Below are 57,671 nucleotides of genomic sequence, written 5' to 3'. Positions count from 1 at the left end.
AGGATCTAGCGCTTCACGGCGTGGGGGTTCGACTCCCTTTACCCGCACCATTTTTAAATAATGTTTTACAAATAGTATAGTCAGCGGAAGTAGTTCAGTGGTAGAACACCACCTTGCCAAGGTGGGGGTCGCGGGTTCGAATCCCGTCTTCCGCTCCAGTTTAAGCCGGGGTGGCGGAACTGGCAGACGCACAGGACTTAAAATCCTGCGATAAGTGATTATCGTACCGGTTCGATTCCGGTCCTCGGCACCATATTGAATTTAATACAGCAATGCGCCCATAGCTCAATTGGATAGAGCGTCTGACTACGGATCAGAAGGTTAGGGGTTCGACTCCTCTTGGGCGCGCTTATAGAAACGGGAAGTAGCTCAGCTTGGTAGAGCACTTGGTTTGGGACCAAGGGGTCGCAGGTTCGAATCCTGTCTTCCCGACTCTTTTTAAAAAAATGATATACCTATTTAATGGGGGCTTAGCTCAGCTGGGAGAGCGCCTGCCTTGCACGCAGGAGGTCAGCGGTTCGATCCCGCTAGTCTCCACCATTAATTTTAAAAAAAGTCTTAGTTATAGTGATACTTAATTTAACTCGGCGGCGTAGCTCAGCTGGCTAGAGCGTACGGTTCATACCCGTGAGGTCGGGGGTTCGATCCCCTCTGCCGCCACCATTTTTGGACCTTTAGCTCAGTTGGTCAGAGCAAACGGCTCATAACCGTTGGGTCGCAGGTTCGAGTCCTGCAAGGTCCACCATAGCTTAAACTTTATATCGCGGAGGAATACCCAAGCTCGGCTGAAGGGATCGGTCTTGAAAACCGACAGGGGCTTAACGGCTCGCGGGGGTTCGAATCCCTCTTCCTCCGCCATTTTTAATTTAATAATATTATCGCGGGATGGAGCAGTGGTAGCTCGTCGGGCTCATAACCCGGAGGTCGTAGGTTCGAATCCTTCTCCCGCAATTATTTTTATGTAAGATTATATTTCAGGTCCCGTGGTGTAGCGGTTAACATGCCTGCCTGTCACGCAGGAGATCGCGGGTTCGATTCCCGTCGGGACCGCCATTTTTAATTTAAAAACAAATTCATATATAGTGGTTTAGTAGCTCAGTTGGTAGAGCATGTGATTGAAGCTCACAGTGTCGGCGGTTCGATTCCGTCCTGAACCACCATTTTAGCCGGCCTAGCTCAATTGGTAGAGCAACTGACTTGTAATCAGTAGGTTGGGGGTTCAAGTCCTCTGGCCGGCATTCTTTTACGGAAGGGTAGCGAAGTGGCTAAACGCGGCGGACTGTAAATCCGCTCCTTCGGGTTCGGCAGTTCGAATCTGCCCCCTTCCATTAGTATAGGGGTATCGTATAATGGTAATATAGAGGTCTCCAAAACCTTTGATGTGGGTTCGATTCCTACTACCCCTGCATATTTTCTAAAATGGCGGTTGTGGTGAAGTGGTTAACACACCGGATTGTGGTTCCGGCATGCGTGGGTTCGATCCCCATCAGCCGCCCCATTTTTGGGCTGTAGCCAAGCGGTAAGGCAACGGGTTTTGGTCTCGTGACGCGAAGGTTCGAATCCTTCCAGCCCAGTTTTTTATTTCCTTTGGCGCCATAGCCAAGTGGTAAGGCAGAGGACTGCAAATCCTCTATCACCGGTTCAAATCCGGTTGGCGCCTTTAACTATACTTTTATGCGGAAGTAGTTTAGTGTTCAGAACATGCTTCTTCCTGAAGCAAGACATAGGTTCAAATCCTATCTTCCGCTTTATACTTTTAAACTAATTAGATTACTAATTAGTCTTTTTTTTTACTTAGCCACCGTGGCGGAACAGGCAGACGCGTTGGACTCAAAATCCAATTCTCGTTAGAGAGTGTCGGTTCGATCCCGACCGGTGGTATACAGAAACACTGCACTTAATTGTGCAGTGTTTTTTTGTGTTTATTTTTAACAATGCGCTGGATACTGCCTGAATAGCATCAGTGAAGTCTGACTGTTCTTATATGAATCTTAAATAATTATTTTATAAGATATATATTTTAAATATTACTGTTGTACAGATTAGTGCAAACATTCTCATATATATTAATGATTTTGTTATTTTTTCACAAAAAGACTGCTGTTTTATGTTAAAGTGAGTTTTTACTGCTTAAATAATCTGATTTTTAAAACAGTGAAAAGTGAGTTGGGAGGATAACAATGCATCCTAAAGAAAATGACGTTTTAAATTACATAAAAGACAACCCGTTTATTTCACAAAAAGAGCTGGCGGAAAAGGCAGGGCTGACAAGTTCAGCTGTAGCTTCGATAGTATCCAATCTTGTTAGGAAAGAATTTATTCAGGGTCAGGCATACGTACTGAACAGAGAGTATCCGATAGTATGTGTCGGCGCAGCGAACGTAGACCGTAAGTTTTTTGTTCACGATGAACTTATCCAGGGAACATCGAATCCGATTCAGTCTTCACATTCTGTCGGTGGTGTTGCGCGTAACATCGGGGAGAACCTCGGGAGACTTGGAGAAAGTGTTGCATTAATTACAGCACGCGGTGATGATGGCGAGTGGAAAACAATTGAGGAACAGACCTCTCAGTTTATCAATCTGGATTTTGCTGAGCATATAGAAGGACAGAGTACAGGGTGCTATACAGCTCTGATCAGTAATGAAGGGGAAATGGAGTACGGCTTTGCCGATATGAATATATACGATCATCTGACACCTGAAGTGCTGATTAAGCAGACTTACATATTAAAGCGTGCGAAGTGTATCATTGCAGATTTAAATACACCTAAAGTTTCCCTCGACTTCTTGTGTGCTTATGCGGAGAAGTACAATCTTAACCTTGTGCTGATTCCGGTATCGGGACCGAAGATGAACAGACTGCCTGACAACCTTAATCCGGTTGACTGGCTGATTGTTAACAGAGACGAGACAGAAGCTCATTTTAATATTAAGATAAACAGCGACGATGAGCTGCTTAAAGCAGCAACATTGTGGAATGATGCCGGAGTCAATCACGTAATCGTTACAAATGGCGTCAAATCACTGGCTTACATCAGCAAGAACGGCGGCGGTAAGATTTACAGCATAATCCCATCAGAAAAAGTTGTCGACGTTACAGGGGCCGGAGATTCGTTTTCCAGCGCAATTGTATTTGGCTGGCTGAAAGGCTATCCGATTGATGACATCGTTAAGATGGCGCTGGTGAACAGCAGTAAAACAATAGAAACAGAATATACTGTACGTCAGGACTTAACAGAAAAACAACTTATTAAAGACATGGAGGAAGTTAAATGAATCATTTAATCGAATTGCATCCGGATGTTAAAGAAGCTTTGGAAAACAATAAACCGGTAATTGCTTTGGAATCAACTATTATTTCACACGGGATGCCTTATCCGCAAAACGTTAAAATGGCTAAAACCGTTGAGAATATCGTTCGTGAAGGAGGAGCAGTTCCTGCAACAATTGCAATTATGGACGGCAGAATTAAAATCGGACTTGATGAAGCTTCACTTGAAAAATTAGGAAACTCTGAAGGTGTAGCAAAAGTTTCACGACGTGACCTTGCAGAAATTATTGCAACTAAGCGCATTGGAGCAACAACTGTGGCATCGACAATGATTTGTGCTGAAATGGCAGGTATTAAATTCTTTGTTACAGGAGGAATCGGTGGTGTACACCGCGGAGTTGAAGAAACTATGGATATTTCAGCAGACCTTGACGAGTTGGGGAAAACTGATGTAGCTGTTATCTGTGCAGGAGCCAAATCTATTTTAGATCTTGAAAAGACGATGGAGTATCTTGAAACTAAAGGTGTACCTGTGATCGGTTATCAGACTGAAGTACTTCCGGCATTCTTCACACGCACAAGCAATATTAAATTAAACACAACAGCACAGACTACCAAAGATATTGCAGCAATTATTAAAGCAAAACATGACCTTGAACTTGAAGGCGGAGCAGTTATCGCCAATCCTATTTTAGAAAGTGATGAACTGCCGAAAGAATACATCGACAGGATTATTATGGAAGCAGTTAAAGAAGCTGAAGAAAGAGGTATCGGGGGTAAAGATTCAACGCCGTTCCTGCTTGGTAAAATTGTAGAAAAAACAGAAGGAAAGTCTCTGGAAGCCAACATTAAATTAGTTTATAACAATGCTAAAGTCGGCACACAGATCGCTGTGGACTACTTTAATATGCAATAGTTATGAAAATGAGCCCTAATCCTTACAATTCATTGAGGATTAGGGTATTTTTATATATAAGGATTACATAATTAAAAGAGGGTGCCGAAGTGACGGAGTTTACTAAATATCTATCATTGAAACTGGATAAGAGCGAAGAGAATTTATATGTTATCTCTGATGAGACAGGGAAGCGCGAACTGTACAGCTACAATTTAAAAGGTAAAAGTTATGTAAAAGTATCGGATGAACAGGAAAATGTTAAAAACTACTGGTTTGCAGACAATGGTCTGCTGATTGGCACGGATTTAAACGGTAATGAACGCGAACAGCTGACTTTTTTCAAAGGGGAAGAAAAAGTGCAGCTGACAGCGGACGATGATTACTACCATCATTACGGTGTACATATGAACGGCGGGTTTATTTATTTAAGACATCATAAGAATGGTAAAACGTTTGAATTAATCGAACACTCGGAAGGTCATGACACTGTGCTTAATTCATTTGAGACATCCAGCTCAATCATCGGTAAATTTGATGACAGTCATCTGCTGATGAGCCAGGCTGTAAATAATATAGATAAGAAAGTTTATCTTTATAATCTGGAAACTGCTGAGCTGAAAAATACAGAACTGCCGGCGGGACGTTTCGGAAATTACCAATCATTGAATCACTCGGAGGCATTGTTTACGAGTGATTATCTGGAAGGAAACTTAAATTTATATAAACTGAACAAAGAGACATTTGAATTTAAAAAACTGACTTATTTTAAATGGGATATTCAGAAAGTCATTGTGCTTGAAGATAAAAATACAGTAATCTTTGAAGTAAATAAAAAAGGTTTCTCCAAATTATTTAAGTACGATGTGGAGAATGACCTGCTTGAGACTCTGCAATTCATGAGTGAAGGAGTAGTGCACTCTCTTGTTAATTCTAATAATAAGCTGTATGCACTGTATTCGGATATGGCAACACCGCATGCTGTCTATCAGTTTGATCTGACAGACGGCAGCACAGAGAAGCTGTTTGGCAACGATGAAGCGGCTATAGAAATTCAGACGATGCATTCAACTTACCCGTCATTTGACGGTCTGGATGTGCCCTATTACCTGTATTGCCAGGATACTGATAATACACCGACAGCAATACACGTTCATGGCGGACCGGAATCACAGGCGCGTCCGGAATTTAATGAACTCTATTACAAGCTGTACAAAGAAGGCTATCAGATTGCGGTGCCTAATATTCGGGGATCAACGGGATATTCCAAGTTTTATATCGGACTCGACAATCAGGAAAAACGTATCGACGCGGCGAAGGATGTTGTTGAATTAAGAGAACATCTGATTAAGAATCATCAGTCTGACAAAGATAATATGTTTATTATGGGGAGAAGCTACGGCGGTTTTATGACGCTGCTCTTAATTACCCAGTTCCCTAAACTGTGGAAAGGGGCAGTCGATATTGTCGGCATCTCGCATTTTACGACGCTGCTGACTAATACACCGGCTTGGCGCCGCGAGCAGCGTTCGCACGAATACGGCTTTATCGGCCGGCACGATGAATTCATGCAGTGTATTGCGCCGTTAAATAACACTCAAAGAATACGCTGTCCGCTTAGAATTTTCCACTCTCATAACGATGTGAGGGTACCTTACTCGGAATCCGTGCAGATGTATGAAAGAATGAAAGAGCAGAATAAAGATGTCGAATTGACTGCATATGAGAACGAAGGACATCAGTATTTATATACTGAAAATCAGGATGATATGAACTCCAGATTAATCGCATTTTTTAACGAACAGATCAGCAGGTAAAAAATAAGCCGTTTCACTATAATTGGTGAAACGGCTGTTTTAATTCATCAGGCTGTTAAATTTTTTCAGCAGATGGGCAAACTCGTCAATCTCAGTCTGATCCCATTCATCTATCATTTTTGAAAAACGCTGCTGTCTGCTGTGTCTGATATATTTCATCATATCAAGCCCCTTATCGTTAATCGCATAAAGATATGAACGGCGGTCTGTTTCAGAAGGCTTTTTATACAGCATATGATCCGCAAGGAGATCGGCTGCCTGTCTGCTGACAGTCGAAATATCGAGGTGGAGTTTTTCTGAAATCTGTTTAACACTCATCGGCCCGTTTTTAGTAATGAGCAGAAGAATTAAATAACTTGCCCGTTTTAATTCCTGTTTTTTATTAAGTTCTACACTTCTGGTTCTTAAAGCGCGGACCATCATCGCGAGCTCAAGTTCCAGAGTTTCTAAAGATTCATCGTTAATCATTTATAAACACGAGCCTTTCAGATTCGTTTCTTGACTTTTTATATAGTTGTATTATACAATCAATGATTGTGAAAGTCTATGAAAGAAGGAAAATTGATGTCTTTGGGAAATGAAAACAGCAGTAAACTGACTGCTGGAAACAGAACAATATTAATGGCCGTGCTCTTATCAGGAGCATTTGCAGCGATATTAAATCAAACACTCCTGGCAACTGCCATCCCTCATATAATGACGGATTTGAAACTCGATGCCGATGTAGCCCAGTGGCTGCAGTCGATATTTATGCTCGTCAACGGAATAATGATACCCATTACAGCATTTTTAATCAACAAGTTCTCCACGAGAGCTTTATTCTTTACAGCAATGTCTCTGTTTGGGCTCGGAACGCTGATCTGCGGTATCTCGCCGTCGTTCTCAGTACTTCTTGCAGGACGTATATTACAAGCTGCAGGTGCGGGTATAATCATGCCTCTGATGCAGACGATTCTATTCCTTGTCTATCCGCGTACTGAACGCGGTAAAGCGATGGGAATGTTTGGACTTGTAATCAGTTTTGCACCGGCAATCGGTCCGACGCTGTCAGGCTGGTTTATCGATATTTATCCATGGCGCGGATTATTCTACATGCTGCTGCCAATCGTTGTAATCGACCTCGTTGTAGCGTATTTTATCTTAAGAAACGTAACGGAGAAAACGAATCCGAAACTGGATATGACCTCAATCATGCTGTCAACACTTGGATTCGGCGGACTGCTATACGGCTTCAGTGCAGCAGGAAGCAGCGGCTGGCTGAGTCTTATGGTGATTATTCCGATTATCGTTGGTGCAATCTCACTTGTACTGTTCATTAAACGCCAGAACAGACTGAAAGAACCCATGCTCGAGTTTGGAGTATTTAAAGATAAAATATTCACACTGTCCACGTCACTCGGTATGATTGTCTTTATGTCGATGATCGGCGGCGCAGTGATTTTGCCAATCTTTATGCAGACAATGCTTGGATTTTCAGCGATGGAGTCCGGCATGATGCTGCTGCCGGGTGCATTGATTATGGGGCTTATGAGTCCCATAACCGGCAGATTGTTCGATAAATACGGGGCCAGATGGCTTGCGATAATCGGACTCGGAATGTTAAGCGTAACAACACTGATGTTTGCCAATCTGAATACAGAAACGACATTCACTTATCTTGCGGTCGTTAATACATTCCGTATGCTTGGTGTAGCGATGGTTATGATGCCTGTGACAACGGAAGGTTTAAACCAGCTGTCGAACAAACTGGTACCTCATGGTACAGCTATGAACAATACAATGAGACAGGTTGCCGGAGCAGTAGGAACGGCACTGCTCGTATCGATTATGACTAACACGATGAAACCGGACGAAGGTGTACCCGGTATGATTCACGGTGTTAATATGTCATTTATGTTTGCAGGGATACTGGCCTTTATAGGATTTGTAATGGCATTTAAATTAAGAAGAACGAATGAAATGGATTAAAATATTAATAAAAAATCGCACTTGCTTCCCTCCGGGAGTCAAGTGCGATTTTTAAATTCATTTTTTTAATATCAGTTACTGTCTGTGTTTTTTGTTCTTAAGTACTGGGCGATAATAATAATAATTAACCCGATGAACATAAAGTACTGAACGATGAATGCCGATAATCCGTTAAGGAAATCAAACGGATGAATCAGGCGGCCAGCACTGTATATAAGAAGCACCATAAAAATCAGTTTACTTGCCCATGAATCAGAGCTGAAAATAAAGTAAATTGAAGCGGCTGCTGTAATCACGAAAACAATGTAAAGCAGCGTCTCAGCGGCTGAGGCGTCGTAAGCCGTAATTTTTAACGGACTGAGTGTGTCGGAATTCATGAACAGTATTAAGAGGTTTGCACTGACAAACAGAATTATAAATAAAATACCGGAAACTGTCTGCATGTTGCCGCGGCCTGATGACTGGTGCTTAATACCGTGATTCATTAAAGGCACCATAGCCAGTATTAAAACGATAACGGCAGGAAGTACCAGGGAAATTACAATCTCTCCAAAGAAAAAGATTGTTGCTGAAAACAGAATCGCAAAGTAAACACCGAGAATCCCCGCATCAGACCAGTACTTACTGCGGTACTTAGGCAGTTTTTTTGAAGCAACGCGTGCAACATCTTTTGTTTTGGCATTATAGTACTCCACGTAATTCTGTCCGGCATCTATCATGGAAACTGCCATTATATAAAGCTGTTCATACTTCGCATCCTCAGTGATGAAATTTTTATCAAACTCGCTGTCGAGCGAGCTAAATGCGAGCTGATCCTCATCGGACAATTCGCTGAATATCTTTTCATAATCTTTTTTATAATTCGTCATAAAAACATCCTTGTGTAGTTTATATTACTCATTATTATATCAGACAAAGCGTAATATAAACTGTTAAATATCAGTGTTTTCATTGAGAGAAGCAGCATCCTCAAGTTCTTTTGATATTTGTGCAACATCGGCTCTGGATTCCTCGATAACACGTGAGTTGAGGAAGATAAGCGTAATAGCAATAAGTGCAATAAAACTTATACTGTGAATAATCCAGAAAGGAATGTAATCATATGCGAAACCGTACAATAAAGTACCAGCCGGTGCGATGGACATAGCGAACAGGCTGATTGCAGAAAACACTCTTCCTTTAACATGCTGAGGCACTGTCAGCTGGACGTAAGTGAAGAGCGGAACATTAATAACCTGCAGCATTGCTGCCACAGAGAAACCCATTGCAGCAAAGAATACAATCGAGTATATCTCCGGCATATTTGTGTACAGCGGCAATAAATACAGAGGGATTGTAAATGTCCACAGCAGCAGAGAATATTTCATAAGACCAACAGGATTTTTAAACTGTTTTACAGAACCAATAACAATCCCTGCTATCAGCACACCGACACCGTCAAATGCATTAATAATTCCGACGGTTTCCGGTGAGAATTTCAATTCTGTAATCATCGCTTTCTCCGGATAAATCCCCATAAGGGATGCAAAGAAATTAATAAAGGCAGCCATCATAAAGACCCGGAGGAAAACATACGAATTTTTAATGTAATTAATACCCTGCAATACATCGTGTTTGAATTTACCAAGTGCTGAAGCGGCCACCGGAGCAGCAGTATCATTTAATGCATAATTCACCGGTTCGTAATATAAGTCAAATTTTATAAAGAAATCGAGCAGGGTGGAGATGGCGTACGTAATCGTAAATATTAAAATCATAATATACAAATCAAATAAACCGAACAGCACACCGCCCATTGCAGGACCAATAATTACTGCAGATGACAAAATCGCGGAAACATATCCCATTACTTTTTGAATGCGCTCTTTATGAAACATCTCAGTCATGGATGTCTGGAATGAGTTTGAGACAAACGGATTAACTAAAGCTGCTAAAAAAGAAGTGATATAAATCGCGAATAAATTAAATCCGTTAAAGTAAGTAAATATTAATAGTCCCGCCATTATAAACGTCAGAATTATTTCCCCTGATATAATAATCCTTCTTTTATTGCCGAGATCACTCATTACACCGGACAATGGAAGCATGAGTGTCATGACCACAGAACTTATCGCCAGGTTAATAGCGAAATACAATGCTGATCCTGTGAAGTATAAAATAGAGTAGGATACAGCAAACGTGTATATCAGAGAACCTAAATTTAAAGTCAGTCTGCTGAAAATATAAACTATAAAATTTAACTTCTCTCTGTATGGAACCTCTTTGGCAAACAGCATAAACAATGACCCCTTTGTTTAATTTGATTAAACTTATCATATGATTATTTAGTATTGTAAGTCAATAAAAAGTTTAATATAATTAAACTAATGTAAATTGGAGTGAGGACTATGACTTTAGGTGAACGTATAAAAGCATTGAGAAAAGAACAGGGATTAACTCTTGTTGATTTGGCCGGGAGTAAAATCACTAAAGGCATGCTGTCATTAATAGAGAATAATAAATCCAAACCTTCAATGGATACACTGGAATACCTTGCAGAGGAGCTTGGAGTAACTGTCAGCTACTTAACTCAAGAGGGAGACAGCGAGTGGACAAAAGAAGTTCTTGAACGCAGCGAGCTGTACAATGCCTTTGATTTTCCTACGGAATTAATAAAAGAAGAAATACTGCCAAACATGGATAAGATTGCACAGTCGAACGACGGTATGGTTGTTTATCATCTGATTCGGGTTTACTACAGATATACTGGACAGAAAGAGAAGGCTGAAGAGATTACTGATTTAATTGAGAAGTTCTATAAAAGTATCGGACTGGAACATCTCGCTGTAACCGATAAAATGAACAATGCAGTGTCAATGCTGTATGAGCGTGATTATAAAAACGCTTATGAAACGATAAAACAGCTGGAAGATGAAGTAGAGAAATTTAAGGATTACGATAACAACATCTATCTTAATTACTTATTCTGGAGGAGCTCATTTGCTGCAGACTTTGACAGAGAAGATTTCCTCAAATATGGTGAGCTGCATATTCAGGAAAGTTATAAGATGGAGAACTTTAAATACTATTACCTGCAGAATTTAATACTCGGATTATATTATTCACATAATGAAGAGTGGGAAAAAGCTGAGGAATATCAGGAAAATATAAGAAAGTATTTATTGTTTAATCAATCAGATAAATACCGATTTGAAGTACTCGACAGAAACCGTCCGATCAGCGTATTTTATCTTTTGAATCAGCCTGATAATATTATTGAAATGATTGAAGAGTTTTTGAAGGGAATGACGGAGATGGTGGAAGGTGATTACGTCTCTGAAGAACCTAAGCTGCACCAGGAGTATATTAAGCAGTATCTTCCTGTATTTGATATGGAGTTGGCATATTTTAAAGAGGATTATAATTATGTGCTGGAAAACTTTTCATATAAAATGTATGAACGCCCGCAAGCACAGCATCCGCTCGATAGAATACTGTTTGCAGTGCGCAGTCTTGTATATCCGCTGAGCCTGTTTGAAACAGGCAAAGTCGAAGAGGCAAGAGAGGCTTATAATTTAATTGAAGAGATAGTAGCAGATATTAAAGATTCTATATATGCTAAAGAAATGCATATGATTAAGGAAATTTTATTTAAATAGTTATTGAGACGGGATATGCGTGAGCATGTTCCGTTTTTTTAGTTGATATATATACTTGGAGTATGACGCAGGATTGCCGTCGTCTTTGAAGAGCGCCTGGGATACGACACGGATTCACCGTCGTACTCAATCAAAAATATCCCGCATAATATATAAAAAAACGGACACAGCACCGCTGCATCCGACCAATATAAATCTATTTAACATTTTCTTTTGAATACTTTCTCGGGAAACCGATTAATATAGCAACTATCCCGCTGATTATTAATATTATTGGATAAATCGAGTAGGGCATAATCTCAACAGGTGAGATACCGGCGGCGAGTCCTGAAGCGGCAAGCATTTGTCCGCCGTATGGTATTAATCCTTGGAATCCTGCTGCGAAAGTATCTAGGATGCTCGCTGATTTTCTCGGGTCCACATCGTATTCATCGGCAATATTTTTCGCCAGCGGCCCGGTCATAATAATTGAAATCGTATTGTTTGCTGTTGATATGTCGGTAACACTGACCAGACTTGCGATACCAAGTTCTGCGCCTTTTTTAGATTTAATTCTGCTCATAATTGTATCGAGCAGGTAGGTAATACCGCCGTAATGACTCACCAGGCCGATCATACCAGCGATTAAAATAGTAATAATTGCTATTTCCTGCATTCCTGCGATGCCTTCACCGGCCGCTGTAATCAGTGTGAATATATCAAATGCACCAGTAAACAGTCCAAGTATGCCTGCAAATACTGCACCGCTCAGCAGCACGATGATGACGTCGACTCCAAGGAGTGCGACTATCAATACGGCTAAATAAGGCAGTACTTCTATAAATCTAAAGTCATAATTTCCTGTTTCACTAAGCGAAACATCCGCAGTGAGCAGATACAGAATGACTACTGTAAGCAGTGCTCCGGGCAGTACAATCCAAAAATTCACTTTAAACTTATCAATCATTTTTACGCCCTGGGTGCGTGTAGCAACGATTGTTGTATCTGAAATGAAAGATAAGTTATCACCGAACATCGCGCCGCCGATAACCGTAGCTAAAGCAAGCGCGACTCCGATTTCTGTCTGGTCAGCAATACCAATCGCAATCGGCGCAATCGCAACAACTGTGCCCATGCTCGTTCCCATCGACAGCGAAACAAAGCAGCAGATGATAAAAATCCCGCTGAGTAAAAGACTGCCCGGAAGAAATGTTAATCCCATATTAACTGTTGAATCAACAGCACCCATTGCTCCGGCAACTCCGGAAAACGCACCGGACAGCAGGAAGATAACTATAATTAGTATAATATTTTCCTGTGCTGCACCTTTTAAGTACGCGGACAGTTTATCTTTAAAAGGTTCTTTAAAATATAAAAAGAATGCTAAGACTGAAGCGATAACTGCGGCTACAGTAATCGGCATCGCATTGAAATCTCCGGCGATCAGTCCTGTGCCGATAAATAATGCTACGAATATAATTAATGGCAGCAGCGATACAAAACTGCCTTTATGTTTAGACATATAACTCCTCCTATTGAAAAATCCCCATCCTTTATCTGCAAAGATAAGAGATGGGGAAATCCTCGGCTTATCTTCGAGCAGATGCTGCTCCTGGAATTAGCACAGTACCTTACGGTCTGTTGCTGAGGCTTCAGCGGGCCAGTCCCTTCACCTCTCTGGATAAGAAATTATTTAATTAATGAGATTAAGAATACACGCTTAATAAATAAAGGTCAACAAATTAATAATATATGTTGAAAAGGTTTAATTTTCTGAAAACAGGTAATCAATTGAGGACTCTTAAAATAGAAGATTGTATTAAATTTAATTTATTTTAAGTTTGTTACTTGCTTTTTGTAACCAAGTGTATTAATATAATGAATGTGATAGTTCGAAAGCGAAATATTAAACTGCAAACAAAATCTTGGAGGATGAATTAATTATGGCTAAATTTGCATTAGACACAGCACACTCGGAATTAGAATTTACGGTAAAACATATGATGGTCACTAAAGTTAAGGGTACGTTCGGTGACTGGTCAATTAATCTCGATGTTGACAATATTGAAGAACTTTCAACAGCAAAAGTTACAGGGAAAGCAAGCACAGCAACAATCAATACTAAGGTAGCGGACCGTGATGCTCACTTAACATCTGCTGACTTCTTCGATTCAGAAAACTATTCTGATATCACATTTGAATCAACTAAAATCGAAGGTTCAGGTTCTAAATATGATGTTACCGGTAACTTAACTATTAAAGATGTAACTAAAGAAATTACTATTCCTTTAGAATTCAACGGTAAAGCATTAAACCCATGGGGTGTTGACGTTTACGGTTTCGAATCTAACTTCTCAATTAACCGTGAAGAATTTGGTTTAACTTGGAACCAGGCTCTTGAGACTGGCGGAGTAATGGTATCCAAGGACGTTAAAGTTAACCTTGAATTACAATTTAATCCTGCAGAAGCAGAATAAATCAGATTAAACAGCTGAAAGTGATATAGATATAAATGGGTCAATACTCCGTGATATTCTTAAATGAATAACACGGAGTATTTTTACGTTTATAATAAATTTAGGAATAGAGTGAGAGGTGTAGAAATATGGTGCTGAACAAAAATATATTAATTGTGGAAGATGATGATGCAATTAATAAACTGCTGTCGGATATTGTGAGCGGACAGGGATATACAACACAATCTGCGTATTCAGGCACGGAAGCGATGCTTTACATCAAACAGCAGCAGTGGGACTTAATACTGCTTGATATGATGCTGCCGGGATTATCCGGGGAGCAAGTCCTGAAAAATATAACTGATTTAGGAACATCACCCGTAATCGTCATTTCTGCCCGTGATGCACAGGAGGTAAAAGTCAGTGCACTGCGTCTTGGAGCAGACGATTATATTACGAAGCCGTTCGATGTGGAGGAAGTATCTGCCCGAATCGGCTCTGTTATGCGCAGATTTAACCGTAGCAATCAGGTGATTCCAAATGTGCTTGTACATAAAGATATCGTTCTTGATGCAGATGCCAGAACCGTAAAGGTGAATGATTCAGAGCTGTTACTGACTGCACGTGAATTTACGATTTTATATACTTTGATGTCGAGTCCCGAAAAAGTTTTCTCCAAAGCGAATATATTTGAAAGCGCATGGAATGAAACGTTTCATGGAGACGATAATACTGTGAATGTTCATATGAGCAATCTCCGCAATAAACTGTCCGGAGCAGCGGGTGAAGCGGATTATATAGAGACGGTATGGGGAATGGGGTATAAAATGAAAACTTAATACTTTCTTAAGAATTGGTTTAAGACCTTCTTATGATTTCTAATTTACAATCAATGTATCGATTAAGAAGGAGATCATATTATGAACGAATATATATTAAGAACTGAAGAAATCACAAAAACATATAAAAATTATGCAGCAGTCAACAAAGTAAATCTCACTGTTAAAAAAGGAGATATTTACGGGTTTATAGGACAGAACGGTGCAGGGAAATCAACGATGCTGAGACTGGTAACGGGACTTGGTTTTCCGGACAGCGGCACGCTTGAAATTTTCGGTGAGAATGCAGATAAAGGTCTGAATGCTGCACAGAAGAGAATCGGTGCGATTATTGAGAACCCGGCACTGTTTTTAAATATGACAGCTGAACAAAATCTGGAAGTTCACCGACTCCAGAAGGGGATTCCAGGGAAACAGTGTATCGCAGATACATTGAAACTCGTGGAACTGGAAAATACAGGTAACAAAAAAGTTAAGAACTTCTCACTGGGGATGAAGCAGCGCCTTGGCCTTGCAACGGCACTGCTCGGTGATCCTGAATTTCTTATTCTGGATGAACCGACAAACGGACTGGATCCGATAGGTATTGTTGAACTGAGGGGATTAATTCAGAAATTAAACCGTGAAAAAGGTTTAACTGTGCTGATTTCCAGTCATATTTTAAGCGAACTTTATCAGCTCGCAACAACGTACGGAATTATTCATGAAGGCAGACTGATTGAGGAACTGACACTCCGCGAGCTGGATAATAAATGCCGTCAGCACTTGAAAATTAAAGTGAATGATACAGAAAAAGGTGTCACAATTCTTGAAGAACAGTTAAATACGACGGACTTTGAAGTCAGTCCCGACGGTTCAATCAGCTTGTATAATCACCTGAATGAAGTGCGTAAGGTGTCTTCGGCGCTGACATCAGGCGGATTAATTATTGAACATCTTTCACAGAACGGGGACAGTCTCGAAAGCTACTTCTCAAAACTTGTCGGAGGTGATTCACATGAATAATCTTCTGCAGGCGGAAATATTTAAACTGAGACACAACAAATCATTCTGGTTGATTTTAATAGTATCACTCGGGCTCAGCAGTCTGATGCATTATCTTGTCATAACAGGATGGTGGATGCTCACTAATACGCCGTTTGAAACTATGGGCATTCCTGAAATGAATGCATTATCGATGTTTATCCTGCCTTTATTTTTTAACCTGATGACAGGAACGCTCGCAGCATTTTATATTTCCACTGAATTCGACAGCAGCGGCGTGATTAAAAATCAGATTATCAGCGGAAAAAACAGAAGTTTAATTTACCTTGCGAAATATCTCGTATTTACTGCAGCTGCTACAGTTATCACTGTGATTATCCCGGTCGGGACAGGTCTGATATTGAACCTGCTTATGAACGCCGGTATATTTGATGGGAACAGCATGATGTATTTACTGAAGGCATTCGGGTTATTTACATTGCAGCTGGCAGGGTATACAGCAATTGTTACACTAATTGCGATTCTTACAGGAGACAGCGGCAGAACGATAATTTTTACAATCGTCTTCACACTCATTATGTTTGTAATAGAGAAAATGCCGATGTCGGATATTATCACAGCTATATACGATTATTCGGTATTCCGTCAGTTCAGTATAGTCATGAACCCCGAAATGACATCTGGTGATATTATTGCAGCAGTAGTGATTGGAGTCATTTCAACAGCTGTTATGCTTGTTATCGGTATGTATATTTTTAATAAAAAAGAAATCAAATAAATTTAAAGGGCAGGTGCACGGGAATGATCCTCATGCTAATAATTTTAATAATTACAGCGGCTGTTCTCGGCATCCGCCTTTTTGTCGTGAAAAAAGAAATAAAGAATATCAGCACACAGCTGAATTCATATAATAATTTTTCCACGGGTAAGAAAATGGATATCAGTCTGGTCGATAGAGATGTTGAAACACTCGGTTCTGAAATCAATACACTGATTGATCATTACGTCAGTGCGAAGCGTGAAAAAATAAGTTCCGAGAATGAATTAAAAGAGGGAATTGCGAGCATCTCCCACGATTTAAGAACACCTTTAACATCAATTAAAGGCTATCTTCAAATGGTGAAGTCAAAAGATTTATCAAAAAGTCAGCGGGAAGAATATTTAAATATTGCACTCGAACGTTCGGTGCATCTTGAGAAACTGGTGAATGATTTTTTTGAGCTGAGTAAAATTGAATCTCATGATTATACATTACGCAATGAACGGATTAATATGACAGAGATGACGAATGAAATGGTTTTATCGTTTTATAACGGTTTTAAAGAGAAAGAAGTTGAGCCTGACATTAATATCAGCAGTACACCTGTATTTATAATGAACGACCGGGCAGCAGTGACCCGGGTGCTTGAAAATCTGCTGTCCAATGCGCTCCAGTATTCAAAAGGAGGTATCGGGGTCACTGTCCGTAAAAATGAAGACAAAGTACTGCTCCGTGTGGAAAACAGTACAGAAATTATTGATGAAGCACACAATCCCGAACTGTTCTTTGACCGTTTCTACATTGCAGACAAATCAAGAACCGGGCGGAGCTCAGGACTCGGTCTTGCCGTAACGAAAAGTTTAATGGATAAAATGAACGGCCGGATCCGTGCTGAGTACGATGGTGAAAGACTGGCATTTACTTGTGAGTGGCAGGGCGCGGACTAAGCACGAAGTTTCTAAACCGGCCGGTTAATTGATATTCTTTGAAGAAGGTATTATTTATCGATAAAAACTAATTAAAGGATGAATTAACTATGAAACTGAGCATATTGGATCAGGCGCCTATAACAAAAGGGCATACAGCGGCAGGTGCTTTAATTAAAACAGAAGAGCTTGCAGTACTCGGAGATCAGCTCGGATACGAGCGTATGTGGATGGCAGAACACCACGGTACATCTGCTTATGCGAGTTCGGCACCGGAAGTAACTGCAGCATATCTCGCGGCAAAAACAGAAAATATCCGTATCGGTACCGGCGGCGTGATGATGATGCATTACTCACCGTTAAAACTTGCGGAAGTATTTAAAACGCTCAGTGCATTTGCACCCGGGCGTATTGATTTCGGCATGGGCAGAGCACCCGGCGGAGATCAGTATTCAGTTTATGCATTATCTGAAGGCCGCACGCCCATGATGCATAATATGTATGAAAAGTTTGATACTGCGCTCCAGCTGATTAACGATGAAGTGCCGTCATCGAAACTGTATAACAAAACCATCGCGACACCATCTAATATTGTACGCCCCGAATCATGGCTGCTCGGTTCCAGCGGAAACAGTGCTGTTGAAGCGGGACGGAGAGGCGCAGGATACTCGTTTGCACAATTTTTTAACGGACAGCTGTCAAAAGAAATTCTCGATGCATATAAAAATAATTTTGAAGCATCACCATTTATGGAAAAACCGGAAATTAATGTGTCTTATATGGTAACAGCAGCTGAAACAGCTGAAGAAGCGGAATTCCAGGCAGGACCCCAGGATATCTGGCGTCTGCAGTTTATGAAAGGACACAGCGGCCAGGTTCTGACACCTGAAGAAGCACAGGATTTCCCGATAACTGAAATGGACCGCATGAAAATCGAGGAAGGCCGCAAACTTCATTTAGTCGGCTCGGCGAAAGAAATTGCTGAACGTCTCTTAAAGGAACAAAATCAGTACGGCTTCGATGAAGCGATGATCTGCAGCATTCCGCATTCGCAGGAAGCACGCCTGAATGTCTATAAGCTGCTTGCCCGCGAACTGTTTTAAATCAGCTTCTCAGGGTAAATACAAAATGAGTGAAAAAGTTTGGATAACGTTAAGGAGAGGCTGTAATTGACTCATTTTGATGCAATAATTATCGGGTTTGGAAAAGCTGGCAAGACGCTGGCAGGAGATCTTGATAGCCGCGGCTGGAAGACAGCTTTAATCGAAAAAGATAAAACGATGTACGGCGGAACATGTATTAATATCGCATGTATTCCGACGAAACTGCTAATGCACGATGCATTAAACGGCAGAGAGTACAGAGCTGCTGTGGAACGTAAAAATGGTGTTATCGGGAGACTGCGTGATAAAAACTACCACAGTGTTGCAGACTTAAAACATGCGACTGTCTATGATGCAAAAGCTGAGTTTATCAATGATAAGGAAATTGAAATAGAATTGGCTGACGGAAGCAAAGAAGTGCTCAGTGCTGATAAAATTTTCGTAAATACGGGTGCTGAAAGTATTATCCCGCCAATAGACGGCGACATAAATTCAGACAAAGTATATACGAGTACGACGCTGATTGATGAAGAAATACTGCCGGAAAGACTGACAATTGTCGGCGGCGGATATATCGGACTTGAATTCGCGACGATGTACAACGCTTTCGGTTCGGAAGTCAGTGTTATCGTACCTGATGAAGAAATACTGCAAAGCGAAGACAGTAATATCAGAGCGGAAATTACGAAGGATATGAAAGAAAGCGGCATAAACTTTATTTTCGGTGAACGTGCTGAAAAAGTAACTGATGAAGGCGGCAGTAAAATTACTGTGACACTATCAGGCGAACGAGAAGTGACTTCAAATGCAGTACTGTTTGCGACCGGACGAAAAGCCAATACAGAAGGTCTCGGCATTGAAACCACAACAGCCGTGCTGACAAATAAAGGCGAGATTAAAGTAAATAATCATCTGCAGACTGACGCTGAAAATATTTATGCGATGGGTGATGTGAAAGGCGGTATGCAGTTCACATATACGTCTCTTGATGATTACCGCATTGTGAAGAGTCACTTATTTGATCACGGCTCTTATGCATATAATTCACGTACAAATGTACATTATACGATGTTTACAGATCCGCCATACTCACGTGCAGGACTGACATCTGAAGAAGCAAAAGAACAGGGATACAAGGCGGCTGAGAACAGTATGCCGATGTCGGGACACCCGAGATCTCATATTAATAATGAACTGCGCGGTTTATTTAAAGCCGTGGTGGATACTGAGACGAAAGCAATCCTCGGTGTGCATTTATACGGGGTGAACTCAGAAGAACTGATTAACACTGTAAAACTCGCTATGGATAACGATATTCCTTATACAGTACTCCGGGATCAGATGTATAACCACCCTGTAATGAGCGAAGCATTTAATAATCTCTTTGATATATAAACAAAATCCCGCAGGCTGTCCGGCCCGCGGGTAGTTTTTATAAATTATACTTTTTCAAAGCTCTGTAGACTTTTGACAGAGGCAGGCCGACGACGGTATTGTAATCACCTTTTATCTCTTTGACGAACACAGCGCCGAAACTTTGAATACCGTAACCGCCCGCTTTGTCATAAGGCTCGCAGGTGTTAACATATTCTTCTATTTCATCATCTGACAGCTCGTAAAAAGTGACTTCTGTGCGGTCCGAAATAATTTCCTCCAAGCCTCTTGACTTTAATATGACACCGGAGTACACTTCATGAGTGCTTCCGGATAAAGCCTTAATTATTTGACGTGCATCTTCAACTGTGGCGGGCTTTTCATAGATAATATTATTGTGACTGACAACTGTATCACAGGTTAACAGGACAGAATTATCATCCACCGTCAGAACTGACGATTTCAATCTGGCAGTTTCGATTACTTTAGTTTTCGGATCGCTGCTCGTAATTTGTTTTTCATCGGCATCGGGTATAAGGATTTCATAATCCAGACCGGCCTGGGAAAGAAGTTCACGGCGTCTTGGCGATTGGGAACCTAGTATAAGTTTCATTAAATGAGACCTCCGGTGCATAAAATAGGCAAAGATACATATATACGTTGTCTTTAGCCGGGAAAACGTTATAATGACGTTAAAGCAGGTTATTTTTAAACAGTATGCTAAAAATATATAAAAATTATTTAATTTTAATAATACATAGGTTAAACCTAAATAGATAGTCGTTTTAAGAGGGGAGCAATCATGAGAGTAGAATTGACGAAGTACAGAGTTAAAGAAGGTAAAAGCAAGCTGGTAGACGAGTGGATAGAATACATGCATAATCATATGGATGACGTTCTCATGAACCTCGAAGGCGAGAAAATGTTCGTTGAAACAATCTTCCGCGAAGCTTTTAATGATGTAGAATATTTATACTGGTACAGCGTTCAGGATGACGCTCAATCAGATGACACTGTTTCCAAAACAGATCTTGATGAAAAACATCTGGAATACTGGGAAAAATGTATTGATAAAACATTCAGACCTGAAGATATGAAAGCTGAGATCGTAATGATACCTGAACGTATCAAACGTGCGATGAAATATAATAATGATTAAAAGGCACCCCTGTGGGATGCCTTTTTTTGATTTGGATGTTGATTTTGAATCAGTGAGTTTGGTTGACAACGGCGTTTCTCTGTTGTGAATCCAGCGTGTCCGGTTGACAACGGCATCTGTCTCTTATCATTTTACTGGTTATTAATATCATTTTTCTGCTTAATCAGCCGTTCGAATTCTTCTTCCAGTTCCGGAGTGGATTCTGCTGACAGTTCGCTGAGTACACGGGTGATCTGCGTTTCGAGCACCATCAGCTCATCTTTTTCGGCATTTCTCGGTACCGGTATATCCGGATTAACGAGTTTCCGGTTTTGAATATCGTACGAAACCGGCGTGATTCTTTCACGGAATCGTTTATCGTGCGAAACTAAAATAATCAGTCCCGGATAGTTTTTCAGCATTTCTTCAAGTGCTTCGATTGAGTGTACATCAAGGAAGTTGGTCGGTTCATCGAGAATCAGTACCTGGCTGTTTGCCATAAGCAGCTTCACCAGCTGAACTTTCACGCGCTCGCCGCCGCTGATGACGGATACTTTTTTATGAACCTCATCTGCTTTAATATTTAAGCGGGCGAGGGCGGTTCTGACAGTGGTTTCATCGTAACTGCTGCTCTTTGTAATATTTTCTAAAATGCTCAGATTTAAATCCAGAGACTCAAGCTGCTGATAAAAGTATCCGATGGCAAGATTGGAATTCCGATACTTATTATAAATATAATTAAGCAGAGTTGTTTTGCCTGAACCGTTTGTTCCGGTGATGCTCACTTTGTCAGTTGCTTTTAAATAGAGAGAGACATCTTTCAGAAGCATTTTTTCTTCTCTCGCTATGTCTTCATGTTCAAGACGGATAACTGTTTTACTGCCGAGTTTCTCCACGTCATGAGAATAAAAAATCACCTGTTTTTCTTCTTCGGGCTTTTCTTTTTCTTCAAGCTGGTTAAGGCGGGATTCCATACCAGAAGCCACCTGATCTAATTTCTTCTGCAGTTTATTGAAATAGGGTTTAGCGCCCTTTTGTCTAAAATCAGAATCAGTTTTATTTTTGGGTTTGTTCGATAAAGCAGCCTGTTTTGATTTATTTTCCACGGCCTTTTCCAGATGCTGTTTCTCGCGGATATATTTATCGTACTCATCTTTTTCACGCTGTCTGTTATGTGCTTCTATCTCTTTGTAATGCGAGTAGTTGCCTGGATATACAGCGATTTTTGTATCTTCAACTGCCCATATTTCTTCTGCAATCTGATCCAGAAAATCGCGGTCGTGTGATGCAATAATTTTAATTGCTTTCTTTTTATTCAGCTCATTAAGGAGCCATGCTGCGTTTGTTTCATCGAGGTGAGTTGTCGGCTCATCCAGTAAAAGAATACCGCCGGAATTTTTTAAACCCTGCTGCAGATAAACTTTCGTCGTTTCTCCTCCGCTTTTCCCCATATCGTTATTTTTCAGCTGCGGAATATAAGTGATGCGCTGATTGGTATACAGTGTGTCGTTATTAATGATATGTTTCAGCAGAGTTGTTTTACCGCTGCCGTTGCGTCCAATCAGACCGATTGTTTTGTGTTCCTGTACAGTGTTATTATCGATTGATATAATTGTTTCTCCGTTAATTTCCAATGTGATGTCATTAAGATTCATCATAAAAAAACAGCCTCATTTCTTTGTCGAAATAAGGCCTCACCAAGTATAATACAGAATATACAAACGGCTCTCCCGTAAACTGAGAGGGGAGCGGAATAATAGTATATAATTAGATATTATAAATGAACTGCAGAGATTAACCCTATTTCGACATAATTTTTCGCATAATAAATAAGCTTGAATATGTCATGAAAAAAAGGATAATCTACTTCATTGTCCTGCAGTTCACCTCGCACATGTATTTGTTATTTACAATATAAAACACAGAAGAATAATTTGCAAATAAAGGATGGGGAAGTATGGACCGTCATGAGTTTAAAAAACGCGTAATTGAATATGCTGCTGCGATCGGTATCGATGATATCGGATTTACGACGGCTGAACCGTTCACTGAGTTTAAAGCGAAACTTATTGATTACTATAAAAACGGCTACGAATCAGGATTCGAGACAGGCACGATTGAAGAGCGTACGAATCCGAAAGCAAGTCTGCCGAATGCAGAGAGTATTATTTCGATTGCAGTCGGCTACCCAAACAGGCTGCGCAATGCACCTAAATCGAAAGCGGGCGAACGCCGCGGAATTTTTGCGAGAGCGTCATGGGGAACGGATTATCATACATTACTCCGCAGCAGGCTCGGGAAACTGGAAGCATTCATTAAAGAACTGGATCCGTCAGTCGACTGTAAATCGATGGTGGATACAGGTGTACTCAGCGACAGGGAAGTAGCAAGACGCAGCGGGCTTGGATTTGCCGGGAAGAATGGATTTATTATCAATCCGAAGCTCGGTACCTATAGTTACCTTGGAGAAATGATAGTCAGCTATCCGTTTCCGGCAGATGAAGAGCTGCTGGATTCATGCGGCGACTGCAACATCTGTGTAGACCGCTGTCCTACAGGTGCGCTAGTCGGGAACGGGCAGGTAGATTCACAGAAATGTATTTCATTTCTGACACAGACAAAAGGCTTTATGCCGGTTGAATACCGTTCTAAAATCGGTAACAGGCTGTACGGCTGTGATACTTGCCAGCAGGTGTGTCCGAGAAACAAAGGCATCAATACAGAGCATCACGAAGATATTGTGCTGGAACCGGAAATTCTAAAACCTGAACTCACCGGGCTGCTGCAAATATCAAACCGTGAATTTAATGAGACTTACGGACATCTTGCAGGCGTATGGCGCGGTAAAAAACCAATTCAGCGGAATGCAATTATTGCACTTGCTCACTTTAAAGAAGAGAGCGCAATTGATATACTTAAAACTGTTGCCGAAACGGATGTACGTCCGGTCATTAAAGGCACTGCCTACTGGGCAATCGGACAGATTGCAGGAGACGGTGCATTGGATTATATTTATGAACGTTACGGCATTGAAACAGATGCCGATGTAAAAAAAGAAATGCTTATGGGAATCCAGGAAGCTAGCCAGGAAGAAGGAAAAAATTTATGAATCACGTTGTACTTTACCAGCCGGAAATACCGCAAAACACAGGGAACATCGCAAGAACATGTGTCGCAACAGGCACACCGCTGCATCTGATTAAACCATACGGCTTCAGTCTTGAGGACAAGTACGTTAAACGTGCAGGTCTGGATTACTGGAAAGACCTTGAATTATATGAATATGACACGATTGAAGAGTTCTTTGACAAGAATAAAGGCAACTATTATATGATTTCGAAATTTGGCAGAAAGAACTTTACGGATGTGGACTTCAGCAGCTCTGATGAAATCCATTACTTCATTTTTGGCCGTGAAACGAAAGGACTGCCGGACTGGCTGAAAGATGAGTACGAAGAGTCACTGATGAGAATTCCGATGACTGACAAAGTACGATCGCTGAATTTATCGAACACTGTCGGTATACTGGTTTATGAAGCATTAAGACAGCAGGAGTATCCTGGACTGAAATAGGAGGATTTTTTGATGAATGATGTTATAAAGTTATTAAATAATCACCGCTCTTTAAGAAAATTTACAGATGAAAAACTATCTGAGGAAACAATCAGAACACTTGTAGGCGCTGCACAAAGTGCAAGTACATCGAGCTACGTGCAGGCTTATTCAATTATGGGTGTCACTGATCCCGAAAAGAAAAAAGCACTGCGTGAAATCAGTACACAGAGCTATGTGGAACATAACGGCCACCTGTTCGTATTTATTGTAGATTTTTATCGTCATAAAGAACTGGCTGAACAGGCAGAAGCAGAAATTGCATACGATAAAACAGAAAATCTGATTGTCGGTGTTGTAGACGCAAGTCTTGCAGCTCAAAATATGGCTGTAGCTGCTGAGAGCATGGGACTGGGAATATGTTATATCGGTTCATTGCGCAACGATATTAAAAAAGCCGGGGAAATTCTCGGGCTGCCTGAAGGTGCATTTGTACTATTCGGAATGGTTGCAGGATACCCTGAAGACGAAGGAACGCAGAAAGAAAGACTGCCTTTTGAAGCGGTATATCACGAAAATACGTATCAGAGAATTGATGAAGTTCAAAGTGATATCGAGGCTTATGATCAGCGTATCAGCGATTATTACAGTGAGAGAACTGACGGCAGACGCGCCGATAAATGGAGCGAACAGGTTATCGGTATGCTGAGCAAGAAACAGCGTCTCGATGTAGACACGGTATTAAAGGAACAAGGATTTTTAGGTCAGTAAATAAAAAATTCCCTGCAGAATTAAGTTCTGCAGGGAATTTTTTTAGTTGGCAAATAATTTTTCTCTCTGGCTTTCGTGCTTGTCGAGCATGATCTGGTAATTTGGAATGCCCTGTTTGAGCAGTAATTCAATGTTCTGTCTTAAGAACTCATCACTGCCGACAACATAAAACAGAGCGTCTTTATCTGCTGTCAGTTTTTCAGCTTCCTGATAATATTCATCGCGGCTGCTGACGAAATGAGCAGTCAGATTTTTTTCAGCTGATGATTCGAAAATATCAGTGAATAAATAATCTTTCGATGAATCGATATTTAATGAATGTACTTTAGTGATATTATTATTGTTATTAAGGTATTCGAGAGCGAGCGGTCTGAATGTAGCAAGACCGACACCTGACGAAAGCATATAAATATTTTTATTTTCACGCTTTAACGGTACGTTTGTATGCGTTTTGAAAATAGCCGCCTCGCTGCCAATTTCCATAGCGTTTAATATCTGCTTGAATTTTGAAGGCTCTTTTCTGATGCGTGTTGTAATGCCTATTGTGTTTTCATCTCTTATAGTAGAAATAGACATATGCCTGATCAGGCTGCGATCCGGTTTTTCACCGGTATTAAATCCTTCAAATGCAAGGTGGATATGAGAACCTTCCTCCCATGTATAATCTTCAGGGCACTCAAAAAAGAAAGTCTTAACTTCCGGCGACTCGGTAACAACATCTGTCAGTTTACTCCAATAAATCTGCATGAATACATTCTCCTTAATACTGCTTAATATGTATGCTGGTTACATATTATTATATATTAATTGATAATAATTCTCAATTATCTGGATTGGGATTTTTTAAGGCAGTGGTGATGGCGGTGATACGCCGGCGCACTCGAAAATAAGTACTTACACCAATACTCTCAAAATCCATAAAAAAAACTGAACAGCACAATGCTGTTCAGTTCAAAAAATTTATTGAATAAAATTATTCTCTAATTTTTGTCTCCCCGTCGTCTTTATATCCCCAGTCGGTTTCGCGACCTGCTGTAAGAATAGAAGTCAGGAAGGCTGCACAAACCATTAAAATAAGAAATGCTTTCATTATTGATTTGCCTCCAGTACTTATATTAATTACATTTATTATAAACCATATCACGAAGATTAAAAAGGCTTTCCTGTAAAAAAAGTAATTTCACATTATTAATTTACGTTTCTTATCAAGATTAGGTTATTTTAAACAGCGTTTAGGGTAATATAAGATTAAACTACAATGCGACGATTATTGGAGGATAAAAATTATGGCAATGAATTTAAAAATATTTGAAACTAAGGAACTCGCAGACATCTTTGTCGCGGATTTATTACGCAAACAGATTCACAACAACCCGGCAAGTATTTTAGCGCTGGATGTTAATGAAGATTTATCACAGGCTTATGAAAAGTTTGTCGGTGAAGTAAAGAATCATCCTGCTGATTTATCTGAAGTGCAGATATTTTCTGTAGGCAGAGGCGGGCTGGATGTTTTCAAAAACCTTGATATTCCTTCATCTCAATTAAACAGCGGCGGTACTGCCGATGATCTTGATGATAAAGGCAAGAAAAAAGTAAACGTTGCACTGCTCAATTTAAACTCGAATAAAAAAATTGGTTTCAACAATGATAACGATGAACTGTTTAAAGCGAAAGAACTCTTTATCTTTGCGTCAGGTGCAGATAAGAGCGAAGTCGTAAGAAATCTCTACGATGCAAATCTGACAGGTAACAGTTCACTGAGTGAAATTAAGAACCACAGAATGGTAACTGTAGTGATGGATAAGTCAGCTGCAGGAGATTTAGACCAAGATATCGTAGAATATTACACTTATAAGTTCGCATAACTCTTTTCTTAATGAATCCTTTCGCAATATAGTATAAACTATTAGGTGATTACTATATTTCGGGGGGATTTTTGTATGTCATTTAGAATTGAGCACGATACGATTGGTGAAATTAAGGTACCTGCGGATAAGTTTTGGGCCGCTCAAACAGAAAGAAGCCGTCAGAACTTTCCGGTAGGTAAGGAAAAGATGCCGATCGAAGTTATCGTGGCATTTGCTCACTTAAAGAAAGCAACTGCGATTGTTAACAGCGATTTAGGAAAGCTGTCTTCTGTGAAGAAAGATGCGATTGTATTTGCATGCGAAAAAATAATTGCACGTGAACTGGACGAGCATTTCCCGCTTGTTGTCTGGCAGACTGGAAGCGGTACGCAAAGTAACATGAACGTCAACGAAGTTGTAAGCTACGTTGCAAACCAGTATTTACAAGACCAGGGCAGTGATGAAGTTGTACATCCGAACGACGATGTAAACAAATCACAAAGTTCAAACGATACTTATCCGACAGCAATGTACGTTGCACTGAGTCAGGCAGTTGAACATCAGCTGATTCCTGCACTTGAAAAACTGCACGGTACATTCGCAAAACAAATGGAAGAGTATAAAGACATTATTAAAATTGGACGTACGCACCTTCAGGATGCGACTCCTGTAACACTCGGCCAGGAAATCAGCGGCTGGGCATACATGCTTGAGAAATCCAAAGAGATGATCAATCAGTCCAAGCAGCAGCTTGGCAACCTTGCTATCGGCGGTACTGCTGTAGGAACAGGACTCAATGCTCATCCTGAATTCGGCGACAGAGTAGCTGCACAAATTGGTGAGCAGACAGGTCTTAAATTTGTTTCATCACCAAACAAGTTCCACGCATTAACTTCATATGACGAAGTTGTCTATGTACATGGTGCGTTAAAGGCGCTTGCTGCAGACTTAATGAAGATTGCAAACGACGTAAGATGGTTAGCTTCGGGACCTCGCGCAGGTCTTGCGGAAATCGAAATTCCAGCAAACGAACCGGGCTCTTCAATTATGCCTGGTAAAGTAAACCCTACACAGTCGGAAATGCTGACTATGGTAGTTGCACAGGTATTCGGAAACGATACCGCTGTAAGCTTCGGTGCATCACAGGGTAACTTCGAGCTGAACGTATTTAAGCCGGTTATTTTATATAACACGCTGCAGTCAATTTACCTGCTGTCTGACGGTATGAATACATTTAACGACAACTGTGCAGTAGGAATTAAACCGATTCACGAAAACATCGACAGATTCCTGAACAACTCACTGATGCTCGTTACGGCATTAAACCCGCACATCGGTTACGAAAATGCTGCGAAGATTGCTAAAAATGCACATGCTAAAGGAATCACGCTGAAAGAGTCTGCGCTCGATTCAGGATTGCTGACAGAAGAGCAGTATGATGAATGGATTAGACCGGAAGACATGATTCACTCTAAAGAGTAGGAGTTTTTCGATGAAAAAAATAAGCTTAATAGATATCGGATCCAACACGATCCGACTGGTACTTTTTGAATACACTAAAGAACACGGCATAAAGGAAATCAGAAACATTAAAACACCTGCACGTTTAGCCCAGTACATCGATGATGACGGCTATATGTCTGAAGAGGGTATTTTAGCGTTATTAAAAATCCTGAACAGTTTTAAACAGATTTCGGAAAAATATCATATAAACAAGATATATCCGGTGGCAACAGCTGCTATAAGGCAATCTGAAAACCGTGATGATATCATTGAACGCATTAAATCAGAACTTGATCTTGATGCAGTGATTATTAGCGGTGAAGAGGAAGCGACGCTTGGATTTGAAGCAGCTGTCCATACAATCAGTTATTATGATGCCGTGACAATCGATATGGGTGGGGGAAGTACAGAGCTTACTTTTTACGAAGATAAAGAAATTGTCTACCGTACGAGTTTATCGTTTGGTGTTGTCACACTGAATACAATGTTTTTTGAAGGCAGAAAACATAACGATAAAGAAGCAATTAAAAAAACAAAACAGTTTGTAGAAAAAGAATTTAATAAAGTAAACTGGTTGCGTGACCGTAAGGTGCCGATTCTCGCTATCGGCGGGAGTGCGCGTAACATTGCGCGCATTCACCAGTCGATGATCAGCTATCCGATTGCCGGTGTTCACGGCTACACGATGGGCAGAAACAGTCTGCAGGATGTTTATAAACTTCTTAAGAAAACTGATACAGAAAATCTGGATGATATTGACGGGCTGAGTAAAGACCGTGCAGATATTATTCTGCCGAGCAGTATCGTCTTCAGAACACTGCTTGATGTTGTCGGCGCTAAAGAATTCAAATTCAGCCGTAAAGGGCTGCGTGAAGGAATGGCGATGAGACTTTTCAGTCAGGAATATCCTGTAGCATTTAATAAGTACAGAGTATTCGAAGACTCAATTGAACAGCTTGCAAATGATTTCAACCTGGACCCGACTGATACGGAGAAACGTACTGAAATCGTGGACCGTCTGTATCATGAACTTGAGCGCCTGGATATTATAACGCTGTCCCGCACGAATAAAATGATTATGAAACATGCAGCGGGGATATATTATTTAGGGGACTTTATCGACAGGGATGCATCGAGTCAGCATACGTATTATTTAATTTCCAACAGTAATATTAATGGAATCGGTCACCGAGACCGGGTCAGACTTGCTCTGATTGCCAGCTATAAAAACAAAACACTGCTTGATTTCTATGCGAAGGAAACAGGCTGGTTTAACGATGAAGAGCTCGATGAGATTCAATCTCTCGGCTCGCTCGTTAAATTCGCCAATGCACTGAACATTTCCAATACAGAAATCGTTGATAATCTGCAGTTATCGAAACAGGACGGCGACTTCAGATTGAATATTCAGTACAACGGGGACCCGATTGCAGAAGAGTACCATTCGGTGCGCCAGAAGAAACATATAGAGAAAATACTCGGCGGAGATTTGTGGATAGAATTTACAGAATCTTAATATTCAGAAGCTATAATTGTGAGAGGCAGGGGGATTATAATGGCTTATAAATTAAATGATAAATCTTATTACAACAACCGCGAACTAAGCTGGTTGCGATTTAATTACAGAGTACTGGCAGAAGCAGGCGACACGCGTAATCCTCTTCTCGAACGATTGAAATATATAGCAATCACAAGCTCTAACCTGGATGAGTTCTTTATGGTCAGGGTAGCCGGTTTAAAAGACCAGGTTAAGATGAACTACGCTGAGCCGGATACTAAAACAGGAATGACTCCGGAAGAACAGCTGCACGGTATCGGTGAACTGAACCGTGAAAACTGCCGGATTCAATATGATATGTATCATGAACTGATGAATGAACTGGAAAAACTGAATGTCTTTTTACTGAGACCGCATCAGCTGCATCAGTCGCTGCAGGATAAACTTGAGAAACTGTTTGACGAAGAAATTTTACCGTCATTAACACCTCTCGGCATTGATGCATACCGTCCATTTCCAAAACTGATGAATAAAAAAATAAATATATTTGTGGATTTATCCAATGAACTGGGAAAACAGACAGCAATTGTACAGCTGCCGACAGTAATCAAGAGATTTTATGAATTGTCGCATGAGGGCAAGACATATTTTGTTCTTGCAGAGGATATTATTGAAGAATATGTATATAAATTATTTAATGGTTATAAGATCGACAGAACATTCCCGTTCAGAATTACGAGAAATGCCGATTTAACGATACATGAAGAAGGCGCGGCCGATTTATTAATTGAAATCGAACGATTCTTAAAAGAACGTACTAAAGGAGCGGCAGTGCGTCTTGAAATTGACCGCAGCCGCGACATAACAATTAACGGCTCGTTTCTTGAAGAGCAGCTCTCGCTGCATCATGAAGACGTTTATCGTTTTGACGGTCCGCTTGATCTGACGTTTCTGTTTGAACTGACGGATAAACTGAAGCACAGATTTCCAAAGCTTCTGTTTAAACCTTTTTTCCCGCAGCAGCCGAAGTTTTTAGGCAACCGCAATGTTTATGAGGCGGCGCTGAAAGAAGATATATTTTTTCATCACCCGTATGAATCATTCCAGCCGATTGTCGAGTTTATACAGCAGGCTGCGAAAGACAAAAACGTACTCGCAATCAAGCAGACGCTTTACCGTGTATCCAGTGACTCACCGATTATTGAATCATTAAAACTGGCAGCTGAAAACGGCAAGCAGGTTACAGTTCTTGTTGAATTGAAAGCCCGTTTTGATGAAGAAAATAACGTTCACTGGGCAAAAGAACTGGAAGATGCGGGATGTCACGTCATTTACGGTATGAACTACTTAAAAACGCACAGTAAAATTACGCTGGTTGTTAAAAAAGTGGATAAAAAAATTGTTAAGTTTGTTCATTTGGGAACAGGTAACTATAATGACTCAACAGCTAAAACGTATACGGATATGGGGATTATTACGACAGACCCGCGTATCGGCGACGATGCTGTAAACTTCTTTAATTACTTAAGCGGTTATTCGCTTAAACCGGAGTATAAAGAACTGCACGTTGCACCGTTTGAAATCCGCGACATGTTCGCAGAACGCATCGACCTTGAAATTGAAAGCCATAAAAAATATGGCAATGGTTATATCTTTGCGAAGATGAACTCTTTAACGGATAAGAGAATAATCGATAAACTGCTGCAGGCCTCTCAGGAAGGTATTAAAGTTGATCTTATTATCCGCGGAATATGCGGAATGAAACCGGGGATAGAGGGAGTCAGCGACAATATTAGAGTAATCAGTGTTGTCGGCAGATTCCTCGAGCACTCAAGAATCTATTATTTCTATCACAACGGCGATAAGAAGATGTTCTTATCATCAGCGGATATGATGACGAGAAATATGATTAAACGTGTGGAAATCTTATTCCCGATTAACGATCCGAGAATTGTTGAAGAATTAATCGAAGTTAACGAATTGTTCTTAAAAGACAATGTGAAAGCCCGTATGCAGATGCCGGACGGCACATACGAATATGTTAAAAACGATCTGCCGCCGTTAAGCGTTCAGGAAGAACTCATGAAGCGTGCAATCAAAAACGGTGAACAGAAGAAAACAGAATTACTGCACGAACACAGCAATATTCTGGAACGGATTAAGAGCCGGTTCAGAAAGCAGGATGTGTAACTGTGAATTGTAACAGCACCTGATGAGGGTGCTGTTTTTTTGGCTGTTTTCGATTGGGGAGGGCTGACTGTCGGTGTCCCTCGTAGTTTCGACAAGCTACACCGTGTCCCTCATAACTTCAACATCGTCCTCAGGTCCTCAAAACCCAACGCAAAATTACAAAATTCAGCATCAAAAAAACCTGCCTCCCAGAAAGCGGGGAGGCAGGTTCTATTTATACATCCAGCGTAACGCTGATTTCTTCTTCTGTGACAGGGTGATTGAAAGATACTTTGTAGCCATACAGGTGAAGGTAAGGTGACGGCGGTCCACCGTACAGTTTATCTCCAACAAGCGGGGCGTTTAAGTGTTTCATGTGCGCACGGATCTGGTGCGTACGCCCCGTCTCCAGCTGTATTGTCAGTTCTTCGTATTTATCCGTCACTTTTTTACCAATGATATGAGTAACTGCATCTTTGCCTGTTCTCGTTACATGGAAAATATTTGTGTGCGGCATTTTACCAAGGGGAGCGCTGATTTTCTGAGGTGTTATTTTACTGTTTTTCTTTACGTGCCCCTTATAAATACGTTTAATTTTATTTTCGCTAAGCATATAGTCGAGCATTTTTTTCATATACGCATTTTTAGCCATCAGTACAAGGCCTGTCGTATCAACATCAAGACGGTGTACCGGTTCGATATATTCGCTGTCGACTGTATTAATAACGTCGTTTACCAGCGTGTTATGCTCGCCTGGTTCGTTCGGGTGAACTTTCTGGCCCGGCGGTTTTGATGCTACAAGCAGGTTTTCATCTTCGAAGAGAATATCTGCTTTTTTTGAACTCTTTTTATAACTTCTCGGTTCACTGAAGTCGGGCAGTGTGACTGCGTCGTCTGTTTTAAGCACTGCTTTAACCGGCTGTACTTCTTCATTAATAATGATGTCTTTGGACATGCGCAGCCAGTGCAGTTCTTTTTTAGGAATATGAAGCGCGATAAGCATTGCTTCCAATGTTGAACCATTAAATTTCTCGGGTACGTTAAATTTCATATTATTCTCCTGCTGTTGCTGTCATAAATTCTTCGAAGCCTTCAGCTGATCCCGGGTTGCCTTCTAAGCGTTCAACCTCTTTGCCGTCTTCAAAGTAAATCAGTGTCGGTGTAGAGTTAATTTTCCAGTCAGCCCATGCGGTTTCGTATTCCAGAACATTAAGCTGTGTAACTTCGCCGTCGATGCTGTCGAGTGCGTCAGTCAGAAGCGGTGTTGCTTCCTGACAGTGAACACATGTCGGACTCCAGAAATAGACGAATTCGCCTTCTCCTGAATTTACAATCTCTTCAACTTCAGCAGGTGTTTTGTTGCTCTGATAGTTTTCGTTATCCAGCAGGTCGATTGTTGGACCTGTCAGTTCGTCCGGCTCTTTATCCGTGTATGGATAGTATCCTGAATCACTTAAGCTTTCCGGATCTGATGTCTGGTTGTTCATAAAAATAAACACGCCGATAAATACAACGACGATTAAACCGATAATACCGTAAAAAATCTTGTTGCTCATAATTTTAAGCTCCTGTTCTTTAATCTTTTTTAATTAAAAATGATAAAATGAAAATAATGATAAATGCAGTCAGCGCAAGAAGCGGGATAGTAATAAATCCAGCCCAATTTATATATTGTACTGTACAGGACACACCCATACAAGCATTGGCGCTCTCACCCAGTGCAGGAATTTTCTGCAGTCCGTAATGGTATGCAGAGACGATTAAACCGATACCGCTCATTACACGGACGTAGAGTCTCACATTGATGTCGTCTTTAATGAGCCCGATAAACGACAGCAGTACAACAGGGTACATGAGAATACGCTGATACCAGCACATCTCACATGGTTCATACAGTCTGATTTCACTGAAATACAGAGAACCGAGCATAGCGACTAACGACACGATAAAGATCATTTGCATGTATATCTTATTATTTTTCATATCAGTGCCTGACCTTTCGTTTTTTGTTTTGCAACTATCTTTTTATTATAAGTGTTATTGACTGTATTAAGTGTAACAAATTTCTTACAATTTATTTAAGTGAGGTAAAAATCATGAAAAGCAAATTACAGCTGTTAAAAGATATTGCTGAGTTTCTAAATACAGAAACACACCGCCAGTCGATGATTGACGGCGCATTGAAGATGCTCATCGACCATTCGAACTTTAAAACGGGATGGATCTTTTTTATTAAAGATGACGGAAAACATGAACTGAGTGCACATTATCAATTACCGCCGACACTGCAGCACGATAATCATACATACTTATGCAACGATAAATGCTGGTGTGTCAATAAGTTTAATAAGGGCGAGCTGTCCAATGCAACGAATATCGTTGCCTGCTCACGGCTTGAAAAAGCAGCGCGCGAAATGCCGAATGAAAATGATAATATTACTCATCACGCAACTGTACCACTGATTTCCGGTGATGAATCTTTTGGTATGTTAAACGTAGCGAGCCCGTACAGCACAGAGTTTCAAAAAGATGAACTGGATCTGCTGGAATCCGTAGCATTTCAACTGGGGTCCACGTTAAAGCGGCTGGACTTAACAACACGCGAAAAAGAAAATATGATTATTAAAGAGCGCCAGCGTCTCGCACGCGAACTGCATGATTCGGTCAATCAGATGCTGTTTTCCATCGGTATTACTTCACATGCGGCAAAAGCGCTGCAAGACAGCGAGCAGAGCAGTCTTGCTTTTGAACGCATAGAAAACACATCGAAATATGCTATGAATGAAATGAAGGCGCTAATCTGGCAGTTAAAACCGATCGGACTCGAGAATGGTATTATTGAAGCAGTTAAACATTACGCTAAAATTCTGGATTTAAATCTGGAGATTTCCGTGAACGGATTTTACAACATTGAAGATGAAATGGAAATTGAACTGTACCGGGTCGTACAGGAAGGGCTTAATAATATTAGAAAGCACGCAGGCACGAAAGATGCAGAAGTACTGCTTGAGATAACAGATGAAGAATTGATGCTCGTTATAAGTGATAAGGGCAGAGGATTTATACCGGCTGAAAAGATTGGTCTCAGCCACGGTCTCACCAATATGCATGAACGTGTACAGAAGATGAACGGCGAGCTCATAATAGAGTCGGATAAAGGGCAGGGCAGCACATTGATTACACGTATAAAACTCGGGAGGTAATTGTATGTATAACATAATACTGACGGATGACCATCAGGTAGTCAGAGAAGGTATGAAATTTTTATTATCAATGACAACGGATATTAATGTAGTGAAAGATTTTGATAACGGTGCAGAAACACTGGATTACCTTGAGAACAGCCATGATGATGTCCATCTTGTGCTGACTGATCTGGTCATGCCGGAAATGGACGGCATTGAACTGACCAGGCAGCTTAAAGAAAAATACAAGCATATTAAGGTGCTTGTGCTGTCCAGTTACACGAGTGAAGAATATATCCGTCCCGTATTTCGGGCAGGAGCTGACGGATATATTATAAAGGAAATGGATGTCGATGAACTGATACAGTCGATTAAAAATGTAATAGAAGGAGACAGAGTGGTTCATCCGGATATTTCAAAAGTAATCGATGAAACAGGAAACCTCCCTCATGAAAGAAATATACTGTCCAAAAGAGAAACCGAAGTACTTAAGGAGATAGTTAAAGGACAATCGAACAAAGAAATAAGTGAGGCTCTTTTTGTCAGCGAAAAAACTGTTAAAACACATGTGAGTCATATTCTGAATAAATTGGAAGTTTCAGACCGTACTCAGGCAGTTATTTATGCAATTAAATTCAATATTATCGATTTTTAATGCAAAGTGATAAAAAAGTTTAACTCATGAAAACGCTTAACCATGCGTGATGTAGCGGTTTGACAATAAAATTATATTAAATTTTATAGACAAATCTCCAATATTCAAAGTATACTAGTATACATATTCAATGAATTAACAGTTAAGGAGGATACACATATGAAAATTGGAAACAAACTTACATTGTATATTGTAATCGCTTTAATTGCGGGTATTACAATAGGTTCAATATTTAATACAATGGCGGACGCTGCATGGGTCCAGTGGATTGATCAATACATATTTAACGTTTTAGGGCAGATATTCTTAAATTTAATCTTTATGGTAGTAGTACCGGTTGTATTTATTTCGATTGTCCTTGGTGTAGTAAGTGTCGGTGACCCGAAACAACTTGGTGTTATCGGTATTAAAACAATGCTGTTCTATCTAACGACAACAGCAATTGCAATTTCACTTGCGATTGCTGTTGCATTAGTACTTAAACCGGGTGAAGGACAGGCGGACTTACTGAATACTGAAGAAGTATCGGAATACCGCGCAACAGAACTTGAAGGCGGAGATACTGAGCTCGCTATGCAGACAACGTTTGACCAGACTTTAATTAATATTATTCCGGATAACCTGTTCATGGCAATGGCAGATCAGAATATGCTTCAGATTATTACATTTGCAATTTTCATCGGGGTCGGATTAATCGGTGTTAAAGAAAAAGCAGCAGGAATCGTAAAACTTTTTGAACAGGCTAATGAAGTTATAATGTGGATTGTTCTGGCAATCATGAAATACTTTGCGGCACTTGGTGCATTTGGTCTCGTAGCCACTGCATTTACACAAGCAGGGTTTGGCGCAATCCAGCAGCTCGGTATGTACTTCATCTGTGTATTGCTTGCATTGTTCATTCACTTTGCTGTAGTGTACGGCTCTGTAGTACAGTTCCTCGGAAAGAAGAGCTTCGTATGGTTCATTAAAATGTTTGCACCTGCAATGACAGTTGCATTCAGTACATCATCATCAAGTGCTGTATTACCGGTATCACTCGAAACAGCACAGAACAAACTTGGAATCCGTAAGAGTATCTCAAGTTTCGTACAGCCTTTAGGTGCGACAGTAAACATGGATGGTACTGCAATTATGCAGGGTGTTGCGACAGTATTTATCGCACAGCTGTCAGGTATTGATTTAACTGTCGGCCAGATGGTGACAGTTGTAATTGTTGCAACAATCGCAAGTATCGGTACGGCGGGTGTTCCGGGAGTCGGCCTTGTAATGCTGGCAATGGTATTAACTGCAGTAGGACTTGATCCTGCAGCAATTGGTATTATCCTAGGTATTGACCGTCTCTTAGATATGACGCGTACGGTGGTCAACATTACAGGTGATGCATCTATCGCACTTGTTATCGATCATCAGCAGAATGTTAAAGAAGGCAAGTTCATTAAAGGCACAAGCAAATACGTAGACGGTAAAATCGTCAACAAATAATTGAAACTGTAAGGAGTATGAAAGACAGTGAACAGCTGTTTTTCATACTCCTTTTTTTAATTTCTTTAAGTATAATGAAAGGAAAATGTTCAATAGTGAATAATTAGTGAATTTTTTCATAATCTCTTTAATTTGTAATCATTATCATTTACAATGTATTACAGGTAAATTGATATACAAGCATGATTGATTAAGTTTTAATCGCGGTGCTGTGAAGGGACGATTTTAATGGATAAGCAGGAATTTACAGAGATTCTACAGTCTAAGTTCAAGATAGTTCGAACGGAGGCTGGATACACTCAGGATGCTATGAGCCACACCATTGGATTATCCAAAAAAACGCTGGTACAAATAGAAAAAGAGCGAATATTACCCAACTGGACAACTTGTGTCTCGCTTTGTGCACTGTTTAGAGATAGTGAAGTACTGACGAATATTTTTGGCGGCGATCCACTGGAGCTTACACAGGTTTTATCAAGAGGCTCGGCAATATACCCCAATTACGAAAAAGAGAATATATATTGGGAAACGCTAGAATCAAACAATGGCTATAAATTGGAGTTCAACAAAACGAATTCAATTTACAGAGTATTAAATGCAGAGAACCAGCCGGTTCATGCATCATATATTGAACGTGAAATAAGAACTTACTTCGAGCGCAAGAGCAATCGATAAATTAAAGCACCCGTGAGGGTGCTTTTTCTTTTATTTCTGTAAAAAGTAATATATAGTTATTAAGTTGAACAAGGGGTGAAATAAGAATGAATCCAATAATTCAGGTTCTCATGATGGCGCTGATTGGTGCCTTAATCGGGGGAATGACCAATACAATCGCAATTAAAATGCTTTTCAGACCTTACGAAGCAAAATACTTACTCGGGAAACGGCTGCCGTTCACACCGGGTGTTATACCGCTGAGGCGCGACGAAGCGTCAACTAAGCTCGGCGAAATTATTACAGGGCATCTGTTAACACCGGAAGTGTTCGAAGAGAAATTAAAAAGTCCGGAAACTGATAAACTGATTATGCACTTTATTGACAGACAGATAGAAACTATCGAAACAGAACGTCTGACCCCGTCTTATTTTCTCGAACGGCTGTCCGCCGGACTGACAGATAAAATCGTACATTCGTTTAATGAAGAGATACGTTTAAAAGTAACAGAAGAAGGACAGAAGCTGTACGTCAGAACGATTGATGATATTATGCCTGATGACGCTCTGAATGCGGTAGACAATAAAGTCTCGCATCTAGCTTACGATATAAACGAAAAAATCATCCAGTATATTTCTTCTGATAAAGGATACCGGGATATTTATACGATGGTCGACGAATTCACTGAAAACAGAGGACGTATTGCACGCAGCATAAAATATGTCATGACAAAGGAATCACTCACTGAACGCGTTCAGTCGGAGCTGCTGAAGCTTATTCAGCAGGAGAAGATGATCGATATTGAAACACGCGTAATCGAAGATGAGTACGGCAAGCTGAAACAGAGCGGATTGTCAGAACTGGTTACCGGTTCCGATCTTGATAATATTTTAAACAGTATTATAGAAGTTATGCAGCAGAAAATTGATATCAGACAAATACTGAATACACCGATTACTGATTTCAACAGAGAGATGTTTGACCGTTTTAAAGAAAAAGGCAAATTTAAGCTTAAAGATAACTTTATCGAGTACTCAGGGAAAAACATGAGCAAGATAATGAATAAGCTGCAGCTCGCTGAAGTGATTAAAAAACAGATTGACAGTTTTGAATTAAAAAAACTGGAAGATCTCGTTATGGATGTCGCGAATAAAGAATTCAAAATGATTATGATGCTCGGCTATGTACTCGGCGGAATCGTCGGTGTTGCACAAGGAATATTAGTATTATTTTTCTAAATAGTTAATTTGTGTTAATGTAACACTATCAATCTTAAAGGAGTTTTATATTAATGACTAACGTACAAGATCAGGCGAATGCTCTAGAAGCAGCATTACGCGAATCAGAAGAATTTCAGCAAATGAAGGAACTTTACAGCAAGGTAAACAACAACGCTGAATCAAAACAATTGTTTGATGAATTTAGAGATATTCAAATGACATTACAGCAAAAACAAATGCAGGGTGAAGAACTTTTAGAAGAAGAAATTCAAAAAGCTCAAAACTCGGCTCAGGAAATTGAAAATGATGAAAATATTAGAGGTTTAATGGAAGCTGAACAGAAAATGAGTGAGCTTATCCAGAACTTAAACCGTGTAATCATGAAGCCTATCGAAGAGCTTTATGAAATTAACAATCAATAATTAAAAATATCAGTTGAGAGGCCGTGCCGGCCTCTCTTTTTTGTTATAATGTTGAGGAATAGAGTTTTTGAGAAGGAATGGTGAACCCAATGGTTAAATTTATCCATGCGGCAGACCTGCACCTGGACAGTCCATTTAAATCCCGGTCCAAAATGCCAAACAATATACTCGATATATTAATGACAAGTACATATAAAAGCGTCACGCGAATGGTCGATTTTGCCATTAAAGAGAATGTGGACTTTCTGCTTATCTCAGGCGATGTTTTCGACCAGGCAAACCGTTCTTTAAAATCTGAAATTTTTCTGAAGAAAGAATTTAACAGATTAAAAGAGAAGGGGATTTTCGTCTATATGATTCACGGAAACCACGATCCGATTTCTTCCGGATTTAAAACGACGTGGCCGGATAATGTTTCAGTGTTTAAAGAGAATGTTGAAACATATGAAATGCTGAGCTCAAAAGGTGAACGTATTTACCTGCACGGCTTCAGTTATCTCCTTGATGAATCATATGAGAACAAACTGGATGAGTACCCGACGAACACAGATAACCGCGGAATTCATATCGGTATGCTGCACGGAACGTATGCGAAAACAAAATACGATGCGAAGCGCTATACGGAATTTAACCTTGAAGCACTGAACAACAAACTGTATCACTACTGGGCACTTGGACATATTCACGTGCGTTCACAGCTGTCCGATATGCCGCAGGTTCACTATTCCGGAAATATCCAGGGACGTCATAAAAACGAAACCGGAGAAAAAGGATTTCTGCTCGTCGAAGGAGACGATGTTTCTTTATCGGCAAACTTTGTGCCTGTTCAGGAAGTCATCTTTGAAAATCTGGAGCTGGATACTGACTCATTGCGTAAAGAGTTGCTGTACCAGCAAATCGTCGAGTTTAAACAGAGTCTTCGTGAACAAAGTAAATACATCGTTAACCTTCAGCTGAACTACGACGGGGAAGATGAAATTTCAAAAGGCGATTATGCTGAACTGATTGAGCTGCTGCAGGAAGATGAAGTGAATATTTCACAATTCGTCTGGATTGATAATATTAAGGTTTCTTATAATAATGAAGAGCAGATAGCATTGCTTAAAGATATTAAAACGAGTTACTCAGATAATGAAGAGTTATTCAGAAACGCGGTTAATACGATGTACATGGATCCGAATATTAACCGCTATCTGCCGCCGATTAATGAAGTATCGCCGGGCGACCTTCTGCAGATGGGTGAAGAGCGTCTGAAAATGTTGATGAGGAAGTAGTGAAATTATGAAAATCCTATCAGTAAATATATACGGCTACGGTAAAATTATTAAACAGGAATTTAATACGAATCAGGACTTTGTGCAGATTTTCGGCGAAAACGAAGCCGGCAAGTCGACGATGATGTCCTTTATCCATTCCGTGCTGTTCGGGTTTCCGACTAAAAAAGAAGCGGAACCAAGGCGCGAACCGCGTATGCATAATTTATACGGAGGCAAACTGACAGTTCAATTTAAAGATGAACCGGAACCGGTTGAAATCGAAAGACTCAAAGGTAAAGTCCAGGGTGATGTAAAAATCTACTTTAAAGACGGTACAACTAAAGGTGAGGAATGGCTCACTAAAAAAATGAACTATATCGACAAGCGTACATACCGCTCAATATTTTCATTTGATGTACTCGGTCTGCAGGACATTCATAAAAATATGACCGAAGACAAGCTTCAAGAGTACCTGCTCCGTGCAGGTGCGCTCGGTTCCCACGAGTACGATGAAATGCTGAGTGCCATCGATAAAGAGCTGAAGACGCTCTATAAGAGAAACGGTATTAATCCCGTAATCAACACGGAGCTCCAGGACTTAAATGACTTAAGCGATAAAATCCGCGGTCTTGAAAAACATGAAGACGATTATAAGTCGTTAATTAATGACCAGGTCAAAACGCTTGAGAGTTTAAATGCCAAAAAGCATGCCATGCACCAGATGGAAATGATCCGCAAACAGAAGATGAAAGAAGTTATGTATCATAAAGATATTAAGGACTGGAAGCAGCTTGAGAGCAAACTTAATATCGAGCCGGTAAACTTCCCTGAACGGGGTATTGAACGCTATGAGTCGCTTTACAACCACATTAAACAGTCTGCAAGAGACATCGGTCTCCGTCAGGAAAAGCTCAAGTCGCTGATTGCTGAAATTCAGCACGTAAGACTGCCGGACAAAGCGATGGTCAGCTATCTTGAAGCACTGCAGAAAGAAGAACCGGAAATTAAACAGCAGAACCTTGAAGTGGTGCGTTTAACGAACTCTGCGGCAAATCTTGAAAATGAGATTATGAATCTGCAAAAAGATATCGGCTGGCAGGAAGAGCATCCAGATGTGGACGATTCAAATATCGTCCGTGAATCGGTGCAGTCACTGCTGTCGAAATACGATGAGATTATGCTGGAAGAACAGTATTTAATTCGTGAAATCGACCATCTGAGAGCGGATATAAAACAGCTCGATGCGGAAATCGAAGAGTCTGAGAAAAATCAGATCGATGATACGCGAATGAAGAAGAAACGCGAAGTGCTGGACCGCGAATTTGAACTTGTTGAGAAGAAACGCATGTACCAGCTGATTGAAAAAGATTACGAACGCGAAAAACGTGAACGTGACAGAGTTAAAAACTGGCAGGCGGCGCTGATTATTACAATCAGTGTAATTGCGATTTCCATCGGTGTAATGTTTATCATTAATAACAGCTACCTGTACGGCGGATTAGGCCTTGCTGTCGGAGCGGCAGCGCTCTTTATCCTCGTAATTACGAACAACAGGGAACAGGATACGCTGAAGACCGATTACCAGCAGGAAGTCGATACGCTGCAGGATGATATTAATACGCTGAAAGAAGAGTATAATATCGACTTTGATATCGATGATGCAAAAGATCTCCGTCAGGAATTGAAGAGTCTGCGCGCGAAACGCAACTCGTTTTCTGTTAAACTGGATGATCTGAAAGAAACGCTGTCAGTTAACGAAGCGAATCAGGATCATTTAAACATTCAGCTTGCTGAAGTGAAACAGAAATTAAAAGTAAATCCGGATCTGGATGACAAATATATCGTCGATGCGATTTATACAATCCGTCAGATTAAACAGAAACGTCACCAGATTAACCGCGAACAGCAGGAACTTAACAGCATTACACAGCGTCTGAATGACTTTGATACAAGAGTGAGTGAAGAAGTGGGTGCATTCGGCATTCATTACAATAAGACATCAATTTTCCATGAAGCGGGACAGCTTGCAGCCAAATTGCAAAAAGACGAGTCGATGTACTATCGTCTGCGCGAACAGGCCGACCTGCTGGAAAATGAAATTACCGTCCTTGAAGAACGCAACGCATCATCCCAGCGCGAATTAAATCAGCTCCTCGACTATGTCGATGCGGATGACGAAGAAGAATACTATTACTATGCTCGAAAACACAGTGAATATATTGAAAACGTCAACAGTTTTAAAGAACTGAGTGATAAATTGGACGAAGAACATTTTGATTATGACCTCAGAAATGAATTGTCCGGGCGTCTATTAGCTGATTTGAAAGCTGATGAGGACAATATCAGTGATCAGCTGGATAACCTGAACGAACAGATTCAGCTGGAACAGCAGTCGCTGGTTGAAATCAATAATGAAATCAAACTGCTTGAAAGCGACGGCAAGCTGAGTGAGCTGAATCATCTTTACGGTATGCGTAAAGGTGTCGTGCAGAGTCTGGCAGAAGAATATATGTCATTAACATATATCCGAATCTTAATTGAGACGCATATTAAGGCGATCAAAGATGAACGGCTGCCGATAGTAATAGAAGAAGCGAGAGAAACATTTGAATTCGTTACGAAAGGCCGTTATATTAATGTTATCTACAGTGACGAAGGCATTTTCGTTAAACACAAAAATGGACAGGTATTCCATCCTCTGGAACTGTCACAGTCGACGAAAGAAATGCTGTACATCAGCTTGCGCCTAAGCCTTATCAGAGCATTAAAAGGCTACTACCAGCTGCCGATTATTATCGACGATGCATTCGTCCATTTCGACAGTGAGCGTACGAGAACGATACTTGATTACTTTAGAAGTAAATCAGACGATCAGGTGCTGTACTTCACATGTAATTTAAATACGAGTATTCCATCTGCTCAAACAATCAAACTAAAAGAAAAAACGAAGTAGGAGGGTTAAGTAATGAATAATATTTCATCATTACAGCCTGGAGATTCAGTAGATACATTTTTCTTAATTAAACGCAGCCAGCAAGGCGTAACAACGCAGGGCAAGCCGTACATGACAATTGTACTGCAGGACAGAACAGGTGAAGTCGAAGCGAAGCACTGGAATGTGTCACCGAAAGACATCGATGTACTCGTGCCGGAAGCACTTGTAAAAGTTAAGGGCGATATTATCGATTATCGCGGAAAAAAACAGATGAAGATTGCAAACTTCCGTCTGGCAACACCGGAAGACGGACTTGCAGCAAAAGATTTCGTAGAAAAAGCACCGATTGACGGTGACGAACTATACGATAAAATATTGGACTACTGTCTGAAAATCGAGAACGGCAGCCTGCAGCGCATAACACGTCAGCTGCTCACTAAGTTCCGCAAAGAGTTTTCATACTATCCGGCAGCAATGACGAACCACCACGACTTCGTGTCCGGACTTGCGTACCATGTCTATTACATGCTCCGCGTGGCAGACTCATTATGCGATATTTATCCGACGTTAAACAGAAGTCTTCTGTTCAGCGGAATTATTCTGCACGACATCGGTAAAGTAAAAGAACTGAGCGGACCGATTGGTACGACGTATACAAATGAAGGAAATCTAATCGGACATATCGTAATCGCAACAGAAGAAATTACGAAAGTCGCAGATCAGCTGAACATCGAAGGCGAAGAAGTAATGTTATTAAAACACTTAATTCTGAGCCACCACGGCAAACTGGAATACGGTTCACCGAAAGTGCCGATGATTAAAGAAGCAGAAATCCTGCACTTTATCGATAACATCGATGCGCGTATTATGATGATGGATAAACACATTGATAAAGCGAATAAAGGTTCATTCACAGAAAGAATCTTCCCGCTTGAATCACGTAACTTCTATCGTCCGGAAAGTTTTTAATATGAATTGAGTTGAAATCCCCGCAGAAATGCGGGGATTTTTTGTTTTTTTAGGGTTTGGAATACGACGGTGAAGCGGTGTCGTCCTTTAAGAGGGTTTGGAATACGACGGTGAAACGGTGTCGTCCTTTAAGGTGCGTTGGAATACGACGGCGAAGCGGTGTCGTACTTTAGGAGGCGTTGGAATACGACGGTAAAGCGGTGTCGTCCTTTAAGAGAGTTTGGAATACGACGGCGAAGCGGTGTCGTCCTTTAAGAGGCGTTGGAATACGACGGCGAAGCGGTGTCGTCCTTTAGGAGGCGTTGGAATACGACGGCGAAGCGGTGTCGTCCTTTAAGAGGCGTTAGAATACGACGGCGAAGCGGTGTCGTCCTTTAAGAGGCGTTGGAATACGACGGCGAAGCGGTGTCGTCCTTTAAAGAGTACTCGAAACCGCCGTCGTCCTCCAACAAAGAAAAAAACGCAAAACCCATCGGGTTTTGCGTCATTAAAATAAATTACTCAGCGTCTTCTTCACTGTCCGCTGCTTCTTCTTCAGCGTTCTCCTCAGTTGGTGCACCTTCTGAGTCTTCTTCAGCTGCTGCGTCTTCCTGCTGTGCTTTTTCTAAAGCTTCGTCAGCGCTCAGGAATGTATCTTCAATGTACGTCTGAATTTCTTCGTTCTCAAATGATACATTGTACTCTTCTAACAGATCACGGTATGCCTGAAGTGCCTGGCTTGGATCTTCTTTGATTTTCTGGTTAACAAGCGTAGTTTTGATTGTATTCAATTCTTCTTTTGGTGTGTCTTCAAGTGACACATCTTCATTTAGAATGATGTGGTAGCCGAATTGTGATTCAACCGGTTCTGAAATCTGACCAGGTTCAAGTTCGAATAGTGCTGTTTCGAATTCTTCAACCATCTGTCCTTTGCTTACAAACCCGAGTTCACCGTTCTTCTGTGCACTGCCTGTATCGTCGGAGTGCTCAGTTGCCAGTTCGCCGAAATCTGCACCGTCTTCAAGCTGTGATTTTAAGTCTTCAGCATGTGCTTTTGCTTCTTCTTTAGTCATTGAAGATTCTTCTTCACCTTCACCTGATTCAGCACCTTCAGCATCTTCTTCGCCTTCTTCAGCGAATGATACGAGGATGTGCGATGATTTTCTTACACTGTCGAATGCTTCTTCATCAGTGATTTCAAAGTGATCAGCAAAGTATAAGTCATTTAATGCATTGGATACGCGCTGCTGCTTGTATGTATCTACAGTCATTCCAGGCTGTGATTGCTGCAGCATCATTGCGAAGTTATCCTCGCCGCCGTATTGTTCGATTTCAGTATCGATTTGTTCATTAAGTTCATCCATATTTAATTCTTCACTGTATTTATCAGTTAATACTTTATCAAGTACTAATTGGAAAGTCTGGTTTGCGACCTGATTCATTCCAATCTGATTCAGAACGTCATCAGCGGTAATATCTCCCGCATCACTCGTTGCCAGAACGTTGCCGTATTCTACATCTCCTTCTTCTGTTGAAGCCTGATCTGTATTTTCTTCACCTTCATTGCTGCACGCAGCAAGGCTTACTAAACCTAATCCTAATATAAATGGTGCTAACTTCTTTTTCATTCTTAAACGTCTCCTCCCGGTTGCATATACAAGGCATAATATATCATATAAAAAGGACGGTGCACAAACTTAAACACACCGTCCTTTGTAAATATTCTGTTTTTTTCTTAAAAGCTAGTTGTTATCGCTGTCATCTTTTTTGTCGTCGCCCTGAACTTCGGCCATCGCAGTTTCTGCTTTATTCGAGATATTCTCGATATTACCCTGCAGTCTTTCGATGTTAGGGTTGATATCCGCCTGGAAGTTTGAAATCATCGATTTTACTTCGTCGCCGAGAGTAGAGAAGACCTCGCTTGATTCGTGTTTCGTTTTAAGGAAAGAGTTTTTAATTTCTTCACCTTCAATTTTCAGCTGATCCATTTGGGATTTTAAGTCATTTGAACCTGTTTTTAATGACTGCTGAAGTTCTTTGCCTGATTTAGGTGCGTTTAAAAAGGATATGAGCATGCCGCCTGTAATTCCGACTGCGAATCCTACACCAATATTTTTAAGTTTCATAAATTCATTCACATCCTTTATCTCAATTAATATACCCTGATTTAATATTACTTATTCATTTAATTTATTTTTAATTGCCGCTTCAACGTCTGAACGGATTTCCGGGGTGTTGTTGTCATCTTCTATGCTGACCCATTTGTAGCCGAAACCGTCGTGTTCTTCTTTGTAGCGCGGAATGATGTGGAAGTGAAGATGGAATACCGACTGCGAAGCATAAGCGCCGTTATTTTGAACAACGTTTAAGCCGGCAGGTTCAAATGCATCTTTAACCGCATTGGAAACTTTCGTAATAACACTCATTAATTTTGCGCCTGTTTCTTCATCGAGGTCGAAAATATTTTCAATCGGCTGTTTAGGTACGACTAACGTATGACCTTTAACGATAGGGAATGCATCCATAAACGCAATTACATGATCATCTTCATACACAATGTTGGCAGGTATTTCTCTGTCGATAATTTTTTCGAAAATTGTCTTATTCATCTCAATATCCTCCATTAAAAACTTATGATATAGTTTTACTTAAGTATCAGTATACAAATAATTAGAATTATTTAAAAGGAAGTCAGACGATGGTATTAAAAATTAATCAGCTAACAGGCGGGTATTCGAAAGAACCTGTCATTCACGATATCTCTTTCAATATAAAATCCGGTGAAATTATCGGACTGATCGGTTTAAACGGTGCAGGTAAAAGTACGACGATAAAACATATCCTCGGCCTCCTGCGACCGCACAGCGGTGACATTAAAGTAATGGATAAGACAATTGAATCGGATGTTGAAGCATACCGCAGACATCTGGGTTATATTCCGGAATCACCGATTCTTTACGAGGAGCTCACACTCCGGGAACATATTAATATGACGGCAATGGCATACGGACTGACGCCGGAAGAAACAGAAACACGGAAAGGGCCGCTGCTCAGACGCTTCCGTCTGGACGATAAGGAAGACACATTCCCGAGCCACTTCTCCAAAGGGATGAAACAGAAAGTCATGCTGATCTGTGCATTTATCGTTGAACCGGAACTCTATATTATCGATGAGCCGTTTCTCGGTCTGGATCCTCTCGGTATCGAATCATTAATAGAACTGATGATTTCCGAACGCGATAAAAACCGGTCAATTTTAATGAGTACACATATTCTCGCAACGGCGGAACGTTATTGCGACCGGTATATCATTATCGACCAGGGGCGCAAAATTGCGGACGGTACGCTGCCTGAGCTGAGAGAGCTTACAGGACTTACCGAAGGCACGCTTGATGATGTGTATATCAAACTGACTGGCGGGAAACGTCATGAGCAGTAAATTGTTTAACACGCGTATGGAAGAAGATGTAAAAATACGGAGCTATTACGGCAAGTTTATTTTTAACAGCCATTTCCTCGTCTTCTTAATGATTGCAGGCGGGGTGCTGCTTTATACGCTGCTCGGTTTAAGGGAGACGCTTGAACCGAATACGTATATCGACGCGCTGTGTGCACTGTTAATGGCCGTCGTGCTGCTGCCGAAATACAGAACGCTGTTAAAAGAAGCGGATATGCTGTTTCTGCCGCCGTACGAGAAGAAGATGACAGCTTATTTTAAACGGGCGGACATTTACAGTCTGTCACTTGGTCTTGCACTGCCTGTCATTGCATCAGTTGCAGTACTGATTCTGTTATCAATCGGACATGATTTAACATCGATTGTGCTGTTCTTTTTACTGTCAGCACTGTTGTACTTCAGTGCATTTAATATCAGACGTTTATCGGTTAATACCGACTTTAAAAAGTGGACGGTGACAGCAGCGTTAATCGTTGTTAACTTCGTCTCGCTGATACTCGTGCTTATCAATCCGGTTTTTACAGCCGCAGGACTGTTATTCATTATTATATTTACAGTGGTGATGAAGAAAGGTTCATTTAAAACATTGTCGTGGCTGAATTACGTGCAGTATGAAAAAGAGGCGCTGCAGCAGTATTATCAGACTGTCAGCATGTTTACGAACGTGAAGCGGATCGATAAGGCATTTAAACGGAGACGCATTCTCGATGTACTGCTATGGGAACCGAAAACAGATAAATTTAATAAGAAGTATATGTACGAATATTTATTTTACCGCTCGTTTATGCGTGACCATGATCTGCCGATGATTGTGCTCCGCATCATAATATTGTTCTTCATTATTATGTTCTGGATCGGCAACCTGTATGTTTCATTAATCTTCAGCCTGTTCGGTATTTATTTAATCGTGCTGCAGATGTCGCAGATTTATACAGCGCAGGCCTATCTGCTCTGGCCGAAAGTATGGCCGGTCTCAAGAACGTATATACAGGACAGCTATATCAGATATTCCCACAAAATTGTGTTTGTCATTACGCTGCTGTTTGCAGTCATGTTTATCGTGACGCATCCTGCGCAGTTTATTTATGTACTCGCATTCCCGCTGTGGGGCTACATGTTAAACAGAGTATTATCAAAATCAATCTATAAAAAAGAAAGAGAACTCAGCGATTAATCGCCGAGTTCTTCTTTTTCTTCTTCAGTATATTCATTGTTTTCAATGTTGTAGTAAAGCTTAGAGGATAAAAAGTCGCCGAACAGTGACTCTTCGTTGCGGAAACTTTTCAATGATTCGGATGTTAAGTATTTTTCATAAACGTCAGTGTGTTTAAAGTCGTTGTAAATACTCATGTCTGCCCATTTAATCAGTACGAGATAATTTTCATCACGTGTGTTAATTCCGACTCTGTATGAGACAACACCGTTAACTGTTCTTAATTTTTCAGCAAGATCACTTAAATGGCCGCGTAAAGAATGTGTACCGTCTCCTGCAGCAGGAATATAATACATGGACAATGGCAGCTCTTCATCAAGTGAACCCTGCTCATTTAATACTTCATAAGTCATATTCGTTGAGAAGATTGATTTTTCATTATTATCCTCATAGTATAAAATGGCTTCCGGTCCTCTTGCACTGATGGATACATGAGGATTTTTCTCCTGCAGGGACGTCATAAAATCAATCGTTCCCGTAGTTGCGTGTAAATACACTGTGCTTCACCTCTTGTTTTTAGTTATGTTAACCAGTATATACCTGAAATAATGCAATGTTAAACAAATCTCAAATAGAACGATTTTTTGACAACTTGCCCGTAATTAATAATTGTTCTAAAGAATGTGTTAAAATGTGTAACTGTATGAACATATAAATATTAGGGGGTACCACTGTGTTTAATGATACACTCATTCGAGCAGCACGCGGAGAAAAGACAGAACATACACCAGTTTGGTTTATGAGACAGGTTGGGCGTTCGCAGCCGGAATATAACAAAGTTAAAGAAAAATATTCTTTAATTGAAATTACAAAACAACCTGAACTGACTGCTTATCTCACGGCTACACCTGTAGATAACTATAATGTTGATGCGGCAGTGCTATATAAAGATATAATTACACCGCTCGCACCAATCGGTATTGATGTTGAAATCAAGTCCGGAGTAGGGCCTGTAATACATAATCCTATCCGCACGGAAAAAGACGTAGAGAACCTTGGAGAGCTTGATCCGTTTAAAGATCTTGACTATGTATATAAAGCAATCCAGATTTTAACTCAGGAAAAATTAAATGTTCCGCTTATCGGATTCTGCGGCGCGCCATTTACGGTCGCAAGTTACATGATCGAAGGCGGACCGTCTAAAAATTATCACCGTACGAAAACGATGATGTATTCGAACCCGAAACTCTGGTTCAAATTAATGGATAAGCTTGTTGAAACGAGCATATCTTACCTGACTGCACAAATTAAAGCAGGAGCAAGTGTCATTCAGATTTTTGACTCATGGGGCGGTGCGCTTAATAAAGCGGACTACAACTTCTATCTTGCACCTGGCATGAAAAAAATTATTAACGCTGTGAAAGCACAAAATGTACCGGTTATTCTTTTCGGTATCGGGGCAAGCCACCTGGCAACAGAGTGGGATAAGCTCGGAAGTGACGTACTTGGACTCGACTGGAGAATGTCGATTAACGAGGCGCGTGAACTTGGAATTACGAAAGCACTGCAGGGTAACCTTGACCCGGCATTATTATTATCGGACTGGTCAGTAATCGAAGAACGCGCGAAGAAAATCGTTGAAGAAGGAAACAGAACAGGACATATCTTCAACCTTGGACACGGCGTCTTCCCTGAAGTAGATCCGGATGTTTTAAAACGACTGACAGAATTAGTACACACACACAGTAAAGGATTGTGATTTTAAATATGGCAGAGAAAAAAGCACTATTAGTAATGGCTTACGGCACACCGTACAAAGAATCGGATATCGAGCCGTACTACACACACATCAGACACGGCAGAAAGCCGAGTGAAGAAGCACTTCAGGATTTAAAAGACCGTTATGAAGCAATCGGCGGTATTTCTCCGCTGGCTGATACAACAGAACGTCAGGCAAAAGCACTTGCCGACGCTTTAAATGAGCAAAGTGAAGATGAGTTCGAACTGTTTATCGGTTTGAAACACATTCACCCGTTCATCGAAGACTCTGTTAAAGAAATCAGTGAAGCAGGCATTAAAGAAATATACAGCGTAGTGCTTGCACCGCATTATTCAAACTTCTCTGTCGGTTCATATAACAAACGCGCAGTGGAAGAAGCGGAAAAATACGGCATTACAGTTAAGTCTGTAGAATCATTCTACGAGCAGAAGCCGTTTATCGATTTCTGGGTTGATGCACTTGAAACGACTTTCGAGAAAGAAATTCCTGCTGACGAAGCGGATAAAACTGCGATTGTAGTAAGTGCACACAGTCTTCCTGAGAAGATTAAAGAACATAATGATCCATACCCTGGTCAGCTTGAAGCGACTAAAGATTTAATTCAAGCACGTTTTGACAAAGGTCACTATTTTGTCGGCTGGCAGTCGGAAGGCAACACGCCGGATCCATGGCTTGGACCGGACGTGCAGGACTTAACACGCGAATTATACAACGAACACGGCTTTAAGCACTTCGTTTATATTCCGCTTGGATTTGTATGTGAACACCTGGAAGTGTTATACGATAACGACTACGAGTGTAAAGTTGTGACGGATGAAATCGGTGCTGTATACCACAGACCGGCAATGCCGAACACAGATTCACGTTTCATTCAGGCAATGGTTAACGAATTAATCAAATTGTAATAAGCGAGGCGTTAAAAGTGAAAAGAGTAGCGATAGTAGGTGCAGGAATCACAGGATTGTCAGCGATGCATTATCTGTTAAAAGACGGCGGAGATCTGACAGTTGATTTATACGAAGCGTCGGACCGCGCCGGCGGCAAAGTCAATACTCATATCCGTGACGGTTATACGATTGAGCTCGGACCTGAGTCTTATTTAGCGCGTAAAGAAGTTATGACAGAGCTCGCTCACGAAGTGGGACTTGGTGATACGCTGGTCCGCAATCAGACGGGACAGGCGTATATCTATGCCAAAAATAAGCTGTCACCGGTGCCTAAAGGGACTATGCTTGGTGTACCTATGGAGCTGTCTCCGCTCTTAACTACCGATTTAGTGTCGTGGACAGGGAAACTGCGTGCAGGACTTGATTTTATCAAGCCTGCGATGCCGTTATATAAAGATATTTCAGTAGGTGAATTCTTCCGTGCACGTTTCGGGAACGATCTTCTTGAGCATATGATTGAACCGCTTTTAGCAGGAGTATACGGTACAGATATCGACAAGCTGAGCTTAATGTCGACGTACCCGAATTTCAAAGAGACGGAACAAGAATACGGCAGTCTGATGAAAGGCCTGATGGCTGAAAAGAAAGACAAGCCGGCAGCTCCGAAGACGAAAACGGGTGCTTTTCTGCAGTTTAAAAACGGACTGCAGTCGTTTATCGACCGTCTGGTCAGTGAAAACGAAAAGCGCGGCGGGCAGATTCATTTCAATTTCGATGTGACTGCGATTGAAAAAACTGAAGACGGCTATGAACTCACGGCAGACGGCGGCACGCATCATTATGATGAAGTAATCGTCACAACGCCGCACTTCCAGTACAAACGCTGGTTTAAAGATAAGGAATTTGAATACTTCAAACATATGGAAGCAACGAGTGTTGCGACAGTTGTGATGGCATTTGATGCCGAGCAGGTGAAAAATACGATTGAAGGTACAGGTTTCGTCATCAGCCGCAACATGGATACATCGATCACTGCATGTACGTGGACGAATAAAAAATGGGAACACTCCACGCCGGAAGGCAAGGCGCTCCTGCGTGCTTATGTAGGCCGCCCGGGGGACTTTATCGTCCATGAGAAGTCGGATGAAGACATCGTCCGTCTGGCACGCGAAGACCTCGATAAAATCATGGATTTGGATGGTGAACCTGAGTTCACGATTGTTACACGCATGATGAATGCAATGCCGAATTACTTTGTCGGACATAAATATATCATCGACGATATTCAAAAGTATGCTGCGGAAAATTATCCGGGACTGCACTTAATTGGTGCATCGCACTATGCGGTCGGGCTCCCTGACTGTGTGCTGACTGCGAAAAACACTGCAGAAAAAATATTGAATAAGTAAAATATGATTTTAAGACCTGTTTCTATTATAATAGAGGCAGGTCTTTTATTATGTACCAGGGGGAAATATAATGAAATTTATTTCGAACAACGACATCAAAGATCCGATGATTAATCTGGCCATGGAAGAATATATATTAAGAGAAATTCCAACGGATGACTCTTATTTTTTATTCTATGTAAACCAGCCGTCGATTATTATCGGTAAAAACCAGAATACAATTGAAGAAATTAACGAACCGTATATTAGAGAACACGGCATTAAAGTGGTCAGACGCGTGTCAGGCGGAGGCGCAGTGTACCACGACGAAGGTAATCTGAACTTCAGCTTCATTACAGAAGACGACGGGGACAGCTTCCATAACTTTAAAAAATTTACGCAGCCGATTGTTGAAGCGCTGAAAGAAATGGGTGTAAACGCTGAGCTGTCGGGACGCAACGACATTGAGATCGAAGGCGGCAAGAAAGTATCAGGGAACGCAATGTTCACACAGAAGGGGCGTATGTTCTCACACGGCACATTAATGCTTGAAAGTGATATTTCAGAAGTGCAGAATGCATTGAGAGTGAATCCGAAGAAAATCCAGTCAAAAGGAATTAAATCGGTAAGTGCACGCGTCGGAAATATTAACGACTACCTGGATGAGAAAATTGATATCGAAGAATTTAAAGAAAGAATTCTCGATAAAATATTCGGCGGACTGGAAAACGTTGAAGAATATAAACTGTCAGACGACGACTGGGCAAAAATTAACCAGCTGTCAGAAGAAAAATACCAGACGTGGTCATGGAACTACGGCAAGAACCCTAAATATAACTATGACAACTCGCACAAATACGCAGCAGGCTTGCTTGACGTGAGACTGGAAGTTAAAGGCGGCCGCATCGAACACGCGAAAATCTTCGGAGACTTTTTCGGCGTTGGGGAAGTCGTGGACATTGAGAATCTGCTGATCGGAGTGGAGCACAACCGTGAGCACATTGAAGAAGCAATTAAAGATGTGGATATCAGCCACTATTTAGGGCGCATTACGAGAGAAGAATTTTTAGATTTAATATCATAAAGATTGAATTTGGAGAGCCGGTGCTGAAAAGTGCCGGTTTTTTGTGTTTGGGTGGGCTAGCGTCCCTCGTGGAGTCGACGAAGAACACCGGAGTTGTCTGATGCCCCTCGTAGTTTTATCAAGGTACACGTAAAGTCATTTTGGATACTTATAAACAAAAAAGCCCAGCCAAAAATGGCCGGGCAATCTGTATGTACATCTATTACAGTTCTTTTAGTAAAGTAGTATACTTTATAAATTTCTCTTCGTCTTTCTCGATGAGTGATTCTTCTATTTTTGCATTATATAATTTTACATTAAAATGGTACATGGATTCTTGCAAAACAAGATCTGCTGATAAGTCATTAATTGTGTTGATGAAGCCTCTTAATTGATTTGCAGGATAAACTGGTCTGCCCATATTGAATTACCCCTCTCAAAACTATCTTTAACCAGATTATATACCACATTCTCATTTAGGTCAATGATAATGAGAATCTTATATTTATATATTCTGACAATTAACATCAAAAGATATTAATTAAACATTAGACAACATTTAAAGATATTAGTTAACATTTTAAATATTCTGTGATATATTGATTATAATAAAAATTACAGGGGGAAAATATGAGCAGACAGCATTATATTATTAATGATGAAACGATGTATATTATTGCTAAAACTCACGGACGTTATACGGAAAGTGTAGTAGGGGAATTATATGGAGAGCCTATTGAATGTTTTTCTATACCAAATAAAATTTTAGAGCACAACTGCAAGTACCATTTTCAGACTTATGCTTCCCGTAAAGATTTAACGAGAAGTTTATCCGGTATACGATCTAAGCATCCAATCATTCTCGATTTATTCGGTTCATACATATATTTCTGCACGCATTCGGACCGTGTAACTGAGAACTCCTGGTTTAATTTAAGATACATCGACAGTTATTATGATTATAATGGGAATACAAAGGTTAAATTTGAGAACAATGAAGAGATGGAAATTGATATTTCATACAGCTCATTTAACAACCAGTATTTAAATGCAGTGAAACTTCACTATAAATTTAATTTGGCTAAAGAGAAAACGTACCGTAAAGATGAGTCAGCGAAAATATCATACGAACATCAGCGCCAGGAAATGCAGTATATCAATGAAGCAGCGCGTGAAACATACTTAAAATACATGCGGGGAATCGATCAGATTAATAAAATCTAGTGAATATGATGAGGGAAAGTTTAATTATTTATCAATGATGTAAATTTTACTTAACAATTATTAAGTTTACTGTTGATTTAATTAACGTTCATTGCTATAATAAATCTTGTTCGATTGAAACATACATACTATTCCACAGTAGCTCAGTGGTAGAGCTATCGGCTGTTAACCGATCGGTCGTAGGTTCGAGTCCTACCTGTGGAGCCATATGGGGATGTACTCAAGTGGCTGAAGAGGTGCCCCTGCTAAGGGCATAGGTCGCATTGCGCGGCGCGAGAGTTCAAATCTCTCCATCTCCGTTTCTAATAACCTAAGAACCCCGTTAATCAACTGTAAACGTTGATTAACGGGGTTTTGTTGTTTTAAGGGAAATACCTGGAAAAACAACAAGTGTTAATCATGCTTCGCAAAAAGTTTTAGAAAAAAACGATTTTAAAAAAGTGGACATTGACGAAGAAATATTCGAAATGAATGGTCAAAAGTTGAGGTTTGTTCACTATTTATGGGAATCAGATAAAAATCGAAGGTAACGAGTTTCTCACATTTTTTTAACAAAGGGGAGATTGTATGAATGTAAGAGTTTTAACGGAAGAAGATGTGAATGATTTTAGAGAATTAAGGCTTAAAGGATTAAAAACAGATTCTAGTGCTTTTGGTTCTACATATGAAAGAGAGAATAACTTTACCACAGAAAAATTTAGACAACGTTTGGAGTCATCCGATTCAAAGTTTGTGGTAGGAGGCTTTTGCGACGAGAAGCTGGTATGTATAGCTACTTTTATTAGAAATTCTGGACAAAAAGATAAGCATAAAAGTATGTTGGTAGGAATGTATTGTGAGAAAGAGTATAGAGGGACTGGAATAGCTAAAGGTGTAGTGGAGTTAATATTAGAAAAGGCAAGGAATATAGAAGGTCTTGAAATAATTAACTTAATGGTCGTCTCGGAAAATCTAAGAGCAAAAACTTTATATGAGTCATTTTGTTTTAAAAAATATGGCACTGAACCAAAAGTGATGTTTGATGGATTAAAATATTATGATGAAGACTTAATGTATTTGGAATTTTAATATATTAAATTATCAATTCAATATATCTTTAATACACAACGATCAATATTAAAAGAGAAACGTAGATTGCTGCGCTCTTCATCAATATTTAAGGCTCTGAACATGAGCGGGGACTTATCTTTGTCTTTACACGCAGAACGTATGTTCGTTATAATGTCATCAAGAGGTGATCTGATGAAACAGTTCCTAGAAGTGAAAATTGAAGTCCCAGATACTCATGTAATAATTACTAAGGAAGTTTATGAACAACTGCAAAGTCAAGATTTTACTGGGCAATATTATTATATGAAGGACTTAATACGTTTAACAGGACGGTCAAGAACCTGGTTGAATCAAAACTTTCTAAATCAGCCGGATATTTTAAAGAGGATTGAACCTTTCACGATGTTCCCGAAAGGTAAGGG

General features: G+C 40.5%; 53 protein-coding genes, 22 tRNA genes and 1 riboswitch (2 of these 76 only partly in view). Of the genes, 60 read left to right on the top strand and 15 right to left on the bottom strand.

Annotation, left to right across the window (positions count from 1 at the left end):
* The 23 genes from HNR41_RS06420 to HNR41_RS11490 form a co-directional block, all read left to right on the top strand.
* Positions 1 to 50: transfer RNA gene (locus tag HNR41_RS06420), tRNA-Leu, on the top strand (it extends 35 nt beyond the left edge of the window).
* Between the two features lie 33 nt (positions 51 to 83).
* Positions 84 to 158: transfer RNA gene (locus tag HNR41_RS06415), tRNA-Gly, on the top strand.
* A gap of 6 nt (positions 159 to 164) precedes the next feature.
* Positions 165 to 253, top strand: a tRNA-Leu gene (locus tag HNR41_RS06410).
* Between the two features lie 21 nt (positions 254 to 274).
* A tRNA-Arg gene (locus tag HNR41_RS06405) sits at positions 275 to 348 on the top strand.
* A gap of 10 nt (positions 349 to 358) precedes the next feature.
* Positions 359 to 432: transfer RNA gene (locus HNR41_RS06400), tRNA-Pro, on the top strand.
* Positions 433 to 464: 32 nt separating this feature from the next.
* Positions 465 to 540: transfer RNA gene (locus tag HNR41_RS06395), tRNA-Ala, on the top strand.
* A gap of 46 nt (positions 541 to 586) precedes the next feature.
* Positions 587 to 663: transfer RNA gene (locus HNR41_RS06390), tRNA-Met, on the top strand.
* A gap of 5 nt (positions 664 to 668) precedes the next feature.
* Positions 669 to 745 (top strand) — tRNA-Ile (locus HNR41_RS06385).
* A gap of 20 nt (positions 746 to 765) precedes the next feature.
* Positions 766 to 858, top strand: a tRNA-Ser gene (locus tag HNR41_RS06380).
* A gap of 21 nt (positions 859 to 879) precedes the next feature.
* Positions 880 to 951 (top strand) — tRNA-Met (locus HNR41_RS06375).
* A 26-nt stretch (positions 952 to 977) separates the two neighbouring features.
* Positions 978 to 1,053, top strand: a tRNA-Asp gene (locus tag HNR41_RS06370).
* Positions 1,054 to 1,084: 31 nt separating this feature from the next.
* Positions 1,085 to 1,160: transfer RNA gene (locus HNR41_RS06365), tRNA-Phe, on the top strand.
* 5 nt (positions 1,161 to 1,165) lie between these two features.
* Positions 1,166 to 1,238 (top strand) — tRNA-Thr (locus tag HNR41_RS06360).
* Between the two features lie 9 nt (positions 1,239 to 1,247).
* Positions 1,248 to 1,328: transfer RNA gene (locus HNR41_RS06355), tRNA-Tyr, on the top strand.
* Between the two features lie 7 nt (positions 1,329 to 1,335).
* Positions 1,336 to 1,406, top strand: a tRNA-Trp gene (locus tag HNR41_RS06350).
* Positions 1,407 to 1,422: 16 nt separating this feature from the next.
* Positions 1,423 to 1,498: transfer RNA gene (locus HNR41_RS06345), tRNA-His, on the top strand.
* Between the two features lie 4 nt (positions 1,499 to 1,502).
* Positions 1,503 to 1,574: transfer RNA gene (locus HNR41_RS06340), tRNA-Gln, on the top strand.
* Between the two features lie 15 nt (positions 1,575 to 1,589).
* A tRNA-Cys gene (locus tag HNR41_RS06335) sits at positions 1,590 to 1,660 on the top strand.
* A gap of 16 nt (positions 1,661 to 1,676) precedes the next feature.
* Positions 1,677 to 1,748, top strand: a tRNA-OTHER gene (locus tag HNR41_RS06330).
* A 49-nt stretch (positions 1,749 to 1,797) separates the two neighbouring features.
* A tRNA-Leu gene (locus HNR41_RS06325) sits at positions 1,798 to 1,881 on the top strand.
* Positions 1,882 to 2,180: 299 nt separating this feature from the next.
* Positions 2,181 to 3,278, top strand: a complete 1,098-nt coding sequence (locus tag HNR41_RS06320; RefSeq protein WP_184282781.1) for a carbohydrate kinase — start codon at positions 2,181 to 2,183, stop codon at positions 3,276 to 3,278.
* Positions 3,275 to 4,189 (top strand): pseudouridine-5'-phosphate glycosidase, encoded by a 915-nt coding sequence (locus HNR41_RS06315; RefSeq protein ID WP_184282779.1) that lies wholly within the window; start codon positions 3,275 to 3,277, stop codon positions 4,187 to 4,189. Before HNR41_RS06320 ends, HNR41_RS06315 begins: the two co-directional genes overlap by 4 nt.
* A gap of 89 nt (positions 4,190 to 4,278) precedes the next feature.
* Positions 4,279 to 5,985, top strand: coding sequence for an alpha/beta hydrolase family protein (locus HNR41_RS11490; protein ID WP_184282777.1), 1,707 nt, complete (start codon positions 4,279 to 4,281; stop codon positions 5,983 to 5,985).
* Between the two features lie 39 nt (positions 5,986 to 6,024).
* Here HNR41_RS11490 and HNR41_RS06305 read toward each other — a convergent pair whose 3' ends face one another.
* A complete protein-coding gene (locus HNR41_RS06305; RefSeq protein WP_184282775.1) occupies positions 6,025 to 6,453 on the bottom strand; it encodes a MarR family winged helix-turn-helix transcriptional regulator in 429 nt (142 codons plus the stop codon).
* Between the two features lie 96 nt (positions 6,454 to 6,549).
* On the opposite strand from HNR41_RS06305, the gene HNR41_RS06300 reads away from it, so the two are divergent.
* Positions 6,550 to 7,953: a DHA2 family efflux MFS transporter permease subunit gene (locus HNR41_RS06300; RefSeq protein WP_184282773.1), complete on the top strand. Its 1,404-nt coding sequence runs from the start codon at positions 6,550 to 6,552 to the stop codon at positions 7,951 to 7,953.
* A gap of 71 nt (positions 7,954 to 8,024) precedes the next feature.
* On the opposite strand, the gene HNR41_RS06295 is transcribed toward HNR41_RS06300, so the two are convergent.
* Both HNR41_RS06295 and HNR41_RS06290 read right to left on the bottom strand, forming a co-directional pair.
* Positions 8,025 to 8,822: a hypothetical protein gene (locus HNR41_RS06295; RefSeq protein WP_184282772.1), complete on the bottom strand. Its 798-nt coding sequence runs from the start codon at positions 8,820 to 8,822 to the stop codon at positions 8,025 to 8,027.
* A 63-nt stretch (positions 8,823 to 8,885) separates the two neighbouring features.
* On the bottom strand, positions 8,886 to 10,229 hold the full coding sequence (locus tag HNR41_RS06290; protein ID WP_184282770.1) for an MFS transporter: 1,344 nt from the start codon (positions 10,227 to 10,229) through the stop codon (positions 8,886 to 8,888).
* 111 nt (positions 10,230 to 10,340) lie between these two features.
* Between HNR41_RS06290 and HNR41_RS06285 the strand changes: the two genes are divergently transcribed.
* Positions 10,341 to 11,591 (top strand): helix-turn-helix domain-containing protein, encoded by a 1,251-nt coding sequence (locus tag HNR41_RS06285; RefSeq protein WP_184282767.1) that lies wholly within the window; start codon positions 10,341 to 10,343, stop codon positions 11,589 to 11,591.
* Between the two features lie 196 nt (positions 11,592 to 11,787).
* Here HNR41_RS06285 and HNR41_RS06280 read toward each other — a convergent pair whose 3' ends face one another.
* On the bottom strand, positions 11,788 to 13,092 hold the full coding sequence (locus HNR41_RS06280; protein ID WP_184282765.1) for a Na+/H+ antiporter NhaC family protein: 1,305 nt from the start codon (positions 13,090 to 13,092) through the stop codon (positions 11,788 to 11,790).
* Positions 13,093 to 13,156: 64 nt separating this feature from the next.
* A riboswitch (SAM riboswitch) is annotated at positions 13,157 to 13,258 on the bottom strand.
* A 255-nt stretch (positions 13,259 to 13,513) separates the two neighbouring features.
* Here HNR41_RS06280 and HNR41_RS06275 point away from each other — a divergent pair.
* The 7 genes from HNR41_RS06275 (at position 13,514) to HNR41_RS06245 (ending at position 20,033) form a co-directional block, all read left to right on the top strand.
* Positions 13,514 to 14,047 carry a YceI family protein gene (locus HNR41_RS06275; protein ID WP_184282764.1) on the top strand — a complete coding sequence of 178 codons (534 nt, stop codon included), beginning with the start codon at positions 13,514 to 13,516 and terminating at the stop codon, positions 14,045 to 14,047.
* A 128-nt stretch (positions 14,048 to 14,175) separates the two neighbouring features.
* Positions 14,176 to 14,865: a response regulator transcription factor gene (locus tag HNR41_RS06270; protein ID WP_184282762.1), complete on the top strand. Its 690-nt coding sequence runs from the start codon at positions 14,176 to 14,178 to the stop codon at positions 14,863 to 14,865.
* Between the two features lie 81 nt (positions 14,866 to 14,946).
* Positions 14,947 to 15,870, top strand: coding sequence for an ATP-binding cassette domain-containing protein (locus tag HNR41_RS06265; RefSeq protein WP_184282760.1), 924 nt, complete (start codon positions 14,947 to 14,949; stop codon positions 15,868 to 15,870).
* Positions 15,863 to 16,627, top strand: a complete 765-nt coding sequence (locus HNR41_RS06260; protein WP_184282758.1) for an ABC transporter permease — start codon at positions 15,863 to 15,865, stop codon at positions 16,625 to 16,627. Before HNR41_RS06265 ends, HNR41_RS06260 begins: the two co-directional genes overlap by 8 nt.
* 86 nt (positions 16,628 to 16,713) lie before the next feature.
* A complete protein-coding gene (locus HNR41_RS06255; RefSeq protein ID WP_311770118.1) occupies positions 16,714 to 17,556 on the top strand; it encodes a sensor histidine kinase in 843 nt (280 codons plus the stop codon).
* 89 nt (positions 17,557 to 17,645) lie between these two features.
* Positions 17,646 to 18,638, top strand: coding sequence for an MsnO8 family LLM class oxidoreductase (locus HNR41_RS06250; RefSeq protein ID WP_184282754.1), 993 nt, complete (start codon positions 17,646 to 17,648; stop codon positions 18,636 to 18,638).
* Positions 18,639 to 18,704: 66 nt separating this feature from the next.
* Entirely contained in the window at positions 18,705 to 20,033 is a 1,329-nt protein-coding gene (locus tag HNR41_RS06245; RefSeq protein WP_184282752.1) for an FAD-dependent oxidoreductase, read from the top strand.
* A gap of 37 nt (positions 20,034 to 20,070) precedes the next feature.
* On the opposite strand, the gene HNR41_RS06240 is transcribed toward HNR41_RS06245, so the two are convergent.
* Complete coding sequence (locus HNR41_RS06240) at positions 20,071 to 20,625, bottom strand: Maf family protein (RefSeq protein WP_184282750.1); 555 nt, start codon at positions 20,623 to 20,625, stop codon at positions 20,071 to 20,073.
* Positions 20,626 to 20,814: 189 nt separating this feature from the next.
* Here HNR41_RS06240 and HNR41_RS06235 point away from each other — a divergent pair, with 189 nt between their 5' ends.
* A complete protein-coding gene (locus tag HNR41_RS06235; RefSeq protein ID WP_184282748.1) occupies positions 20,815 to 21,171 on the top strand; it encodes a DUF6176 family protein in 357 nt (118 codons plus the stop codon).
* 131 nt (positions 21,172 to 21,302) lie between these two features.
* On the opposite strand, the gene abc-f is transcribed toward HNR41_RS06235, so the two are convergent.
* Positions 21,303 to 22,808, bottom strand: a complete 1,506-nt coding sequence (gene abc-f, locus HNR41_RS06230; RefSeq protein ID WP_184282746.1) for a ribosomal protection-like ABC-F family protein — start codon at positions 22,806 to 22,808, stop codon at positions 21,303 to 21,305.
* 299 nt (positions 22,809 to 23,107) lie between these two features.
* Here abc-f and queG point away from each other — a divergent pair, with 299 nt between their 5' ends.
* The 3 genes from queG to nfsA are packed head-to-tail and all read left to right on the top strand — an operon-like array spanning position 23,108 to position 25,473.
* Positions 23,108 to 24,259: a tRNA epoxyqueuosine(34) reductase QueG gene (queG, locus tag HNR41_RS06225; protein ID WP_184282745.1), complete on the top strand. Its 1,152-nt coding sequence runs from the start codon at positions 23,108 to 23,110 to the stop codon at positions 24,257 to 24,259.
* Positions 24,256 to 24,723, top strand: a complete 468-nt coding sequence (gene trmL, locus HNR41_RS06220) for a tRNA (uridine(34)/cytosine(34)/5-carboxymethylaminomethyluridine(34)-2'-O)-methyltransferase TrmL (protein WP_184282743.1) — start codon at positions 24,256 to 24,258, stop codon at positions 24,721 to 24,723. The genes queG and trmL overlap by 4 nt, the downstream gene beginning before the upstream one ends.
* A 12-nt stretch (positions 24,724 to 24,735) precedes the next feature.
* Positions 24,736 to 25,473 (top strand): oxygen-insensitive NADPH nitroreductase, encoded by a 738-nt coding sequence (gene nfsA, locus HNR41_RS06215; protein WP_184282741.1) that lies wholly within the window; start codon positions 24,736 to 24,738, stop codon positions 25,471 to 25,473.
* Between the two features lie 42 nt (positions 25,474 to 25,515).
* On the opposite strand, the gene HNR41_RS06210 is transcribed toward nfsA, so the two are convergent.
* Positions 25,516 to 26,220, bottom strand: coding sequence for a dihydropteridine reductase (locus HNR41_RS06210; RefSeq protein WP_184282739.1), 705 nt, complete (start codon positions 26,218 to 26,220; stop codon positions 25,516 to 25,518).
* A gap of 539 nt (positions 26,221 to 26,759) precedes the next feature.
* Between HNR41_RS06210 and HNR41_RS06205 the strand changes: the two genes are divergently transcribed.
* From HNR41_RS06205 to HNR41_RS06190, 4 genes are all read left to right on the top strand, one after another.
* Positions 26,760 to 27,338 (top strand): hypothetical protein, encoded by a 579-nt coding sequence (locus HNR41_RS06205; protein ID WP_184282737.1) that lies wholly within the window; start codon positions 26,760 to 26,762, stop codon positions 27,336 to 27,338.
* Between the two features lie 75 nt (positions 27,339 to 27,413).
* Positions 27,414 to 28,802 (top strand): class II fumarate hydratase, encoded by a 1,389-nt coding sequence (gene fumC, locus HNR41_RS06200; protein ID WP_184282735.1) that lies wholly within the window; start codon positions 27,414 to 27,416, stop codon positions 28,800 to 28,802.
* Positions 28,803 to 28,812: 10 nt separating this feature from the next.
* Positions 28,813 to 30,339 carry a Ppx/GppA family phosphatase gene (locus HNR41_RS06195; protein ID WP_184282733.1) on the top strand — a complete coding sequence of 509 codons (1,527 nt, stop codon included), beginning with the start codon at positions 28,813 to 28,815 and terminating at the stop codon, positions 30,337 to 30,339.
* A 39-nt stretch (positions 30,340 to 30,378) separates the two neighbouring features.
* Positions 30,379 to 32,511, top strand: a complete 2,133-nt coding sequence (locus HNR41_RS06190) for an RNA degradosome polyphosphate kinase (protein ID WP_221432852.1) — start codon at positions 30,379 to 30,381, stop codon at positions 32,509 to 32,511.
* 214 nt (positions 32,512 to 32,725) lie between these two features.
* Here the strand turns inward: HNR41_RS06190 and HNR41_RS06185 are convergent, their stop codons facing one another.
* From HNR41_RS06185 to HNR41_RS06175, 3 genes are read right to left on the bottom strand one after another with little or no spacing between them, the layout of a single operon-like run.
* The gene (locus tag HNR41_RS06185; protein WP_184282731.1) at positions 32,726 to 33,541 is read right to left on the bottom strand and encodes an RluA family pseudouridine synthase; all 816 of its coding nucleotides are present in this window, start codon (positions 33,539 to 33,541) and stop codon (positions 32,726 to 32,728) included.
* 1 nt (position 33,542) lies between these two features.
* Positions 33,543 to 34,046 (bottom strand): thioredoxin family protein, encoded by a 504-nt coding sequence (locus tag HNR41_RS06180; protein ID WP_184282730.1) that lies wholly within the window; start codon positions 34,044 to 34,046, stop codon positions 33,543 to 33,545.
* A gap of 19 nt (positions 34,047 to 34,065) precedes the next feature.
* A complete protein-coding gene (locus HNR41_RS06175; protein ID WP_184282728.1) occupies positions 34,066 to 34,473 on the bottom strand; it encodes a disulfide oxidoreductase in 408 nt (135 codons plus the stop codon).
* A gap of 113 nt (positions 34,474 to 34,586) precedes the next feature.
* On the opposite strand from HNR41_RS06175, the gene HNR41_RS06170 reads away from it, so the two are divergent.
* The 9 genes from HNR41_RS06170 to yhaM all read left to right on the top strand — a co-directional run bounded on the left by HNR41_RS06170 (position 34,587) and on the right by yhaM (position 45,268).
* Positions 34,587 to 35,693: a GAF domain-containing sensor histidine kinase gene (locus HNR41_RS06170; protein ID WP_184282726.1), complete on the top strand. Its 1,107-nt coding sequence runs from the start codon at positions 34,587 to 34,589 to the stop codon at positions 35,691 to 35,693.
* 4 nt (positions 35,694 to 35,697) lie between these two features.
* Positions 35,698 to 36,330 (top strand): response regulator, encoded by a 633-nt coding sequence (locus tag HNR41_RS06165; RefSeq protein WP_184282724.1) that lies wholly within the window; start codon positions 35,698 to 35,700, stop codon positions 36,328 to 36,330.
* 159 nt (positions 36,331 to 36,489) lie between these two features.
* Positions 36,490 to 37,812, top strand: a complete 1,323-nt coding sequence (locus tag HNR41_RS06160; RefSeq protein ID WP_184282722.1) for a dicarboxylate/amino acid:cation symporter — start codon at positions 36,490 to 36,492, stop codon at positions 37,810 to 37,812.
* Between the two features lie 228 nt (positions 37,813 to 38,040).
* The gene (xdrA, locus tag HNR41_RS06155; RefSeq protein WP_184282720.1) at positions 38,041 to 38,487 is read left to right on the top strand and encodes an XRE family transcriptional regulator XdrA; all 447 of its coding nucleotides are present in this window, start codon (positions 38,041 to 38,043) and stop codon (positions 38,485 to 38,487) included.
* 86 nt (positions 38,488 to 38,573) lie between these two features.
* Positions 38,574 to 39,704 (top strand): DUF445 domain-containing protein, encoded by a 1,131-nt coding sequence (locus tag HNR41_RS06150; protein WP_184282719.1) that lies wholly within the window; start codon positions 38,574 to 38,576, stop codon positions 39,702 to 39,704.
* Between the two features lie 53 nt (positions 39,705 to 39,757).
* On the top strand, positions 39,758 to 40,108 hold the full coding sequence (locus tag HNR41_RS06145; protein WP_184282717.1) for a YlbF/YmcA family competence regulator: 351 nt from the start codon (positions 39,758 to 39,760) through the stop codon (positions 40,106 to 40,108).
* A gap of 89 nt (positions 40,109 to 40,197) precedes the next feature.
* On the top strand, positions 40,198 to 41,382 hold the full coding sequence (locus tag HNR41_RS06140; RefSeq protein ID WP_184282715.1) for a metallophosphoesterase family protein: 1,185 nt from the start codon (positions 40,198 to 40,200) through the stop codon (positions 41,380 to 41,382).
* 7 nt (positions 41,383 to 41,389) lie between these two features.
* Positions 41,390 to 44,317 (top strand): ATP-binding protein, encoded by a 2,928-nt coding sequence (locus HNR41_RS06135; RefSeq protein ID WP_184282713.1) that lies wholly within the window; start codon positions 41,390 to 41,392, stop codon positions 44,315 to 44,317.
* Between the two features lie 12 nt (positions 44,318 to 44,329).
* Positions 44,330 to 45,268, top strand: coding sequence for a 3'-5' exoribonuclease YhaM (gene yhaM / locus HNR41_RS06130; protein WP_184282711.1), 939 nt, complete (start codon positions 44,330 to 44,332; stop codon positions 45,266 to 45,268).
* A 497-nt stretch (positions 45,269 to 45,765) separates the two neighbouring features.
* Here the strand turns inward: yhaM and HNR41_RS06125 are convergent, their stop codons facing one another.
* The 3 genes from HNR41_RS06125 to HNR41_RS06115 form a co-directional block, all read right to left on the bottom strand.
* A complete protein-coding gene (locus HNR41_RS06125) occupies positions 45,766 to 46,875 on the bottom strand; it encodes a foldase protein PrsA (protein WP_184282709.1) in 1,110 nt (369 codons plus the stop codon).
* A 114-nt stretch (positions 46,876 to 46,989) separates the two neighbouring features.
* Positions 46,990 to 47,373 (bottom strand): YtxH domain-containing protein, encoded by a 384-nt coding sequence (locus HNR41_RS06120; RefSeq protein ID WP_184282707.1) that lies wholly within the window; start codon positions 47,371 to 47,373, stop codon positions 46,990 to 46,992.
* 51 nt (positions 47,374 to 47,424) lie between these two features.
* A complete protein-coding gene (locus tag HNR41_RS06115; protein WP_184282705.1) occupies positions 47,425 to 47,856 on the bottom strand; it encodes an HIT family protein in 432 nt (143 codons plus the stop codon).
* 89 nt (positions 47,857 to 47,945) lie between these two features.
* Between HNR41_RS06115 and HNR41_RS06110 the strand changes: the two genes are divergently transcribed.
* Together HNR41_RS06110 and HNR41_RS06105 are read left to right on the top strand one after the other, a co-directional pair.
* On the top strand, positions 47,946 to 48,686 hold the full coding sequence (locus HNR41_RS06110; protein WP_184282703.1) for an ABC transporter ATP-binding protein: 741 nt from the start codon (positions 47,946 to 47,948) through the stop codon (positions 48,684 to 48,686).
* On the top strand, positions 48,676 to 49,878 hold the full coding sequence (locus HNR41_RS06105; protein ID WP_184282700.1) for an ABC transporter permease: 1,203 nt from the start codon (positions 48,676 to 48,678) through the stop codon (positions 49,876 to 49,878). Before HNR41_RS06110 ends, HNR41_RS06105 begins: the two co-directional genes overlap by 11 nt.
* Here HNR41_RS06105 and HNR41_RS06100 read toward each other — a convergent pair.
* A complete protein-coding gene (locus HNR41_RS06100) occupies positions 49,875 to 50,414 on the bottom strand; it encodes a hypothetical protein (protein ID WP_184282698.1) in 540 nt (179 codons plus the stop codon). The genes HNR41_RS06105 and HNR41_RS06100 overlap by 4 nt on opposite strands.
* 176 nt (positions 50,415 to 50,590) lie before the next feature.
* Here HNR41_RS06100 and hemE point away from each other — a divergent pair, with 176 nt between their 5' ends.
* The 4 genes from hemE to lplA all read left to right on the top strand — a co-directional run bounded on the left by hemE (position 50,591) and on the right by lplA (position 54,996).
* A complete protein-coding gene (hemE, locus tag HNR41_RS06095) occupies positions 50,591 to 51,616 on the top strand; it encodes a uroporphyrinogen decarboxylase (RefSeq protein WP_184282696.1) in 1,026 nt (341 codons plus the stop codon).
* An 8-nt stretch (positions 51,617 to 51,624) separates the two neighbouring features.
* Positions 51,625 to 52,542 (top strand): ferrochelatase, encoded by a 918-nt coding sequence (gene hemH / locus HNR41_RS06090; RefSeq protein WP_184282694.1) that lies wholly within the window; start codon positions 51,625 to 51,627, stop codon positions 52,540 to 52,542.
* A gap of 17 nt (positions 52,543 to 52,559) precedes the next feature.
* Positions 52,560 to 53,933 carry a protoporphyrinogen oxidase gene (gene hemY / locus HNR41_RS06085; RefSeq protein ID WP_184282692.1) on the top strand — a complete coding sequence of 458 codons (1,374 nt, stop codon included), beginning with the start codon at positions 52,560 to 52,562 and terminating at the stop codon, positions 53,931 to 53,933.
* Positions 53,934 to 54,003: 70 nt separating this feature from the next.
* A complete protein-coding gene (gene lplA, locus HNR41_RS06080; protein WP_184282690.1) occupies positions 54,004 to 54,996 on the top strand; it encodes a lipoate--protein ligase in 993 nt (330 codons plus the stop codon).
* A gap of 202 nt (positions 54,997 to 55,198) precedes the next feature.
* On the opposite strand, the gene HNR41_RS06075 is transcribed toward lplA, so the two are convergent.
* Positions 55,199 to 55,396 carry an IDEAL domain-containing protein gene (locus HNR41_RS06075; RefSeq protein WP_184282688.1) on the bottom strand — a complete coding sequence of 66 codons (198 nt, stop codon included), beginning with the start codon at positions 55,394 to 55,396 and terminating at the stop codon, positions 55,199 to 55,201.
* A 209-nt stretch (positions 55,397 to 55,605) separates the two neighbouring features.
* Between HNR41_RS06075 and HNR41_RS06070 the strand changes: the two genes are divergently transcribed.
* The 5 genes from HNR41_RS06070 to HNR41_RS06050 form a co-directional block, all read left to right on the top strand.
* Positions 55,606 to 56,199: a competence protein ComK gene (locus HNR41_RS06070; protein ID WP_184282686.1), complete on the top strand. Its 594-nt coding sequence runs from the start codon at positions 55,606 to 55,608 to the stop codon at positions 56,197 to 56,199.
* 132 nt (positions 56,200 to 56,331) lie between these two features.
* Positions 56,332 to 56,406 (top strand) — tRNA-Asn (locus HNR41_RS06065).
* A 3-nt stretch (positions 56,407 to 56,409) separates the two neighbouring features.
* Positions 56,410 to 56,498 (top strand) — tRNA-Ser (locus HNR41_RS06060).
* A gap of 268 nt (positions 56,499 to 56,766) precedes the next feature.
* The gene (locus HNR41_RS06055) at positions 56,767 to 57,267 is read left to right on the top strand and encodes a GNAT family N-acetyltransferase (RefSeq protein ID WP_184282684.1); all 501 of its coding nucleotides are present in this window, start codon (positions 56,767 to 56,769) and stop codon (positions 57,265 to 57,267) included.
* A gap of 174 nt (positions 57,268 to 57,441) precedes the next feature.
* Positions 57,442 to 57,671, top strand: the 5' portion of a protein-coding gene (locus HNR41_RS06050; RefSeq protein ID WP_184282682.1) for a DUF771 domain-containing protein. It continues 79 nt past the right edge of the window; 230 of the gene's 309 nt are visible here — the first part of the coding sequence; it begins with the start codon at positions 57,442 to 57,444; the stop codon falls past the right edge of the window.

This window comes from Jeotgalicoccus coquinae, from assembly GCF_014207425.1.
In the GTDB taxonomy this organism is placed as follows: Bacteria; Bacillota; Bacilli; order Staphylococcales; family Salinicoccaceae; genus Jeotgalicoccus; species Jeotgalicoccus coquinae.
Note: the sequence above shows the minus strand (reverse complement) of the source record. Positions and strands in the feature narration are given on the sequence as shown.

Bases quoted from the DNA above. Each gene is read 5' to 3' on its own strand.
- HNR41_RS06305 (WP_184282775.1), bottom strand. From the start codon at position 6,453: ATGATTAACGATGAATCTTTAGAAACTCTGGAACTTGAGCTCGCGATG.
- HNR41_RS06195 (WP_184282733.1), top strand. From the start codon at position 28,813: ATGAAAAAAATAAGCTTAATAGATATCGGATCCAACACGATCCGACTG.
- HNR41_RS06110 (WP_184282703.1), top strand. From the start codon at position 47,946: ATGGTATTAAAAATTAATCAGCTAACAGGCGGGTATTCGAAAGAACCT.
- xdrA (WP_184282720.1), top strand. From the start codon at position 38,041: ATGGATAAGCAGGAATTTACAGAGATTCTACAGTCTAAGTTCAAGATA.
- HNR41_RS06165 (WP_184282724.1), top strand. From the start codon at position 35,698: ATGTATAACATAATACTGACGGATGACCATCAGGTAGTCAGAGAAGGT.
- HNR41_RS06150 (WP_184282719.1), top strand. From the start codon at position 38,574: ATGAATCCAATAATTCAGGTTCTCATGATGGCGCTGATTGGTGCCTTA.
- HNR41_RS06250 (WP_184282754.1), top strand. From the start codon at position 17,646: ATGAAACTGAGCATATTGGATCAGGCGCCTATAACAAAAGGGCATACA.
- HNR41_RS06210 (WP_184282739.1), bottom strand. From the start codon at position 26,220: ATGCAGATTTATTGGAGTAAACTGACAGATGTTGTTACCGAGTCGCCG.
- HNR41_RS06185 (WP_184282731.1), bottom strand. From the start codon at position 33,541: ATGAAATTTAACGTACCCGAGAAATTTAATGGTTCAACATTGGAAGCA.
- abc-f (WP_184282746.1), bottom strand. From the start codon at position 22,808: ATGATGAATCTTAATGACATCACATTGGAAATTAACGGAGAAACAATT.
- HNR41_RS06265 (WP_184282760.1), top strand. From the start codon at position 14,947: ATGAACGAATATATATTAAGAACTGAAGAAATCACAAAAACATATAAA.
- HNR41_RS06300 (WP_184282773.1), top strand. From the start codon at position 6,550: ATGTCTTTGGGAAATGAAAACAGCAGTAAACTGACTGCTGGAAACAGA.
- HNR41_RS06135 (WP_184282713.1), top strand. From the start codon at position 41,390: ATGAAAATCCTATCAGTAAATATATACGGCTACGGTAAAATTATTAAA.
- HNR41_RS06270 (WP_184282762.1), top strand. From the start codon at position 14,176: ATGGTGCTGAACAAAAATATATTAATTGTGGAAGATGATGATGCAATT.
- HNR41_RS06160 (WP_184282722.1), top strand. From the start codon at position 36,490: ATGAAAATTGGAAACAAACTTACATTGTATATTGTAATCGCTTTAATT.
- HNR41_RS06170 (WP_184282726.1), top strand. From the start codon at position 34,587: ATGAAAAGCAAATTACAGCTGTTAAAAGATATTGCTGAGTTTCTAAAT.
- HNR41_RS06275 (WP_184282764.1), top strand. From the start codon at position 13,514: ATGGCTAAATTTGCATTAGACACAGCACACTCGGAATTAGAATTTACG.
- HNR41_RS06285 (WP_184282767.1), top strand. From the start codon at position 10,341: ATGACTTTAGGTGAACGTATAAAAGCATTGAGAAAAGAACAGGGATTA.
- HNR41_RS06120 (WP_184282707.1), bottom strand. From the start codon at position 47,373: ATGAAACTTAAAAATATTGGTGTAGGATTCGCAGTCGGAATTACAGGC.
- HNR41_RS06180 (WP_184282730.1), bottom strand. From the start codon at position 34,046: ATGAGCAACAAGATTTTTTACGGTATTATCGGTTTAATCGTCGTTGTA.
- hemH (WP_184282694.1), top strand. From the start codon at position 51,625: ATGGCAGAGAAAAAAGCACTATTAGTAATGGCTTACGGCACACCGTAC.
- fumC (WP_184282735.1), top strand. From the start codon at position 27,414: ATGTCATTTAGAATTGAGCACGATACGATTGGTGAAATTAAGGTACCT.
- HNR41_RS06190 (WP_221432852.1), top strand. From the start codon at position 30,379: ATGGCTTATAAATTAAATGATAAATCTTATTACAACAACCGCGAACTA.
- HNR41_RS06320 (WP_184282781.1), top strand. From the start codon at position 2,181: ATGCATCCTAAAGAAAATGACGTTTTAAATTACATAAAAGACAACCCG.
- HNR41_RS06175 (WP_184282728.1), bottom strand. From the start codon at position 34,473: ATGAAAAATAATAAGATATACATGCAAATGATCTTTATCGTGTCGTTA.
- lplA (WP_184282690.1), top strand. From the start codon at position 54,004: ATGAAATTTATTTCGAACAACGACATCAAAGATCCGATGATTAATCTG.
- HNR41_RS06075 (WP_184282688.1), bottom strand. From the start codon at position 55,396: ATGGGCAGACCAGTTTATCCTGCAAATCAATTAAGAGGCTTCATCAAC.
- HNR41_RS06315 (WP_184282779.1), top strand. From the start codon at position 3,275: ATGAATCATTTAATCGAATTGCATCCGGATGTTAAAGAAGCTTTGGAA.
- trmL (WP_184282743.1), top strand. From the start codon at position 24,256: ATGAATCACGTTGTACTTTACCAGCCGGAAATACCGCAAAACACAGGG.
- HNR41_RS06235 (WP_184282748.1), top strand. From the start codon at position 20,815: ATGAGAGTAGAATTGACGAAGTACAGAGTTAAAGAAGGTAAAAGCAAG.
- HNR41_RS06145 (WP_184282717.1), top strand. From the start codon at position 39,758: ATGACTAACGTACAAGATCAGGCGAATGCTCTAGAAGCAGCATTACGC.
- HNR41_RS06070 (WP_184282686.1), top strand. From the start codon at position 55,606: ATGAGCAGACAGCATTATATTATTAATGATGAAACGATGTATATTATT.
- HNR41_RS06055 (WP_184282684.1), top strand. From the start codon at position 56,767: ATGAATGTAAGAGTTTTAACGGAAGAAGATGTGAATGATTTTAGAGAA.
- HNR41_RS06105 (WP_184282700.1), top strand. From the start codon at position 48,676: ATGAGCAGTAAATTGTTTAACACGCGTATGGAAGAAGATGTAAAAATA.
- HNR41_RS06240 (WP_184282750.1), bottom strand. From the start codon at position 20,625: ATGAAACTTATACTAGGTTCCCAATCGCCAAGACGCCGTGAACTTCTT.
- HNR41_RS06140 (WP_184282715.1), top strand. From the start codon at position 40,198: ATGGTTAAATTTATCCATGCGGCAGACCTGCACCTGGACAGTCCATTT.
- queG (WP_184282745.1), top strand. From the start codon at position 23,108: ATGGACCGTCATGAGTTTAAAAAACGCGTAATTGAATATGCTGCTGCG.
- HNR41_RS06115 (WP_184282705.1), bottom strand. From the start codon at position 47,856: ATGAATAAGACAATTTTCGAAAAAATTATCGACAGAGAAATACCTGCC.
- HNR41_RS06260 (WP_184282758.1), top strand. From the start codon at position 15,863: ATGAATAATCTTCTGCAGGCGGAAATATTTAAACTGAGACACAACAAA.
- HNR41_RS06290 (WP_184282770.1), bottom strand. From the start codon at position 10,229: ATGCTGTTTGCCAAAGAGGTTCCATACAGAGAGAAGTTAAATTTTATA.
- HNR41_RS06295 (WP_184282772.1), bottom strand. From the start codon at position 8,822: ATGACGAATTATAAAAAAGATTATGAAAAGATATTCAGCGAATTGTCC.
- HNR41_RS06280 (WP_184282765.1), bottom strand. From the start codon at position 13,092: ATGTCTAAACATAAAGGCAGTTTTGTATCGCTGCTGCCATTAATTATA.
- HNR41_RS06205 (WP_184282737.1), top strand. From the start codon at position 26,760: ATGGCAATGAATTTAAAAATATTTGAAACTAAGGAACTCGCAGACATC.
- yhaM (WP_184282711.1), top strand. From the start codon at position 44,330: ATGAATAATATTTCATCATTACAGCCTGGAGATTCAGTAGATACATTT.
- HNR41_RS06125 (WP_184282709.1), bottom strand. From the start codon at position 46,875: ATGAAAAAGAAGTTAGCACCATTTATATTAGGATTAGGTTTAGTAAGC.
- nfsA (WP_184282741.1), top strand. From the start codon at position 24,736: ATGAATGATGTTATAAAGTTATTAAATAATCACCGCTCTTTAAGAAAA.